We start from the raw sequence: 55,306 nt of genomic DNA, 5'->3' as shown, positions 1-55,306 counted from the left end.
GCAGCCGGTGGTACCCGGGAAGTTCGACGTCCTCCAACGCGGCGAGGGCCACCGCCGGTCCGTGCACCTCGGCGACGGCGACCGCGCGGTTGAGCGCGACGATCGGGGTCGGCGCGAGCGCGAGGAGCTGGTCGTAGAGTGCCAGGACCTGGGTCCAGTCGGTGGCGGCGCCGTCGGTGTGCACCGCGCTGATCGCGGCCTGGATCTGGTACGGGCCGGGCCGGTCGCGCCGCAGGCAACGGCGGACCAGGTCGTGGCCCTCGGCGATGAGCACCCGGTTCCACAGCGACCGGTCCTGGTCGGCCAGCAGCACCAGCTCGCCCGTCGGGCCGAGCCGGGCGGGGCGGCGCGCCTCGGTCAGCAGCAGCAGGGCGAGCAGGCCGAGGACCTCCGGCTCGTCGGGCATCAATGCGGCGAGCTCGCGGGCGAGTCGGACCGCCTCGGTGCACAGGTCCGTTCTGATCAGCGGTCCGGCGGTGGACGCGTAGCCCTCGTTGAACATCAGGTAGAGCACGGTGAGCACGGGCGGCAGCCGGTCCGGCAGCTCATGTTCGGCGGGTACCCGGTAAGGGATGGCGGCGTCCCGGATCTTCTTCTTGGCGCGCACGATCCGCTGAGCGACGGTCGCCTCCTGGATCAGGTAGGCCCGGGCGATCTCCGGCACGTCGAGGCCGCCGAGCAGGCGGAGCGTGAGGGCGGTGCGCGCGTCGGGAGCGAGCGCCGGGTGGCAGCAGGTGAAGATGAGTCGCAGCTGGTCGTCCTTCACCGGTCCCACCTCTCTGGGCTCGTCCTGTTGATGCAGCAGGAGGGCCTGGGCGTGCCGGGCCTCGCGGGTCGACTCGCGGCGGAGCCGGTCGATGGCCCGGTTGCGTGCCGTGGTCACGATCCAGGCGCCCGGGTTCGGCGGCGGCGTCTGCCACTTCTCCAGCGCGGTGGTGAAGGCGTCCTGGACCGCCTCCTCGGCGAGGTTGATGTCACCGAGGATGCGGGCCAGGGTGGCGACGCAGCGGCCGTACTCCGCGCGATAGATGCTCGCCAGGTCCATGTCGGGAGACCGGCTCCTGGTCAGGCCTGGGACAGGTCGTCGAAGGGACGCACCTCGACCGGACCGCAGGCCGCCGCGCACCTCTCGGCCCAGGCCAGCGCCTGGTCCAGGTCCGCGCACCTGATGACCCAGAACCCGGCGATGTGTTCCTTCGTCTCGGCGAACGGCCCGTCGCTCATGGTGGTGGTGCCGTTCTCGATCCGGACGACGGTGGCGCTGTCCGGTGACGTGAGTCCCCCGCCGAAGACCCAGGCGCCCGCGGCCTGCATGTCGTCGTTGATTCGCTCGGTCTCCCTGAACATGGTCTGCATCTCCTCGTCGGACGGGTCCGGCGCGCCCTCGACGAAGTGGACGGACAGCAGGTACTGCTTCATGACGATCCTCCGGTGGTCGATGGTGGGATGACGACAGGTCAGGCGGTCAGGCGACGCGCGACAGCGGGGATCACGATCGCGGCCGCGACCAGGTGGGTGAGCATCAGCAGCGCCTTGGTGGCCGTCCCGGCGTCGGCGATCACGTCCGGCACGAGCGACAGGACCGTCAGCACGACCGTCGTGCGGACGAACGTGCGCCGCGGGCGCCGAGCGAAACGGGACAGCAGCGCGGCGATGACCACGCCGATCAGCGAAAAGGCCACGGTCAGCACACCGAACCCCGCCACCGGGATCGGTGCGCCGTCCAGGTCGAGGCTGATCCCTGCGGCGTGGCCTACTGCGGCGACGGCCATGGTGGCGGCGCTCGCGGCAACCGCGGCGATGACACCGGTTCCGATCAGCGCAGCGAAGGTCGACGTGGTGGCGCGGGTCGTGTTCGCGGTGGTGGTCATCGTGCCCTCCAGCGGGTGCGTGGCCCGTCTCGGATGCCGGGCTCTCACCAGGGCTACGAACGGGACCAACGCCGATCGACAAGCACACCCGGATCTTTTCGAAGACTTTCGACTCCGGCGCACGTCGAGGCAGTCCCGGGCATCGCGGATGATCCCCGACGATACGCGCGCGCCTCTCTCGGCTTCGATGAGCCGCGCGGCACGACCCGACTTCACCACGGTGCCGGCTGCGCCGCGCCCTCCAGTCAGCCCTGCTACGAGTCGCTCATCCGCTGGCGGCGCTGCCCTGGGACCGGCGATGCCTGGCGTCTCGGATGAGCGTCAGGGCGATGACGAGAAGGCCGAGCAGGGCGACGACGGCGTTGGCGGTCGTGAGGAAGACCGCCTCGCCAGCGGTGGCGTCGTCGAGGTGGGTCAGGTGGAAGAAGAAGTGGGGTATGGCGAAGGTGGAGAATGCCGCCGCCGCGGGGATGGTGAACGCGGCTCGAGGTGCGACGAGCGCTATGCCGAGGACGACGGCCAGGCCGAGGGTGGCTCCGCCGAAGTCTCGCGCGTAGTGCTCGCTGAGCGGCGGGGTGAGGGTGACGGTCGGGAAGTTTTTGTAGAAGCTTTCGGGGAAGATCTGGTTCCAGAACCCGACAACGAGTTCGTCGAGGAAGAGTACGGCCAGGGCGATCCGGATCAGCGCGGTCAGCGCGGAGCCCCGTCCGTCTGTTGACGCGACCTGCGGTGCGGCGGGGACGGGTGACTGGCCTTCGCTCACCGGGTCCGCCCGATGGTTCTTTGCGCTGCCGGGCTGGCCAGCCACTGGTCGAAGGTCTGTCTGCCTCGGGGGCCGGGGCCGGTGGGCAGCAGGCCGTCTCCGGCCATGGCTCGACCGGTAGCTCCCGGGAGCCGGACGGGCAGGACGACGCGGTGACTTCCGCGGGCGCGTAGCAGACGGCGGGCCATGTCCGGCATGTGCAGCTGTTGTGGGCCGGCGATGTCCGGCGCCCGGCCGGCCGGGTCTGCCAGGGCGAGGTCGACGAGACAGTGAGCGACCTCGTGGGCCGCGATCGGCTGGCTGAGCATCTGGGGTACCACTGCGATCGGGCCGGGGACGGAGGCGAGCATCTGCGCGGCCAACTCGTGGAATTGCGTCGAGCGGAGCACTGTCGCGGGTACCGCACCGTCCAGGACGAGCTTCTCCTGGCGTCGTTTGCCCGCGTAGTAACCCCAATTCACCCGGTCGACGCCGACAACCGACAGCGCGACGTGGTGCCGCACGCCGACGCGCTGGCCTGCCGTGAGCAGGTTACCTGTCGCTGTGCCAAAGAAGTTTTCCGATTTCTTCCGGTTGGTCGTCGACACGTTGCTGACGTCGATCACGACCGGTACGCCGGTCAGCGCCTCGTCCAGCCCGGAACCGCGGATCAGGTCCACGCCTGTGGAGCGGGCGAGGATGAGCGGCTCGTGGCCGGCAGCCCGTACGGCGTCGACGACGAGACGTCCGACCCAGCCGGTCCCGCCAGCTACCGCGATACGCACTGAGCCACCTCCCGATTCGCCGTAACGCCGCAGAGGTGCGTCGCCCGGACCGGGCGCCGGGGTGAAAGAGAAATCAACCGCTGTGATGTCACTGATGGTTCTACCTCTCCGAGACTTCTCACCGAGGTTCAAACTAGGCAACTCGCACTAAAGCGTGGATTTCTCACCTGTGGCCGCGCGTCTGGTGCCGGCGTAGACACCGCGCGAGAGCGTCATGATCGCGAGGAGGAGAGCGAGTACGACGACGCCTGCGGCGGCGTAGAACGCGACGACCCCGCCGTGCGTGAGCCGGGCACGCAAAGGATTCGCTGCGGCGGCCGCCGCGGTGTCCGCTCCCACAGTGAACTCCGCCGTGCCGGTTACCGGGTGTCCGTCGGTGAAGGTTGCTCGCCAGCTGATCTCGTACCCGCCGTCAGGCATTCCCGCTTTCACCTGATGAATCAGCCTCGCTCCGTGGACAGCTGGCCGACCGTGGGACCAATTCGTTCCCGTGTGGTCAACGATCGTGATGCTGCTGTCAGACGTGATGTCGGCGGCAAACGCCACCTCGACCCGTTCCGGAGCGGTCACGAGCGCGGCGCCGTCGGCCGGCGTGATCGAATGCCTCGCGCCGTGGGCGAACGCGGGAGCGGGCGTGACCGTCGGCGAGAGACCGGCAGCAAGCACGACCGTGACGATCAATCCGACGGTACGACGAGTGCGAGGCGCTCGACCGGTGGCTGATTCGCCGGTCGCGGGCGCCGCGACGCTTCTCTTCATGGCGTGCTCCCCTCCGCCGCGAGCGACCGCGGCATCTGGGAAGTGGACCGAGTGGCCCCCCGATTCGTGACAGCAGAGCTAGCCGCTGGGCCAGCTGTCACGAATCGGAGGCCCGCTCGGTCCGTACTGGTGACGCTGGCTCACCACCCGCAGGACGGCGCAAGGAGCAATGAGTCATGACCATCACCATCCGCATCGCACTGGCGATCCTGTTTGTCGACAATTTCGTGGTCGGGGCCTGGAACGCGATCTGGCCGGCCGGCTTCTACGCGTACTTCCCGACAGTGGACCTCACGCCGCCGTTCAGCGAGCACTACGCGCGGGACTTCGGCACGGCATCACTGGCGATCGCCCTGGTACTGGGCATCGCGGCGATCAAACCCAAGGCCCATTTCGTCATCCCCGCCGCGGGCGCCTATTCGGTCTTCGCGGTGCCACATTTCTTCTACCACCTCACGAACATGGAGGGGGCGACCGTAGGTGAGGCGATCCTCCTCACCACCGGAAACGCGGCCGTTGCGCTCGTCGGCCTGGTGATCATCCTCCTGACGGTGCTGCGCGACCGTTCAGCGGCTCGGCGCGGCTTCGCCTCGGCTCGGGCCGCCCACTGAACCTTCCGCGTCAACCACTGGGAGAACCGATGGTTCCCGAACCCCGCCCGCCACGTCGGTCGAACGCGTTACCCAGCGCGTTCTGCGTCGTCGTCGCCGAACGACACCACCTCAAGAACCTCGCATATCACCTGCTCGGTTCGGTCGACGTCGCCGAGCACGCGGTGCAGGAGGCGTACACCGGCTGGTACACGATGCCGGACGACCAACAGGATGGCATCGACAGCCCCTTCACCTGGCTCGTCGGCACGCTCGTGCGGATCTGTATCGGTCTGCTCGAATCGTCGCCGCCCCGAGCCGGTGTCCAGACCGCCGATCGAGCGGGTCGCCTCCATGGTGCGGACCGTCCGCCTCAGCGGTGGGGTGCCTGGCGCGACGCGCCGATGCTGTAGTACGGCCGCGCACGGGTATGCGTTGGTGCCCGGACAGCAGCGATATCGGCGGTGGTTCGAGCTCACCTGCATGGTCAGGGACAGAAGCGACGAGGCGGGCGGTCATGGTGGAGCGAGGGGAAGACGGGACACTGATCGGCGCGTTGGGGGTGTTCGGCGGGGTCCGTCCGCGGCTGTTCGGCATCGCCTACCGGATGCTCGGAAGTGTCGCCGAGGCGGAGGACGTCGTGCAGGAAGCCTGGCTCCGGTGGCAGCAGACCGATCGCAGCCAGGTACGGGACCCGATCGGGTTCCTGGTCACGACGACTTCTCGGCTCGCTCTGAACGCCGCGACATCGGCTCGCGCCCGACGTGAGCTGTATCCCGGACCGTGGCTACCCGAGCCCGTCGACACCACCGCCGACCCGACACTGCAGGCCGAACGCAACGAGTCACTCGAACTCGCCGTGCTGCTTCTGTTGGAACGGCTCACCCCGGCCGAGCGGGCGGTGTACGTGCTGCGCGAGGCGTTCGACTACCCCTTCCGGCGGATCGGCGAGATTCTCGACGTCAGTGAGGCGTACGCGCGGCAGCTCGGCCGACGCGCCCGTACGCACCTGGCCCAGCAGCGGCGCGATCGGGTCGCCCACGCCGACCACGACCGCCTGCTGCGTGCCTTTCTCGCCGCCGCCCGGTCCGGTGAGCTGACCCGGCTCGAGGAGCTGCTCGCCGAAACAGCCACGTCCTACGCCGACGGCGGCGGCATCGTTCGAGCCGCCCAGGTACCCATCGTCGGACGTGACAACGTCGCGCGTTACATCCTGGGACTGATGCGCAAGTTCGGCCACGACCTCGCACTGGAGATCGTCGAATCGAACGGCCAGGCCGCGATCCTCGTCTCGCGGCCCGGTACAACGGTCGCGTTGGTCACCATCGAGGCCTCCCCCGCCGGAATCGAACGAGTGCTGGTCATCCTCAACCCACAGAAACTGGCCCTGTTCCAGCGGTAACCTTCGTCACCGGTGACACAGCGACGGGCAGCCCGGTCCGGCTGGCACCGCCGCGATGCGGCCGGGTCGACGGAGCCTGGCACGTGAGTCATCGCCGAACCTGCCGGCGCTGCTCGCACGGAGGAGATCGTTGCTGAGTGGCAAAGTCGCTTGACCTGCATCTGGAGTTCGATCGGGGTGCGGGTTTCCCGGGTCGCTCGCTGGAGAGCGCGTTACGGGAGAGCATTCGGACCGGCCGGCTGCGGGCCGGATCGCGTCTACCCGGGAGCCGGAGCCTGGCCACCGACCTGGGCTTGGCCCGGGGCACGGTGGTGCAGGCGTACGCGCAGTTGGTGGCGGAAGGGTGGCTGGTGGCGGCACCCGGCTCGGGCACCCGGGTCGCGGACGTGCTCCATGATCCGCCCGGCCCACGTAGGCAACCGCGGCCGTCGATCGCGGCCGGGCCGGTGATCGAGTGGCGGCCGGGGATTCCCGATCTCGGTTCGTTCCCCCGAACGGCCTGGGCCGACAGTGTCCGCCGGGCGCTGGCAACCGCTTCGCGCGGCACGCTGGACTACTCCGAGCCGGCAGGGCTGCCCGCGTTGCGGACGGCGGTGGCCGGCTATCTCGCGCGCACCCGTGGAGTGCTCTGCGACCCGGACTCGGTGGTGATCACGGCAGGCTTCACCCAGGGCCTCTCCCTGCTGGCGCGGACGCTGCACCGGCGCGGCGTACGCGCCATCGCCACCGAGAACCCCGGATTGGCCCATCACCGCATGGTGCTGCGGGCCGCGGGCCTGACGGTCACGCCACTCACCGTCGGCGCGGGCGGGGCCGACCCGGACAACGCGGCGGGTCAGGCCGCGCTGCTCACTCCGGCGCACCAGCATCCGACCGGAGTGGTACTCACCCCACGGCAACGCTACCGAGTCATCGCCTGGGCACGGGAGCACGACGCATTCCTGATCGAGGACGACTACGACGGCGAGTTCCGCTACGACCAGCGGCCGGTGGGCGCGATGCAGGCGCTGGCGCCAGAGCGGATCGTGTACGCCGGCAGCACGAGCAAATCGTTGGCGCCGGCCGTCCGCCTGGGCTGGTTCGTCGCACCCGAGCCACTGCGTCGCGAACTGACGACGACGATCGTGGAGGCCGGCGCCGCAGTCTCCGCGATCGACCAGCTCGCCATGGCCGACCTGCTCACGCACGGCGACTACGACCGGCACATCCGCCGCATGCGACTGACCTACCGGCGCCGCCGGATCGAGCTGGCTGGGCGCCTGGCCGAGGTGACCACCACTTCGCTGGAGGGCATCGCGGCCGGCGTGCATGCGCTGCTGCCGCTGGCCTCGGTCGCGGAGGAACGCTGGCTGATCCAGGCCGGACGCCGCCAGGGACTCCACCTGATCGGCCTGCACAGCAACGGCTACTGGCACGATCCGGCGGATGAGCGGCAGGCGGCGGCCCTGGTCATCGGGTACGCGGCGCCACCGGCTCACGCCTGGCAGGCGGCACTGTCCGAACTCTGCCAACTGGTCCATCAGACCGGTCGCTAACTGGTCCATCCTGCTGGTCCAGTCGGGGATACGTTCGACTCATGCAGACCATGAAGATCGGAAACAACGAGGTCGTGCTGCTGGGCACGGCCATGCCGCCGGAGCTACCGGAGGGCTCGCACGTGATGACCGCGACGATCGAACTACCACCGGGTGACCCGGGCACGCCGCCGCACCGGCACTCCGGCCCGGTATTCGGCTACATGCTCGACGGCGAGATGATCTTCGAGCTGGAGGGCGAGCCGGAACGGGTGATCAAGGCCGGTGAAGCGTTCTGGGAGCCTGGCGGCGACGTCATCCACTACCGATCCGCCAACAACCTGCCCGATCAGGTGAGCACATTCCTGGTCGTCATGGTGTGCGCGCCCGGCCAGGAAATGCTGGTGCTGGTCAGCCCTGAGGAGCTCGAACAGCGCAAGGACCGCCGCTCACCCCGGCCGAACTGACGGAGAAGCACACTCATGCGTATCGTTCTCGCCGGTTCGACCGGCACCATCGGCCGCCGGCTCGAGCCGCTCCTGACCGCCCAGGGGCATGAGGTCATCGGGCTGGCCCGTAACGGCCCGCTGGCCGTCGACGTGCTCGACCGGGACGCGGTGGCGGCCGCCGTCCGCGACACCCGGCCCGACGTGGTGATGCACCAGCTGACCAGCCTGAGCACCGGCGACCTCGCGGCCAACTCGCGGCTGCGTCGGGTCGGGACCCGCAACCTGGTCGACGCGGCGCTCGCCGCCGGAGTACGGCGGATCGTGGCACAGAGCATCGCCTGGGCGTACGAACCGGGCGCCGAGCCCGCGACCGAGAAGACCCCGCTCGACCTCGGCGCCGCAGAGCCGCGCCAGACCAGTGTGGCCGGTGTCGCCGCGCTCGAATCCGCCGTCCAGGAGGCGCCCGAGTGGGTCGTGCTGCGGTACGGCACCCTTTACGGCCCGGACACCTGGTACGCCCGCGACGGCCTGATGGCCCAGTTCGCCGCCGCCGGCAGGGTCCCCGCGGACGCGGACGTGAGTAGCCTGCTGCATATCGACGACGCCGTCGCCGCCGCGGTCGCGGCCCTGGAGTGGCCCGCCGGCGCGGTCAACGTCTGCGACGACGAGCCCGCCGCGGCCGCGGAGTGGGTGCCCGCGTTCTGCGCGGCGGCCGGGGTCCCGGCACCCGCGGTGACAGTGGGCGAGCGGCACGGCTGGGCACGGGGCGCGAGCAACCACTACGCCCGCACGCACCTCGACTGGATCCCGCCTCATCCCTCCTGGCGAGATGGATTCGCCACCCTGTGAGCCATCCGCCCACCGTCGGCGTCCGAGAACGGGCCACACATCTTGATCTTGCAAGGCAACGAAGAGGAAGAGTCATGCCGGAACACCTCAAACTGGCCGCGCTGAGCGACGACTACGCACGCTTCGATCTGGAGCGCGATGTCGTACGCGAATGGGAGGACGGCGCCCGCACCGACGATCGCGCCGGGTCGTACGAGTGGTGGTACTTCGACGCCCACCTCGAGGACGGCGCGAAGGTGGTCGTGGTGTTCATGAACAAGGACCTCGGCGCGGCGAGCAGCCCGCTGTCGCCGCAACTCCGCGTCAACCTGGAACTTCCCGACGGCACGATGTCCAACAACACGATCGCGATCCCCCCGGCCGAATGGTCGGCGGCGAGCGGGCGTACGGACGTAAGGATGGGCCCGGACAACCGCTTCCAGGGCGAGAACCTGCGCGAGTACCGGATCCAGGCGGCCGCCGGGAGGCTGCGGGTCGACTTCACGCTGACATCCGAGGTCCCGGCCTGGCGCCCGGCCACCGGGCACATGCTGTTCGGCGCGAAGCGCGACCTCGAGTTCAACTGGCTGCCCTCGGTCCCGCAGGGAGCCGTGCGCGGCTCGTACACGATCGACGGGGTGCGGCACGAGACGACCGGCGTCGGCTACCACGACCACAACTGGGGAAACGTCGGGCTGCAGAAAATCATCAATGACTGGTACTGGGGGCGGGGGCAGGCCGGGCCGTACACGGTCATCGCCTCGTTCATCACCAGCGCCGAGAAGTACGGCTTTGCCGAGATCCCCATCTTCATGCTGGCCCGCGACGGCCGGATCATCGGCGACGACCCGGAGAAGATGACGTTCGAACGACACCGGGTCTACACCGACGCGAAGACCGGCAAGCCGGTGGCGGGCATGGTCCGGTACACGTACGTGGACGACGACGACACGTACGTGGTGACCTTCGACCGCAAGCGCGACCTGGTCCGCAACCCGCTCACCAAGGACCTGCCCTGGCTGAAGAGGGCCGCGGCCCGGCTGGTCCGGTTCGACGGCGCCTACCTCCGCTTCGCCGGCCTGCTCACGATCGAGCATCACAAGGGCGAACGCGTGGTCGAGGAGTTCGCCGAGGGCGCGATCTGGGAGCTCATGTACTTCGGGCACGCCCGAGTCACATCGGCCGCGTGAGGCGCCGTCAGGCGCCGCTGCGGACGAAGATCTCCTCGCCCCATGACCCGTCGTCGGCCTCCATCCGGATGACCAGCCGGTCACCGGCACAGCGGTACGACCCCTCCGAATCAGCCATGACCGAGCTGATGTCCAGCTCCCTGTCGCCGACCCGCAGCAGGTTCACGTCGCCTGCCGTCACGCCGTCGCGCTGCCGGTACCGGCCGGCGTGGGCAGTCCACCGGTAGGTCTGCATGCCCCGGCGGACGTTGCGCACGGTGTGGCCGTTGAGGAGGCCCTCGGCGGCGGCCCGGTCGAACAGGTCGGTCGCCGTGCCGTCGATCCGGTAGGCGCTGGCGAAGCCGGTCTCCGGACCACTGGTGAGGTCGACACTCGCGTCCTGCCGCAGCCCGGTGATCGTGCCCAGCGGCGAGTCGGCGGGGACCGGCACGTGGTAGCGCCCGGCGGCGAGACGCCACACGCCGACGAGGCAGCCATCGTGTCCGGTCACTGCCGCGGGCCCGGACGTCCGGTGCGCGGCGGCGACGGCACCGGACGCGCCGAGCAGCACCAGGACGGCGGCCCCGGATGTCAACCACCGGCGGTGGCGGGGGCGCACGACCACGGTCAGTGCCGCCGTCACCGCGGCGCCGAGCGCCGCCGCGAGGGTCGCGAACACCGGCGCGACGAGCAGGGCGTGGCTGATCGCCCGCACGGCGAGGACCTGCTCGGGAGGGCGGACGCAGCCCGGTCCCGCGGCGGTGCCGAGGCAGGGCAGCGCCGCCATGGCGGCCACCAGCACCGGCGCCAGAAGCAGACCCGCCGTGCCCGCGGCCAGCAGCGCGTGCCACACCGACAGCCGCCGATTGGCCACCGCCGCCACCGCGACAGTCATCTCGACCAGGGTGACCGGCAGCAGCGTGTGGCCGTCGACGAGGCTCCGCAGCGCCGCCGGCCCGAGGCCCGGGTCCCGGGCGGCGACCGCGATGCCCACCACCACCAGGGGGAGCGCCACCGCGCCGACGACCCCCGAGACGATGCCGAGCCGCAGCGCCCGCCGGGTCGCGTGCCGGTCCGCCAGGACCGGATGCAGCGCGGCGGCCAGCGGCAACGCGAGCAGGTACGGGGCGTGGTCGGCCAGCACGCGCACGTACCAGCCGAGGGTGTCCCCCAGGGTGAGCACGGTGACGTGTTCGGGGTGACCCTCGCGTGCGGCGAGCACCCGCAGCATGCTCACCTCGGAGTCCGCCGACCACGAGTCCAGGATCAGGATCGACGCCACGAACGCGGCGATGAGCAGTGCGGTGGCCGTGGCGGCGCCGGCCCACGCCAGACGGGTACGACCCGCGTCGGTCACCGGGATCCGCCGCAGGTGCGCCCGAGCGCCGAGCGCCACCCAGCGGCCGAGCAGGACGCCTGCGGCGATCCCGAGCACGGCCCACGCCAGCTCGACCCACCAGGCCGGCCGGTCGCTGGCATACGCCGCCGACCAGGCCAGCCGGCGGCCCACGAGGAGCCCCACGGCCAGCGCCGCACCGAACAGACCGCCGCCGGCCGCCGTGCCACCACCGTGCCGCGCCCACCAGGCCGACCGCCACAGCGCGCCGGTGGTGACCAGGGCCAACGGCACACCGAGCAGCAGCCCCACCAGGAACGCGCCGCCGGTGAGCGGATCAGGGCCGCCGAGGGTACGGGGCAGTTGCGCCATCAGGTCCGCCAACGGCGGCGCGGCGATCCCGGCAGCCAGGCCGGCGCCCAGCGCCTCGACGGGGCGAGCGGAGACTCGACGCACCGGCCGGTCCAGTTCGTCGGCGCGTGCCCGGGCCAGCGGCTGGAACCGGAACATGGCCGCGAGGCGGGGCCAGCGTCCGGCGCGGGTGGGGTTGGTCGCGAGCAGCGCCCGGATGGTCGCCGCGTCGGCCCCGGTCAACCGGGCGTCCGCGGCGAACTCCCGGGCCCGCAGCACCGACCAGGCCGAGACCTGCACCACCAGCGCGAACGTCGCCAACCGCCAGACGTCATCGAGCAGGTGGGCGGCGGGCACGGCGCCCGCGTAGTTGACCGCGACGGGTACGAGAACGGCCAGCGGGAAGGCCCAGGCCAGCGCGATGGTCAGCCGGGTCAGGCCCACGTCCGCGTTGCGGAGGTGGGCCAGCTCGTGCAGTACGACCGCCCGGAACACGCCCGGCGCCACCCGGTGGGCGTGCACGAGCCCCAGGTCGAGCCGGACGTAGCGGACGGGGAACGCGCCGAAGGTGTTGCCGCTGACCCGTGCCGACCGCGACGCCACGAACGTCGGCGCCCGACGCAGCCCCGCCTCGCGTACCAGGGCGGACAGGTCCGCGCGCAGCGTTTCGGTGCCCGGCATCCGGTCCAGGCGGCGCAGGTCGCGCAGCCGGCGTTCGCACCACGGCGCGGCCAGGTAGATCACGGCCGTCACCGCCGCCAGCACGGCCATCCCGACGAGCATCTGACGGACCGCGTCGGCGTGCAGCGTGCCGAGGCAGTGTCGCACCGCCGCTGCCGATTCCTCGTTGACCGTGCCGGTCCGCACGTCGATCGGTGCGGGCAGCCCGCGCAGTCCGTCGATGCACTCGGCCCGCTGGCGGGTGCGCGCGGCGTCGATGAGCACCGTCTGCCAACCGAAGACGCTCGTACCGACGACCGCGGTCACCGCGGCGACGAACCGGCCGAGGGCCGGTGACGGCAACGGAGGGGTCACCCCGGCCAGGGCGGGGCCGGCTGTCGGGTCACTCACCGTCGATGTTCCCGGCGTCCATCCCGAACCGGGCGACGAACGCCTCGCGCACCGCGTCGCGCAGCACCGCGACCTGGTCCTCGGTGAGCGCCCAGCGCGGGTCGCGGGCCGCGGCCGTGACCGCCTCCTCGATACGTAGCACCTGACCGGGGCGCAGCCGCACCGTCCGGGGCGGCACCTCGCCCGAGCGGCGGGTCCACCACCGCCGGCCGAGCCGGCGCAATCCCCCGCGCATCGCATCGGTGGCCTGTGCCTGGACCGCGTCGCGCAACCCGGCGAGGGCGACGCCGGTCAGCACCATCACGTACGGCAGCAGCGGCTCGACGGTCTCCGCGAAGCCCCCGCCACCGGCCTCGCCGCCGCCCACCCGCAGAAGAGCACGCGGGTCCTCGCGCCACCGCCACGGCCGACGCTGGTACGCCGGTTGCAGGAATACCAGCAGCGGCTCCTCCTCCGGAGCCACCGCCCGGATCGCCAGCCGGACGAGGTCCTCCTCCGCACCGCCGCTGGCGGCCTGCCTGGTCGGGCTCATGACGATCGTGTCTCCGGGCCGGTGGTCGCTGCGCGGTGCGGCGATCACGTTAGGACCCGAGCCCGAGCGGCGCGATCAGCAATCAGACAGTCACCTTCAGTGACGTCACCCGATCCGCCGGCCCTGCGGCGGACGTGGTCGAGCGGGGCGATCCCGGACGGGGTTGCCAACGAGCGCTGTACCTCAGGGGCATATTTAAGACTCACCGGTATACCGCCCACCACAGTCACCACCGCCGAGCGTGGCGGGCGGGCCCGGCAGCCCCGAGAGCGGGCATTGTCAGATGGTGCGGTCGGGCACCGCGCAGCCGTCCGGGGCGCACAGACCCTCGGCGTCGGTGACGACCGGAAGCGGCCGCAGGCTGGCGTGGCCTTCGGCCCACGCCTTGCTGATCACCGCCAGCAGGTCGTCGGTGCCGATGGCACCGGGGACGGCGAAGCGGCCGTCGAACACGAGGAACGGCGCGCCCCGGGCGCCGAGGCGCTCGGCCTCGCGCTGGTCAGCCGCCACGCGGGTCCGGTAGCGGCGGCTTCGCAGGGCCTCGGCGGCCCCGGCGCGGTCCAGGCCCACCTCGCCGGCGAAGTCGAGAACCTCCCCGGCCGTCCACAGCTTTCGGGCCTGCCCGAAGTGCGCGCGGAACATCGCCGTCCAGGTCTCGTTACCACGGCCCTGGTCCGCCGCGTAGGCGAGCAGCTCGTGGGCGAAGTCGGTCGGGCCGAGCGTGCGGTCGACCGCCCGGTAGGGCGTCAGGCCCTCCGCCTCGGCGGCTCGCTCGATCGGCCGCAGGACCCGGTCCACGGTCGTCGTGGGCGCCCCGGCCATCTCGATCAGCTTCACCTGACTGACACCCGCACGCGGCAGGTCAGGGTGCAGCTGGAAGGACCGGTGGATCACCTGCACGTCGTCGCCGTGCTCGAACCGGTCCAGCGCCAGGTGCAGCCGGTGATCCATCAATCCGCAGTACGGGCAGACGATGTCCGACCAGAACTCGATCTTCATTGCGCTCCCCCTCGATTCTTACTTCCTGTTCGTAGCCCCATGATGCATTAGTATCGGAGAGCCACAAAAGGCACATTCATGTGCGTAGCGATCGGGCGACGGACAGGCGGCGGCGATGAGCGCAGACGATCTTCGACGGAGACGAACCAACGTCCGGGCGAACGTCCGGAAGGCACCGGGGCCCTGCGCGCACTGGAAGGACGAGGACGCCGACTTCATCCGTGAGGTCCTGGACCTCGTCGGCGACAAGTGGAGCGTGCTGATCATCGGCACCCTCGCCGACGGCCCCACCCGCTACTCGCATCTGGCTGACGCCATCCCCGGCATCTCCCAGCGCATGCTCACCCTGACCCTGAAGCACCTGCAGCGCACCGGGCTCGTCAGCCGGACCTCCTACCCCGAAGTCCCGCCCCGCGTCGAGTACGCCCTCACCGACCTCGGCACCTCGCTGCTGTCCATCGTCCTGGCCCTGGCGGACTGGTCCGCCGACCACCACGCCGAGATCCGCCGCCACCAGACCGCGTACGACAGCGGCACCACGCCGTAGGCCCGCGAGGGCGCCCGTCCGTGCTGTCGCCATCGGGGGACTGTCCCGGTTCCACCGTCCTATCGATGATGTGGATGTAACGATGGGAGGCGTGGGAGCTGCGAAAACTACTGCTATGCCGGCTATCTCGCCGCTGGGCGGCGAGCCGATCAAGCGCGCCGATGCCGAGCGGCTGGCGGGGGTGCTGAAGGCATTCGCCGATCCGGCCCGGCTGCGACTGCTCAGTCTGATCCAGTCCGCTCCGGAGGGCGAGGCGTCGGTGAGTGACCTCACCGCGCCGCTTGGGCTCTCCCAGCCGACCGTGAGTCATCACCTCAGGATCCTCACCGAAGCTGGCCTGCTGGAGCGCGAGAAGCGCGGCGTCTGGGCGTACTACCGCCTGGTGCCGTCCGCGATCGCCACGATCGCCGACCTGCTGACGCCGCCCCGCAAGCGGCCGACGAAGAGGACCCGCTGAGCGGGGAAGTCAACCGACGCTGATCGGCCCGGCTTCCGTGCGGAAAGTGGACCGGGCCGCCACTGGCACCTGGGCGACAGTGCTGGCGGCGCTTCGCGGCTAGCCTCCCGGCATGGGAGACACCGCCAACCTCGCGGCCGCCGGTGACGCGGTACGGCACCTGAGTGGCCTGCTGGCGGATGTCTGGCTGGCGGTGGACGCTCCGGACCACGTCGGCGGGCGGTGGGTGGAGCTGTGCCGCGGGTCGCCGGTCAGTCCGGTGTTCGTCTGCGTCGACGCCATGAGCAACGTGCTGCACGTGCGATATCTCGGCCCTGACAACCTCTCCATCGTCTACCTGCCCGGCTGGTACTACGAGGTGGCGACGGCCGCCGCGCTGGGCCGACCGCTCGGCGCCTCCGCCACGACCGTGCTGGACTTCGCGACCGCACTCCCGCTCGCCTTCGACCTGACCGTCGACCACCGGATCCGGGACGCGGCCCAGAGCGTCACGCCCGCGCCGGGCCGCGAGCCGATCGAGTACGAGCCGCTCGCCTTCGGCTACGCGTTCGCGCCCGCGCACGGCTTCGCCATCACCGACACGCCGCCGGGCACCGACCCGGTGACCGACCCGTCGGTGATCTTCCACTGGAGTGCGATGTCGCTGCGGGTCGCCGCGGCACCCGGCGTCACCTTCGAGCAGCGGCCCCTGCTGAGCGCCACCGCCCTGAGCGTCGTCCGGGCGGCCCACCAACCGGGCGAGGGCACCGTCACCTGCGATCAGGCGCTCCGCTTCGAGTTCGAGCGGCATCGACATCCGATGACGCTGCCGCCGCTCGGCGCGCCGCTGCGCCCCGTACCGCTGGCGGAGCCGGACATCGTCGCGAACGCCGTGGCCATGAGCCGGGCCCTCGGCGAGCCGCGACCCGTGGCGGTGCAGGAGACCCGCCCGGACGGCGTCGACCTGGTGCTGCTGAAGCCCGACCTGCGCCGGCCACCTCGGGGAACCCCGTGGAGCTGGCAGCCCACCTGGCTGGTCGAGGCGGCGAAAATCGTCGACGACGCCGTGTTCGCGATCCTGATGAGCCTGCTCGACACCTACGTCCAGTGGCTCGGCGGGCTGCCGGAGACGGCGCCGGTGCCGATCCGCATCCGCCTCGATCCGGCGAGCGGAAAGGACCGCTTCGCCTATCGACTCGACTATCTGGATCCGGACGGCGACCCGTCGGCCGAACCGCCGGACGAGACCGCGACCTTCGCACCGTGCTTCCGGTTGACCGTGGTCCGCACCACGAACGTGCGGGTCGTCCTGGACCTGCCCCTCGGCGCCACCGGTGAGTCGGACATCGCCGGCATCGTCCAGTACCGCGAGAAGGTCGTCCCCCACTTCGACGACGTGCCGTTGATGATCGCCGACGGCGAGGTCGACACCGAGGGCCTCCTGGAGGCACGGCCGGCGACGATCGAGGAGATCCTCCACATCGTCGTCACGCTCGGCGAGTTCGTTCCGTTCCCACCCCTGCAGGCCGGGTACGACCTACGCGACCTGGGCAGCGTCGCGTCGTACGTGCTGACCGGGGAGAACCTCTACGGCGAGCCGATGAGCGGCCTCGAAGCCGCGGTCACCCTCGGCGGGGTGCTCGTTCCCGAGGTCGCCGAACGGGTGGTCGGCTCGCTGCTCGCCTCGGGCCGGCGGGTCACCACCCTCGGCGACGATCCCACGCGGCGCCTGCGGGAGGCGGCGGAGGCCACGGTGCCCGACGACGCGGCGCTGGCCCGTTCGCTGATCGAACGCGTCGAGGGCGGCCAGCGATGACGCGCCCGCCGGCCGGCGTCGGCCCGTCCATACCGGAGCGGCTCGCGCTGCTGGGCCAGCTCCAGCGCATGACCCCACAGGCCCGGGCGCTCCTGCGGCCGGACATCGCCGCGCCCGCCTTTCTGCGCGACCCCGAGCAGCTCATCGACCCCTCTGGCGTCTGCCTCCGGTCCGGCTTCCTGCAGCACGCCTTCGAGGCGGCGCGCCGCGACGTCCCGACCTTGACGATGGAGGGGTTCCTGGCCAGCGGAGACCACGGCTCGCTGCTGCGCGGTGTCGTCGACGCGATGCTCGGCGAGGCGTCCGCGACGCTGCTGCGCACATCGGATCCCGCGCGCTACGTCGACGCGCTGCGACGCGCCTACGCCAGCTTCAGGACGGCCCCGTCGCCGTTCGACGGCGGCGTGTCCTACGGCTCCTACCGATACCACGAGGGTTTTCACGTCGAGTTGCCCGACGACCTGAACGTCACGCCGATGAACGCTCCGGTCGGCCCGGACCCGCGTTACCCCGCCTACGGTGGCGTGGTCACGGCCCGCGGCCACCGCTCGATCGGCATGGTGCTGGCGTCGCGGGTCTGGGACCGGGAGATCCCGCTGACCGCGCGGGGTCCGGACCTGTTCCGCGAGCTGCACGTGCGCAGCTCCGACGAGCTGCACGCCTGGGACTACGACCCCGATCTGCTGATGTCCGAGGTGCAGATCGCGCACATGATCTCGACCGGGGACGGCCCGATCTACCGCTTCTCGTTCGAGCCGGGTCCGCCCAGCGTCCGGACCGCCGAGCAGGCCCGGTGGGAACTCGCGGCCCGGTTGGAGGACGAGCGGATCCTGACCGTCGACAACGCCGAGCTCCAGCGGTTGTGGGACCACCACGGCCGCAGCGCCACCCGCCCGCGCGGAGATCCGTCGGACCTGCGCAGCCGCTACGGCCGCGATCCGTACTACCGACTGTCCCGGGACGAGCTGTTCGAGACCGCCATGCGACTTCCGTCGGCGCGCAACGTGGCCATCCGCGTCTACGAATGGGAGCACGCGAGGCCCCAGCGGTTCATCAGGGAGATGCAGCGTTGGGTCCGGACGTTGCGCAGGAAGCTCGACGAGGACTTCTGGAGCAGCCGGCTGTCCATGCTGACCGGGGCGAGCGAGCCGGGCAACCTGCACCTGCTCTCCCCACGGGACCACGCACTGACCGACGTCTACGCCGGGCGGATGATGGGCGGCAGCACCCGGCTCGACCGCTGGGGCAACCGCGTGGTCCCGACCGTGGCGGAAGAAGACGCCTACGACTATGCGGCGCGCGCACAGGACTTTCTGCTTCCGTCCGGCGCGACCATGGAGCCCTTCCCGTTGACCGACATCGCCCGGGCGACCGAGCCGGTCATCGCGTTCGACCAACGGACCCTCGCCGAACTCATGGCGGCCCTCCAGGACGACGAATGGCAGGCGGCGCTGGCCTCGACACCCGAGGCGGCCGCGGCCTGGAACCGGCTCGCACAACGGCTCAACGGCCAGGTCGACGGCTACGGCATGCCGACCGCGCTGCACCTGCCTCAACTCTGACTGGAGGATCGGCCATGCCGGCAACACCAGAGGCCACGCTCCGCTTCGTGCAGCTGTGCCGCGCGGGCGACCCCGCGGCCACCGAGGGCGACAGTTGCTCCACCGGACCGAAGATCGTCGGGCCGGTCCTCGACTTCCGCGACGACTGGTCGCCGCAGGTCCGGAACGCGCTGGCCAACCGCGACGTCGAGCAGGCCCAGGCACTGTACGCCGCCCGGCGCAAGGAACAGGACGACCGTCTCGAGGACCTCGGGCGGCTGGCCCTGACGCTGCTGCGGCGCGCCGCTGTCGACTCGCACCTCACCGTCGGCAAGCTGCGCCGCGTCGTCGATGAGTGGGCGGCCGAGCGGCAGATGACGTCGGAACAGTTCGTCGGCACGGTCGCGGCCCTCACCCGCTGGACCGTCGACATGGCGGCGCTGGGCCGGTTCCTGGGCCGCCCGCGCGGTGCGGCGTCGACCGTCCTCGTGCGCCTGCTGCGCGGCATCACGCTGATCCGCCTCGCCCAGAGCGACGCCGAGGACACCTGCCGGGTCCGCCGGCTGATCAGCGGCCGCGACCTGGAACTTCCGCCCGCACCGAAGCCGGCCCCGCAGGCCGACGTCGACATCGGGCAGGCCCAGCAGTTCGCCGACCTGGTCATGCACGCGGGGCGGCTGCTCGCGCGGGCACGTGTCACCGGTAACCCGGATCCGACGCTCGCCGACGTGCAGGCGGCCGGTTTCGCCGACCTCGGCCCGGCCGTCGAGGCGACGTCCCGTGCGTCCGCCGAACTCGGCGCGCCAGCCACCGCCAAACTGCGCGCCCTCCGCAAGCTCTTCGACAGCGAACGCGAGGCTGCGCGCCGGCGCGTGGACCGGCGGGCCGACCCGGCGGGACGGGTGGTCGAGGGCGGCCCCATCGACATCGACGACGACATCGAACACATTCCGCCACGCGTACCCGTGCTGAGCGCGCAGGCGCAGGTCGCCGGCCGTGGCGACCTCATGGTCATCCGGACCGTGCACCTGCGCTACGACCTCGGTGAGATCTCGCACGTCGAGAACGTGTTGGCCAGCGAGCTACGCGGGCGCACCCACGTGGTCGACACCAGCACCCGGGAGTCGGTCACCACGTCGACCCAGTCGATCGCCGAGACCACCCAGGAGCTGGAGACCACCGAGCAGAACAGCCTCGACCGCGCGCTCACCACCGCCGCCACCCAGAGCACCTCGATGTCGCTGGGGGTCAGCGTCTCCGGCGGATTCGGCCCGGTCCAGGCCGGCGTCGACATCAACGCCGACCGGTCCACGACCACCACCAGCAGCATGACTTCGGCCGTCTCGTACTCCAAGACCCTGACCGAGCGGGCCACCGAGCTGCTGCGCAGCGAGGTCTCCGAGCGCCGCAGCATCACCAGCACGACGCGGGTGACCGAAACCAACGATCACCGGTTCGACAACGCCGGCGGGTCGGCGAACATCACCGGCATCTACCGCTGGCTGACCAAGGTCGACCAGGCGCAGGTCTACAACTACGGCGAACGGCTGCTGCTCCAGTTCGTCCTGCCCGAGCCGGCCGCGGTGCTGGTCCACCTGGCGCAGCAGACCACCGACGAGGGCGCGGTCGCCAAGCCCGCCGGCTGGTTCCTCGACGTCGCCGACCTCAACGAGGAGAACTACGCCGACAAGGCCGCGCGCTGGGACGTGGTCGGCGTCGAACCACCACCCGAGGAGGAGGTGTCGGCCACCCTCACGTTCGCCGACCCGCCGGCGCGGCCGTTCGACTACTCGCAGAACTCCACCGACAAGTCCCAGCCCGAGTGGGGCTACAGCTCGTACGTCGGCGAGGTCACGGTGCCGACCGGCTACCAGGCGACCGAGGCGTACGTGACCACCACGTGGGGTCTGGAGGAGGGCGAGTACACCGCCGAGGAGGGCAGTCCGCCGCAGGCGGTACAGATCGCGATCGGGGAGAACCGGGTCGTCGACAACGACACCACCGACGGCGAGATGGTCGTCCGCCTCGACCACGTACTCCCCGGGTCGTTGCCCGTCGGGATCAGCGCCGACCAGCGCGGCGGCCTGACGGTCGTGGTGCGGGTGCGCTGCGAACGCACCGACGCCGCCTACGAGGCGTGGCGGCTGCGCGCGTACGAGACGATCCGCGCCAGCTATCTGGCGCAGCTGGCGGCCTACGAGAACGACCAGCGCCTCCGGCTGGCCCGCGCGGTGTACCGCTCGGAGCAGCCCTCAGAGGTCAACCGGCGGGTCGAACAGCTGGAACTGAAGCGGGCCTGCCAGAGCGTGCTCTTCGGCCACGAGTTCGACCAGTTCGGCAGTCTGACGTTCGCGCCCGACGACGCCCCCCGCATCAACCGCCTGGAGATCGACGCGGAGGCGAACCAGATCCAGTTCGCCGAGGATCTCTTCGACTGGGAGAACATGGTCTACCTGTTCTACCCGTACCAGTGGGCCGGCCGGGAGCGGTGGGCGACGCTCCGGACCCGGACCAGCTCCGACCCCGTCCACGAGGCGTTCCTGCAGGCCGGAGCCGCCCGGGTGACGGTGCCGGTCCGCGCCGGCTACGAGCACGCCGTCGGGACGTACCTGGAAACCTCGCAGATCCCGGCACTGACCCCGCGTCCCTGGCGGGACGGCGGGAATCCGTACCCACCGATCGAGGACCTGATCGGCGACGCCCTCGACCGCCCGGGAGAGGAGATCGCCGTCGACGAACCCTGGGAGGTCCCCACGCCGACGGCGCTGATCTATCTGCAGACGGGAGCCGACCTCAATCCGGAGCCCGCCTGAGCGGGTCGATCGACCCCGGTCTCGCCGGGAACCGCCCCGCTGCGCACCCTCCGGTCACCGATCGGGGTCGCCACCGTCCTCGGACGGCGGCGACCCCGGTCGTACGGCCAGGACGTCAGCGCCGGTCGACCGGCCCGGTCCGTGCGGTGTCGACGGACACCTGGTCGAAGGCGGGAGCACCGTCGACCGCGTCGGCGGCGACGGCCGTCGACGTGGCGGCGTCCGGCAGGTCGAGGCTGGTCCGCAGGGTGACCGGCTTGAGCAGGAGCGCGGCGATGACGCCGACCACCGCGATGGCGGCGGAGATGAGGAAGATGTGCCCGGTGGCGTCGCCGTACGCGGCCCGGACGATGTGCTGGATGCCGTCGGGCAGCGCGGTGATGTTGAGGTTGCTGCTGCCCCCCGCGCTGTCCGAGGCGGGGATGCCGGCGGCGGCGAGGTCGCGGGTGATCTGGTCGGTGACCCGGTGGGCGAGGACCGCGCCGAGCACCGAGACGCCGATGGTGCCGCCGAGCGACCGGAAGAACGCGACGCTGGAACTCGCCGCGCCGATGTCCTTGAGGGAGACCGTGTTCTGGACGGCGAGGACGAGGTTCTGCATGGTCATGCCGACGCCGGTGCCGACGATGAACATGGCGGCGCCGACCAGGATGAGCGACGTCTCGTGGTCGATGGTGCCGAGCAGTGCGAACCCGGCCACCAGGATGATCGAACCGGCGACGATGTACGGCTTGATCCTCCCGGTCCGGGTGATCAGCCGGCCGGCGATGATCGAGGAACCGAGGACCCCGGCCATCATCGGAATGGTGAGCAGGCCTGCCTCGGTCGGGCTGTAGCCGCGGCCGATCTGGAAGTACTGGCCGAGGAAGACGGCACCGCCGAACATGGCCATGCCGACCGCGAGGCTGCCGAGGATGGCCAGCGCAGTGGTGTGCTGACGCACGATGCTGAGCGGGACGACCGGCTCGGCCGCCCGCGACTCGACCCAGACCGCGAGGGCGAGCAGGAGGAGCGAGCCGCCCACCATGGCGGCGGTCTGCCAGGAGGCCCAGGCGAACGAGCCGTCGACGAAGGAGATCCAGATCAGCAGCAGGCTGACGCCGGCGGCGATCAGGCTGGCGCCCAGGTAGTCAATCTTGACGTTCTCCCGCCGCATGGTCGGCAGGTGCAGGGTGGCCTGGAGCAGGATCAGCGCGATGATGGCGACCGGCACGCCGACGAAGAAGCACCAGCGCCAGCCGAGCCAGGACGTGTCGACGATGAGGCCGCCGAGCAGTGGGCCGCCGACCGTCGCGACCGCCATGACGCCGCCGAGGTAGCCGTTGTAGCGCCCCCGCTCGCGGGGCGGAATCATGGCGGCGATCGCCACCTGGACGAGGGCCTGCAGACCTCCGACCCCGATGCCCTGGAACGCGCGGGCGGCGATGAGCTGACCAGCGCTCTGCGAGAAGCCCGCGACGACGGAGCCCAGCAGGAAGACCACGATGGCGACCTGGATGAGGACCTTCTTGTTGAACAGGTCGGCGAGCTTGCCCCAGATCGGGGTGGTCGCGGTCGCGGTGAGCAGGGTCGCGGTGACCACCCAGGTGTACTGGTTCTGCGAGCCGTTCAACGCTCCGATGATCTTCGGTAGCGCGGTCGAGACGACGGTGCTGCTCAGCATGGCGACGAAGAGCACCAGCAGCAGGCCGCTGAGCGCCTCAAGGGTCCGCCGGTGGGTCATCGGCTCAGCGCCGGTCGTGGTGGTGGGTGCGCTCATCGCGCGGCCTCCAGCTTGTCGTGGTTTCCGAGGGCGACGTCGATGTCGCGGGTGAACCGGTCGAGCGCGACGCTCAGCGCCTCCACCTCGCCGGGAGTCCAGTCGGCGAGCGCCCGATCGAGCACCTCGCCGTACCAGCTGTGGGTGCCGGCCAGGGCGGCCCGGCCGGCGGGGGTGATCGCCAGGAGGCTCGCCCGCTTGTCGGTCGGGTCGGGCCGCCGCTGGACCAGGTTGTGCGCCACGAGCGCGGCGACGGAGCGGCTGACCGTCGACGGGTCGAGACGGGTGCGTTGAGCCAGCTCCTGGGCGTGGCACCCGCCGGCGAGCTGATCGATGTGCAGGAGCATGCCGACCATGCCCGCCGGCACGGCCGGCCGTTCGTCGGCCCGGCGCTGCCTCAGCAACCGGACACTCCGTACCAGGTCGTACAGCCGAAGGCCGAGCTCTCGAACGGCGTTGTCCACGTCTGCTCCCACACCCGGGTTACTTGGTTGCTCCAAGCAAGCATCTACCGATCTTGCGCAACATGCAAGTTTGCCCATTGAGAAGCCCGTCACCCCCCACGTACCCTCAGGGGCGATGGACGAGACCACCGGGCTCCGGGAGCGCAAGAAGGCGGCCACCCGCCTCGCCCTGCACGAGGCCGCCCTGCGCCTGGCCGCCGAACAGGGGCTCGACGCCGTGACCGTCGAGGCGATCGCCGACGCCGCGAACGTCTCCCGGAGGACGTTCTCCAACTACTTCTCGAACAAGGAGGAAGCGCTCTTCCACGGCGACACCACACGCCTGCGCAGGCTGTTGCAGCTGATCCGCGAGCGACCCGCCGACGAGCCGCCGTGGACCGCGCTGAGCCAGGCGGCCGAACGCTTCACCGAGGAGGCGTTCGGCGACGCCGACCCTTCCTGGCTGACCCAACGCCGGCAGCTGCGCGGGCACCCTGGCCTGGCCGCACACCAGGTCGCGGCGTACACCGCGATCGAGCGCGAGCTGGCCGCCGACCTCGCGCACCGGCTCACCGGCGCCGACGTGGCGCTGCGCTCCCGCCTTCTGGCCGCGACCTTCCTGGCGATCCTGCGCGTCGCCGTGCAGCACTGGATCGACCACCCCGGCGGCCAACTGCCGCTGACCATCCGGACCGCGCTCGCCGAGGCCGCTCCCCCGGCGACCGCTCCTCGTCGGTGACGGCGGCGTCCTCGGCTGTTTCGACGACCCCGGCCGGCGACGTCGCTAACCGGATCCGGACTGCTTGGGGCGGGCGCGGACGTGCGCGCGTTCGCCCTGTTTGCCGACGAGGCTGAGGAACTCCACGGGCCCTGAGCTGGTGGCTCCGAACCAGTGGGGCGTGCGGGTGTCGAACTCGGCGGCTTCGCCGGGTTCGAGGATGAGGTCGTGCTCGCCGAGGACGAGTCGGAGCCTGCCGTTGAGGACGAAGGCCCAGTCGTAGCCGTCGTGGGTGCGCAGGTCAGGTTCGGCGTCGTCAGGTCGGGCGGGCAGGACGATCTTGTAGGCCTGGATGCCTCCGGGCCGGCGGGTCAGGGGCAGGATGGTGGACCCGTCGGTGGTGGGCAGCGGTCGCATGTTGATGCGTGGGTCGCCGGTCGGCGGTGCGTCGACGAGTTCGTCCAGGGTGACGCCGTACGCGCGGGCCAGGGGCAGGAGCTGTTCGAGGGTGGGACGCCGTAGGCCGGCTTCGAGCCTGGACAGCGTGCTGATCGAGATGCCGGTCTGCTCGGCGAGGTCGGTCAGGGTGATGTCGCGGCGCTGTCGAAGCTGCCTGAGCCGCGGACCTACGGCGTCCAGGGTGCGGTCCGTCGATTCGTCCATGCACCCAGTTTGCCATTCGGCAAAATTCTTTGCGGATCTGCCTGCTGGCACCCCACTGTCGGGGAGCCCGGTTGCCAGAGGGCAGCCGGGTTCGTTGGGGGTCGGGACATGGCAGAGCAGGCGAGCGTGGTTCGACAGGGGGACGTCCGATGACGCACTCGTTCGACAGGGACTACTGGGACCGGATCTGGGGCGGCGATCGTGCCGCTGCGATGGCTGCCGGTCAACCCAACCCGCACCTGATCCGGGAGGTTGGCGACCTGGCGCCCGGAACGGCGCTGGACGCGGGCTGCGGTGCCGGTGCCGAAGCGATCTGGCTCGCCACCCGTGGCTGGCAGGTGACCGGAGCGGACATCTCCGCCGCCGCGCTCGCGCACGCGGCGGAGCGCGCCGTCGCCGGCGGTGTCGCCGAGCGGGTGCGGTGGGTCGAGGCGGACCTGTCCACGTGGCAGCCGGACACGCGGTACGACCTGGTGACCACGCACTACGCGCATCCCGCGATGCCGCAGCTGGATTTCTACGACCGCATCGCGTCCTGGGTCGCCCCCGGGGGCACCCTGCTCATCGTCGGCCACCACGACCATCAGGGCACGGTCGCCGGGCATGGGCACGGGCACGGGGGCGGCGAGACTGAGCCGCCCTCCTCGGCCTCGGTGACGGCCGCCGACATCACGGCGCGCCTCGATCCGCTCGTGTGGGAGGTCGTGACCGCTCAGGAGTCGCAGCGTGCTGTGGGCGGTCACGCCGGCCACACGGTGGCGATTCACGACGTCGTCGTCATCGCCAGCCGGCGGCGCGCGACCGTGGTCGGCGACCGCACCGACAGCGACTCGGATGTGGCGGACATGGCCACTGACCGGCCCGCTTGAGCAGGACGGGTGCGGTCCCCAGAATGAACCCGTGATCACCTTGGAGACCGAACGGTTGACCCTGCGCGGTTGGCGCGACGACGACCTCGACGCCCTGGCGGCCATCAACGCCGACCCGGAGGTGATGCGCCACATCATGGACGGCTCCGTGCGCGATCGCCGGCAGAGCGCCGAGGGCCTGCAGAAGATGGTCACGAACTGGAGGGAACGCGGATACGGCCTGTTCGCCGTGGACGTTCGCGGAACCGGCGACTTCATCGGTTGGGCCGGGCTCGCGGTGCCCGACTTTCTGCCCGAGGTGCTGCCCGCCGTGGAGATCGGGTGGCGGCTCGACCGACGGTTCTGGGGATATGGGTACGCGACCGAGGCAGCCACGGCAGCCATGCGGTTCGGCTTTCTCGACCGCGGCCTGGACCGCATCATCAGCATTCGCCACGTCGAGAACGTCAGGTCGGCTCGCGTCATGGAGAAGCTGGGGCTCGCGCGCGAATTCGACACGGTCGTCCCGGGGCACGATCAACCCGTCGCCGTTCATGCGATCACCCGCGACCAGTATCGAGCCCGTCTCGGCGCCTGACCTCGAACCCGGGTAACGCCCGCACCTCAGCGACGACCGACCCGGGACCGACAGGTGCGGCGCGGGACTTTCAGCGCTTGCGGCCCACCCCACCGAAGGCGTCGATCTCGGCGGGCGTGTCGACCGCGTCGTCGGGTCGCCACTGCGGGCACGGCACGACGCCCGGCTCCACCAGGTCCAGGCCCTCGAAGAACCCGGCGATCTGTGCGGGCGACCGCAGCGTGTACGGCGTCGCCCCGGTGTCGTTGTAGTCGTCCTGCGCCTGCTGCATCTCGGGGCTGACCAGGCTGGTGCCGTCGTTGAGTGAGAGGTAGCTGCCGCTCGCGAGCGGCGCCAGCAGCTGCCGCGTGATCGAGCGGGCCGCCTCGTAGTCCGGCAGGTGGCCCATGACACCGCTGAGGATGAGGCCGATCGGCTGCTGGAAATCGAGCGTCCTGCCGGCCTCGGCGATGACCGCAGCGGGATCGCGCAGGTCGGCGTCGAGGTAGGCGGTCCGGCCCTCGGCCGAGCTGACCAGCAGCGCGCGGGCGTGCACCAGCACCAGCGGGTCGCTGTCGACGTAGACGATCCGCGCGTCCGGCACGATCCGCTGCGCCACCTCGTGGGTGTTGTCGGCCGTGGGCAGGCCCGTGCCGACGTCCAGGAACTGGCGGATGCCCGCCTCACCGGCGAGGAACGTGATCGAGCGGACCAGGAACTGCCGGGAGGCACGGGCCACGTCGACGACGCCGGGGAAGACCTGCCGGTACTGGTCGCCGGCCGCGCGGTCGACCGCGAAGTTGTCCTTGCCGCCGAGCCAGTAGTTCCAGATTCGCGCCGAATGCGGCACCGACGCGTCGATCCTCTGCCGCACGTCCTCCTCGCCAGCCTCCGGCCGGCCGGTCTCCTGCGAGTCCATGGTCACGACGAACCCCCCGTGTCGACTGCGGACGCGAATCCGGTCGCGCAACGGCCCGCCCTGTCGGGGAAGCACCCGCCCGCAACCGTGCCACGGTATAGAAGGCAGACGATTCCCGCCACCACCGACTCCCTACCCGCCCGCACGCGGGACGCCCGCTGCCGGCGGTTGGGAACCCGCCGTTGCCAGCTCGAGGTCGGGTACGGGTGCGAAGTCCCGGCGGCGGGGCAGCAGCAACGGGCTGGCGAGGATGAGCAGCCCCGCGACCGCGATGGCCGTCCGCGCGCTGGTGGCGTTGGCGAGCAGTCCGCCCAGCGCGCTGAGGATGGCGATGGAGGCGCTGCTGCTGATCGACCAGGCCGACAGGGTGCGGACGGTACGGTCCCTGGGCGTGTGTTCAAGTCGGTAGGTGGCGAGCACCGGGTTGTACAGGCTCATGCTGATGATGATCGCGAGCTCGACGGCGATCACCGTCGCCAGACCGACGACACCGGGCTGGACGAAGGCGAGGCCGATCAGCCAGACCGCCCGCAGCGTGCCGACCACACGCAGGATCCGGTGTTGGCCGTACCGCGCCACGACACCGCGGGCGAGGCGTGAACCGATGAGTCCACCGACGCACGGGACGGCGAAGGCGAGGCCGTACTGCCAGGGGGCGAATCCGAGCTGGCGGAGCAGGAGCACGGCCAGCAGCGGCTCCGTGGCCATGATCAGGCCGCTGACGAGCAGCTGGTTGAGGTAGAGGGCCCGCAGGCCGGGATGGGTCAGGAGATGTCGCCAACCGTCGAGCACCTCGCTGGCCCGGACGCGGCGACCGCCGGTTCGCTGCGGCTGCTCCTCTCGGCCGCGGATCGCCGTGATGCCCAACGCGGACAACAGGTAGCTGAGCGCGTCGGCCACCACGGTCGTGACCGGCCCGAGCAGGCCGATCGCCGCGCCGCCCAGCGGTGGCCCGACGGCGATGGAACTCCACGTGGTCGACTCGAACCGCGCGTTGGCCACGAGCAGGTCATCGGGGCGGACGAGCGCCTTGAGGTACGCGCCGCTGGCCGCGTTGAAGGCGATCCTGGCCGCGGCGACCACGGCCGAGACGACCAGCAGCTGGACGAAACTGAGCATGCCGAAGGCGTAGGCGACCGGAATGGTCATGATGACCGCGAACCGGGCCAGGTCCATGGCGATCATCACCGGTCGTTTGCGGCGAAACTCCACCCACGGCCCGAGCGGCAAGGCGATCAGCGCGCCCACCGCCGGCCCCACCGCGGACAACGCGGACACCTGGGCGGGGCTGGCATCCAGCACCAGCACGGCGATCAGCGGCAGCGCGCCGAATCCCAGCCCCGAGCCGTAGGCGCTGGCCGCGTAGGCCGCCCACAGCCAGCCGAACCGCCGGCCCAGCGATCGTCTGACCACGTTTCGCGCCTCCCCCGTCGAACAACCCGCCGTTGATCGCCCCCGAGCAAAGCAAGACCACCAGGGGCGGATCAAACGCGGATCGCGGTCGGATGGGCGCGGATCAGGAGTACATCAGGTGCAGCATCATTCCGGCGTCGGCGTGCGCCAGGTTGTGGCAGTGGTTGGCCCACACCCCCGGGTTGTCGGCCCGGAACTCCACCTCCCACACGTCACCGGGACGTACGTCGAAGGAGTCCAGCCACAGAGGGCTCCCGGTCGCGCGCTGACCGTTGCGGGACAGCACCAGGACGTGATGGCCGTGCAGGTGCCACGGGTGCACGACCTGAGACCTGTTGACGATCGTGAACGCGACGATGTCGCCGAGGCGTACGACCTGCGGCGGGATGTCGGGGTCCGCCGCGCCGTTGACGGTGTGGGCGTATCGCGGAAGCAGCCCGCGCAGGTCGAGGCCACGGTCGAGGACGAGGGTGTACTCCCGGTCGACGCGCGACCACGGCACCGGCGAACCGACGCCGTACGTGAGCGGATCCAGCACCGGCCACGCGCTGGTCGCCGTCGACACCGGTCCGGTCGAGTAGACCGCCCGTCCGTCGACGAACAGCGCCACCGGCGTGGGGGGCGCGGTGAACACCAGGTCGTAGCGACCCCCGGCCGGGACCAGCACGGCGGTGTCCACGAGCGACGTCGGGCCCCGCAGGTCGGATCCGTCGATCGCGACGACCCGGAACGGTGTCCCGGCCAGGGCGTAGCGATGCGTCGTGCTGTCGGTGTTGATCAGCCGCAGTCGCACGGGCACGCCCGGCTCGACCGGCTCCGTTCTCGGTTCGGGCAGCGCGAGGCCGGCCAGGGTGTGCACCGGCACGGTGACGTCGACGCCGGTCACCGGCGCCGGGCGCACCACCAGGACGCCGTAGAGGCCCATCCGCACGCCGAGGTCGGAGACCGAATGCGTGTGGTACCAGTACGTTCCGACCTGATCGGCCCGGAACCGGTAGACGAACTCCTGTCCGGGCAGCACCGCCGCCTGCGTCACGCCGGGCACCCCGTCCTGACTGTTCGGCACGTCGTACCCGTGCCAGTGCAGCGTGACGCCCCGCGCGATGTCCCGGTTGCGTAGCGTCACCTCGACGACGTCGCCGGCGGTGCCGGTCAGCTCCGGCCCGGGGACCTGCCCGTTGAACGCCCACGCCGCGACGTCGCGGCCGCTCACGCTCACCGTGGCGGTCCCGGCCGTCAGGACGAACCGCCTGGTCGGTTCGTCGGAGGTCCGCGCATCCCGATACTTGTGATTATGGGGTACGGCGGGCGCGGCGCCCGGGGCGACGGCCAGCCCGGTCCCGGTCACCAGCGCCGTGACCGCCACGACGAGGGCCGCCCGGGACACCGCCCGGGACGGGCCGGCGCCGAGTGCACGCCATGAGACCGCGGTCGCCGCGATCACGCCGGCGAGCGCGAGCAGTCCCACGCCCGCCGACACCGGATAGCCGTGCAGGAGGGTCACGAGCAGTGCGCCGCTCTGGGCGTACCCGGCGAAGAAAAGCGGGAGCGCGACGGACCGGATGTCGCCCGGGGCCCGGAGCAGCCGCGGCCCGGCGACGACCACCGCCGCGAGCGCCAGGGGCGCCGCGATGAGGACCTTCTCCCCCGCGAACCACCAGCCGGCACGGGCGAGCGCGGTGATCGTGACCGCGCGGGCGAGGGTGGCGACCAGCGCGAAGGCGGCCAGTCCCAGCGCGAGCGGTCGGCGCCGGGCCGCCGACGCGGCGCCGCCGCCCAGCCATCCGGCGGCCGCGAGGACCGCGATCACCAGGTCGACGGCGAGCACCGAGCCGGTGCTCATGCCGGCTCTCCTTCCCGCACGGTGACGGGGACGACGCCGCCCGGCGCCGGGCGGTCCAGCTTTCGCGCTGCCTGGGCCACGCCCACCACGACGTGCACCGCGATGATTCCGTTGAGCGCGTGCAACCCGGCGATGGTCAGGCCGAGCGGGGTGCTGGCGCCGGCGGCGTCGGTGGACGCGTTCGCGAGCATGGCGATCAGCGCCTGCACGACGACGAGACCGATCGGCAGGATCGCCATGCCGATGAGCCGGCCCGGCGCCTTCGCCAGCGCGGCGAACAGGGCGGTGAGCAGGGTGAGCACCGGGATGACCGCCATCCCGTTGACGCTGTGCAGGGCGTACGCGCCGTCGCCCGCGGGTCTCGTGAACCCGCCCACGGCGGCGAAGATGAACTGCAGGACGAACGAGACGAGCAGCAGGGTGCTGGCGAGAACGAATGCCTTGCGCATGGTGACCTCCTAGAGGTGAGCTGACGTCAGTGCCCGAGCGACGTGCTCGGTGGCCGTGATCGCCCCGTACGCGACCAGCCGCACGAGGTCGGCGTCGGCCGGATGGGAGAACCGCCAGAGGGCGACGTCACCCGGGCTGATCGCGCTGGGCGCGAACGCCGCCAGCAGCGCGATCCGCGTCCCGATGCGGTCGGTGCCCGGCACGTCCCGGACCAGATCGACGGCCCAGTCCGCGGGCCGGGCCGGGAACCGCCCGTCCTCCCAGCGCACGGTGGCGGTGACGGTCTCGCGCGCCACGTCGCCCAGGAGGTCGCTGCCCTGCGTGGCGGCGCTCCGCAGCGCCGCGTACGCGACGCCGACCGGGCTGTCCCCCGCCCAGGCCGGTGGCGCCGTCGTGCCGGGGTCGAGGAGGGTGAGGCTGGCGCCGGGCTCCTTCGGCCCCCGGGCCGTCCTGGCGTAGAGCCGGCCTCCGACCGACCGCACCAGCGGGGAGCGTTGCAGGCCACCGGGGAGCAGATCGGGGTCCAGCAGCGCCGAGACGATCCGGTTGATGAAGTGGAAGGCGAGCAGGGTGCCGGTGGCCTCTGGGCGGTACGGGCTGCTCCAGCCGGTGGCTTCCGGGCTGCGACTGGCCTCCGCCCAGCGGGCGAGTTCGGCGTGCCTCGGCTCCGATGGCGTCCCGCCCCGGGCGACGACCTCGCCCAGCGCGTGTTCGCCCAGCGCGTGCAGCAGCATCACGTGGGCGTCGACGCAGAACCGACAACGGTTGGCCCGGGACACCGTCGACGCGACGAGCTCACGGTCCACTCTGGACGCGTCCCCGGCGAGCAGGGCCTCGCGCAGCAGCGCCCAGGTCGCGGCCTGCAGCTCCGGCACGGGCGAGAGCACCTGGAAGGTGGGCACCGGCCCGAGGAAGTCGTCCCACAGCTGCCGGTAGACCTCCGCGGTCAGGCCAGTCGCGGCCTGCACTGGATCGGGGGTGAAGAAGCGGTATGTCATGGGCTCGATGCTTGCCTCGACGGGCCGGGAAAACGTCGTGCCGCCGCAGGCACTTGCCCGGTCGCCGATACCGCGTCCGTGGTACGACCTTCTACCACCGCCGTCAGATGCTCCCTGAGGACGGCCCGTTCTACAGTTCGACCATGCGTCGTGACCTGCCGTACGCCCTCAGCGGCCTCGCCCTCGGCGCCCTCCTGCTCGGCAACGCCGCGCTCGCACCGGACGCCGCGACGATCCGGGCGATCGACGTCGCTCTGGTCCTGGCCATGGCGGCGGCCCTGGCGGTGTGCCGGCGGTATCCGGTCGTGGCGGTAAGCGTGGTGACCGTCGCCATGCTGGCCCTGCACGTCCGGGTGCACCCCGGGGTGTCCGCCGCGTTCCCCGTCCTCGGCGTCGTCTACGTCGCCGCCTGGCGGGGGCACCGATCGGCCGCCGCCCTGGGCAGCCTCGTCTTCCTCGGCGGCTTCCTGGCCCGCGACATCTCGATCGCGCCCGCCGGCCGGCCCGGCCAGCTGATCGCCGAGCGGACCGCCCTGCTGCTGGGCTGGTTCGTGGCGGCCAACGTCGCCGGGCTCGTCGCGCGCCAGCGCCGGGCGTACCTGGAACAGGTCGAGCAGCGGGCGTTCGAGGCCGAGCGCACCCGCGAGGAGATGGCGTTGCGTCGCGCCGGGGAGGAGCGCCTGCGCATCGCCCGGGACCTGCACGACTCGCTGACCCACAACATTTCCGTGATCAAGGTGCAGGCCGGGATCGCCGTGCACCTGGCCCGCAAACACGGCGAGGAGCCGTCGGCCACGCTGCTGGCGATCCAGGAGGCCAGCGGCGCCGCGATGCGGGAACTGCGGACGACGCTGGAGGTTCTGCGCTCACCCACCGACGGAGACTGCGTCGGGCTGGCCCGGGTGGAGGAACTGGCCGAGCGGACCCGCGCGGCGGGCGTACCGGTGCAGGTGACCGTCACCGGTCGCCCCCGGGACCTGCCCGACGAGGTCGACCAGGCCGGGTATCGCGTCGTCCAGGAGGCCCTGACCAACGTGGCCCGCCACGCCGGGCCCGCCACCGCGCAGATCCACATGGAGTACGCGCCGGCACAGCTCACCGTCTCGGTGGTCGACGACGGCCAGGCGTCACCGGCCCGGCCCGTGGCACCGGGCGTGGGCCTGCGCGGCATGCGGGAACGGGTGACCGGGCTGGGCGGCACACTGCGGGCGGCGGCCCGCGACGACGGCGGGTTCGCGGTACGGGCCACGTTCCCGTTGGACGGTCCGCCGTGACCGGGCGCCTGCGCGAGGTCCGACCAGCTCGGTCCGCCGCGGATCGGGGCGGCTCCGACCCGAGAGAGGAGCCGGCATGATCCGGGTCCTGCTCGCCGACGACCAGGCTCTGATGCGGGCCGGATTCCGGGCGTTGCTCGGCGCCGAGGACGACCTGGAGGTCGTCGGCGAGGCTGTCGACGGCACCTCGGCCGTCCAGCTGTCGCGGAGCCTGCGGCCGGACGTCGTGCTGATGGACGTGCAGATGCCGGGTCTCGACGGCATCGAGGCCACCCGGCGCATCGCCGCCGATCCCGACCTCGCGGCGGTCCGCGTCCTGATCCTCACCAACTACGGGCTCGACTCCTACGTCTTCGCCGCGCTCCGGGCCGGCGCCAGCGGGTTCCTGCTCAAGGACGCCGACCCCACCGACCTGCTGCAGGCCGTCGCCGTCGTGGCCCGCGGCGACGCGCTGCTCGCCCCGGCGGTCACGCGCACGCTCATCAGCGAGTTCGTGGCCGGGCCGCCACCGGCCGAGGCGGCGGCCGGACGCGACGTGCTGACCGCCCGGGAACAGGAGATCGTCGCGCTCGTCGCCCGGGGCCTGACCAACGACGAGATCGCCTCGCGCATGGTGATCAGTCCGTTGACCGCCAAGACACATGTCAACCGGGCGATGACGAAGCTGCACTGCCGCGACCGCGCCCAGCTGGTCGTGTGGGCGTACGAGTCGGGGCTGGTCGCGCCGCGTCGCCGATGACATCACACCGTCGTTATTGACCGCTCGGTCCAGCGGCGCACCAACGCGCGGGAGCCCTCGGCGGGACATACGTCGTGTCGTACGTCGCGGCCGAGGCCTCGGCTGGTCACCGTCCGGCCGGCGTCGCCACGGCCAGCCGGGCGGTCGTCGCGGTGAGCCAGACCAGGCCCAGGGCCGCTCCCGTGAAGAAGGCCAGGATGCTTGCCGAGGAGCCGATGAAGCCGGCGACGACGACCACCGGCACGATGCGGGAGGCCAGCGCCCAGCCACGCCGGCCCTGGGCGGAGAAGCGCCGCGCCAGCAGAACGAACGCCGCGCACAGCGCCAGGTAGCCGATCATGCCGCCTCCCATGTGGACGGCGCCGTGTGTGCTGAGAGAGGCCATCGTGTCCTCGGAGGTGCCGACGGGGAAGCCGGCACCGGGGTCGGCGGCGAACACGGCGCTGACCAGGAACGAGATCCCGAAGACGGTGACCAGCCGCGGTACCCAGGTCGCGCCCGGCCCGCTGTGCAGCGCTCGCCGCAGGCCGATCGCACCGGCGATTACCAGTGTTCCGGCGAGGACGAAGTTGATCACTTGGATCCAGCCCAGGTCGCCGAGGCTGAGCTGGCTGATCGCGTTGCGGGTGAAATCGAAGCCCTCGCGGGTCAGACCCTGGATCACGCCCACCGCAAGGAACAGCGGACCTGCGGCCATACCGCAGCTCAGCAGGAGCCGGGTCGCCCCATCGGCCCTGGGGGCGGGGCGGGCCGAGACGGTCGAGGTGAGCGGAGTGGAGGGGTTGATGGTGTGGCTCATGTGTCTTCCTCGTCTGAGTGCGTGGATGGGCCGCCGGTCGACGCGGCCTGCGGCGTCACACCGGCCGCTACGTCGGAGCCGGTACGCCGGCCAGGTGCGGCGAGGTCAACGATCCATCCGAGCCCCGCAATGATCAACGCGGGATGACGCCACGATCGTTTAGTCAGGGTCACCAATAGCCGCCACCGCGCTACGGGAGCACTCCCCGGCCCGGCCTGACGTGGTCAACGTGGGGTGATGAGCGGGGCGTAGTCGGCGCGGGTGAGCGGTTGTTCGGAGAGCGAGCCGTCGGCGCGGGGCACGGCGAGTGGCCTGCCGTCGCGCAGGAACACCACGGTGGTGACGTCGTCGCGACTGGTGAGCGTGCAGACGATCTGCCCGAAGGCGAGCACCTCGTCGCTGCGGCCGGCGTCGTCGTCGGGCTCGTCGACGACGACGCGGGCCTGCGCGCGGGTCACTGTCGCGCCGGCGGCGTTGACCGCTCCCGGCAGCGCGCTGGTCAGGTCGCTGTCGCGTTCGGCCGTACCCGGTCCGGCGAGGAGATGCCGCAGTTGTTCCTCGACCGTGGGGACATGGTCGACGCGCCGGACGACGGAGACGATGCGGTTGTCGCGGACGAGGCAGAGGGTCTCGTCCGCCCGGCCGGCCGGCGCCGTCGTGTCGGCGGGGGCAGCGCTGTGGAACGGCCCGCGCGGCGGCTGCACCGTCCGGGGGCTGTCGTCGGTGGGGACGCCGCAGCCGGTCAGCAGCGCGGCGAGTGCCAGTGGGGCCAGGCGGCGGTGGTTCATGGCAGGCTTTCCGGCAGGGTGACGCGGAAGCGGGCGCCTCCGCCGGGGCGGTCGGTGACGGTGGCGTGCCCCCGGTGCGCCGCAGCGTGCTGGGCGACCAGCGCGAGCCCGAGGCCGGTGCCGTCGCCCGCGCCGCGGGTGTGCGCGGCTCGCCCGCGGACGAAGCGGTCGAAGATCGCCTGTCGGTCCTCGATCGACACACCGGGGCCGTCGTCCTCGACCTCGATGACGCCGGCGTCACCGTCGCGGCTCAACCGGACGCCCGCCGGGCCACCCCCGTAGGTCACGGCGTTGTCGAGCAGGTTCGCCAGGATCTGCGCGATACGGCGCCGCTCGACCTGCCAGGTCGCGGGAGCGTCCGCCGCGAGGTGGACGAGCGAGGCCGGCAGGTCGAGGGCCTGGCAGGCGTCCCGGGCCAACGCCACCACGTCCACGGCTTGCCGGTGGGCGGGCTGGTCGCTACGAGCCAGGTCGATCAGGTCGTTGACGAGCCGTTGGAACCGGTCGATCTCGTCGGCGACGAGCCCGGCGGCGGTGGCGGTCCGCTCGTCCAGGTGCTCCCGGCGACGCGCCAGGACGCTGGCCGCGGCGGCGAGGGTCTGCAGAGGTGAGCGCAGTTCGTGGCTGACGTCGGCGGCGAAGCGGCGGTCCCGCTCGATGCGATGGGCGAGCTGGTCGACCATCTGGTTGAACGAGGAGGACAGGCGCGTCAGATCGGGGTCGGTGGCGGGGTCGAGACGCGCGGTGAAGTCGCCGGCGGCGATCTTCTCGGCGGCGTCGGCGACGGCCGTCAGCGGGCGCAGCCCGTGTCGGGTCGCGTACCAGCCGAGGGCCGCGCCGGACCCGGCGACCATGATCGCGACGGTGGTCAGCGCGAGCGCCAGGACCTGGAACGTCTGCTCCAGCTCGCGCAGAGAGTTGATCTCGAAATACGTCGCCGTCGCCGACAGGGGCACCCCGACCACCAGGGCGGGTTGGCCGGCGACGCGTACGCGCTGCACCGCCGGCTCCCCGGAGGCGACGGCCCGTCGCAGGTCGACGGGTATGGCGGTGGTGGTGCCGGGGTCGGCGGTTCGGGCGTACCACGCGCCGTCCAGGTGCAGCACGGGTCGCCGGCCGCCGCCCGTGTCCAGCGACCGAAGCACCTCCACCACGTCGGGGGTGTCGGTGTTCAGCCCGGCCCGGACGACGGCGGCGTCGAAGTAGGCGGCGCGCAGGGCGGTGCGTTCCCGCTCGTCGATCAGGGAGCGGCGGGTCAGCTCGTACGAGACCAGGGCCATGGAGGCGGCGAGCAGGAGCGCTCCGACGGCGAACGCGGCGGTGACCCGGGTACGGAGTCCGAGGCGTCTCATCGCTGCAGCTTGTAGCCGAGGCCCCGCAGCGTGACCAGGTGCCGGGGGGTTGCCGGGTCCGACTCGATCTTCTGCCGCAGCCGGCCGACATGCACGTCGACGAGCCTCTCGTCGCCGCTGTCGTAGCCCCAGACCCGTTGCAGCAACTGCTGGCGGGACAGCACCCGGCCGGCGTGTTCGGCAAGCTCGCACAGCAGCCGGAACTCGGTGCGCGTGACCGGTACGGGCTTGCCGGCGCGGCGTACCTCTCCCCCGTCGGGGCTGATCTCCAGTTCGCCGAACGCGAGCACGGGTACGGGCTCCGGCGCCGGTCCCGTCACGCCGGCACGGGCGCGGCGGCGCAGGGCTCGCAGGCGAGCGGTCAGTTCCTTGATCGCCACCGGCTTGACGATGTAGTCGTCGGCGCCGGCTTCGAGGGCGGCGACGATGTCGTGGGTGTCGTCGCGGGCGCTGACCACCACGACCGGCACGTCGTCGTCACGACGCAGGTGCCGAATGCACTCGAAGCCGTCGAGGCCGGGCAGCATCAGGTCGACCAACACGTAGTCGGCCGGGTCGCGGCGCTGGACGCGCAGGCCCTCCTCCGCCGTGGCCGCGCCCACCGCCTCGTAGCCCTCGTCCTCGAGTGCGAGCAGCAGCGCCAGGCGGATGCGGTCGTCGTCCTCGATCACCAGTACGGCCGTCATACCCGGCATCATCCCCAGGCCATCGGCCACGCGGCCAACCGTGCCGGCCGCCTGGCGGATTTGTCACGCAACTGTCATAGATCCGCGCGGTGACCGCCAAGCCGGCACGGCAGGGTCGTAGGTGACCGGGTCCGGAAAGGGAAGGGGCACGCCCGTGACGGGATCACCGGCGCCGACGCCGTGCACACTGCCGCTGGTCGAGGTGTGCGTCACCGAACTCGACCTGGCCTGCCTGCCGGCGGCCGGGGCCCTGTTCGACCGGCTGCTGGCCCTGTGTCCCGCGCAGGTCGTGGTCGACCTGTCCAGGTGCCGGCACATCGATGCCGCCGCCATCGGCCTGCTGCTCGATGTGCACCGGCGGCTGGCCCGTGCCGCCGGGGTCCTCACCATCCGCAACCCGAACCCGCGCATCCGACGCATCCTGCACACCGCCCGTCTGGACCAGGTCCTGCCGGTGGTCACCGATCCCCCGCCGTCAACGCCCGGGGGGAGGGCACCCGAACCCGCGTCGGCGCCGCCGGCTCTGGTCGCCCATGGCCGCGCCCCCGTGACCACCGTCCAGTGACGATCCCGCCCGGACGTCACCCCGCGGGACCGCTCCGCCGGTTTCCGAAACGTCCAGCGCGGGAGCCGGACCACCGCTTCAGCCCCGCCCCGAACGCCGTACCCCGCCGGACCGGCGGGACACGGGCCCAGGAAGGACCAGCAGAATGACCGTCGTTCCGGACGATCACCTGATGACACTGATCTGCGACACCTGCGGCGACTCCATCAGGGCCACCGCGTGTGTGCTCCCCGACGCCGAGGTCGTCTGGACCCTGGTGTCCGAACACGGCTGGAGTGGTTCCCCGTTCGCCACCGGCCCGCACCGCTGCCCGCACTGCAGCCTGCTGCCGATCTCCGGTGGCGTTAACGCTCCGGGCGACAGCCACGGTCCCGGCGGCATTCTCGGCATCGACCATCTCGACGACATGACCGCCGTCGCCGCCGGTGAGGTCGACCTCGATAACGGTGACTCGCTGCGCGCCGCCCTGTGCCACGCGGAGGACCTGGGCGGACACGTCGTGGTCGACCTGACCCGGGTACCCCACATCGACTCCACCGACCTCGGTCTCCTCGTCCGCGCGCACCGCGACGCGCGCGACCGCGGCGTCACGCTGTGCCTGGCCGCGCCGTCCCGGTTCATCCGCACCGTCCTGCACACCATGCGCCTGGACCGGGCCTTCCCCATCTTCGAGAGCCGCGACGAGGCCCTCGCCCAGTTGTCGCAGGGCCTGGTGTCCGCCCCCACGGCCACGACGGCCGCCCGTTCCTGACCGACGTGGGCCCCGCCCCGAACCCTCCTCGTCGCCGGCAGCGACGACCGACACCTGGGGAGAGCCCATGACCATCACCGGTCTCGTCACCGCGCTCCTCGTCGGCGTCACCGTCGGCCTGCTCGGCGGGCTCGTTCTCCCGGGACGCCGGGAGGCGCCGATCTGGCTGACCGTCGCCGTCGGGGTCGTCGCGGCGCTGGCGGGCACCGTCGTCGCCCATCTCGCGGGCGTCGACACCCGCGCCCTCAACCCCCTGGCCGTGTTCATCGAGGTCGGTCTCGCCGGTGCCGGCGTGGTGCTGGTCGTCGCCACCGCCAGGTCCGAACGGTCCGACTCCGCCTGAGAATCCGGACCCGGACCGTCCACGATCAAGGAGCTCCTCGTGTACATGCCCTGGCCACTTCCCGACGAGAACTGGTTCGCCGACGCCTCGCACCAGCCTGAGCAGGGCTCCGAGGACGTACGGGTCGAGGCGCTGGTCGCGCAACGGCTGAGCATCGACTCAACGACGCGGCGCCAGCAGATCAGCGTCTCGGTGCAGAACCGGGTCGTCATCCTCGCCGGCGTGGTGAGTGACCCGGAGACGCGGCAGGCCGCCGCGGAGCTCGCCTGGGAGGTGCCCGGTGTCTTCGACGTCTGCAACTCGTTGCGGCTCAGCGCCCCGCGGCGTGGCCACCGCTGACCGACGGCCCCACCGCGCGGCTCAGGCGAAGCCGAACAGGGGCGGGAAGGCGAGGACGACCACCCAGGCCCACGCGGCGTACACGATCACGTATCGGGTCTGCCACCGTTCCAGGCGGGCGAAGGGCATGCGGCCACGCACGAAGCCGAGGTAGAGCCATGCCGACCACGCCAGGTTGGCGAGCAGGACGAGGTTCTCGCCCAGTGCCGCGGTCTTGTTCGGGCTGAAACCCCATTCGGTGATCCGGCCCGTGATCGCCGCCAGCACCAGGACGTCAATGATCAGAGCGCTGACGATGAGGGCGAGCTGCAAGCGGTCGAAGAGGCCGGGTCGGGCCGTCAGGTCGCGGGCCGAGATGGCGTACAACAGCATGCCCAGCACGATGACGAGCAGCAGGTCGAAGAGGATGAGGGCGTCGCGCTCGACGTCGATGCCGTTGGTGGTCCAGACGACGGCGACCAGGAAGGCCAGCAGGGTGGCCGTGAAGAGCGGTGTGAAGACCCGGGTCAGCACCGGCGCCATGTTCTCGATGACGCTCTGCTTGGCCTCCACCAGCCATGCCGACACGATGACCGCGGCCATGGCGCCGCACGGCAGCAGCCACGACTGGATGAACCCCTCCGCGTCCACGCCGATGGCCGCGAAGGCGCCCACCGTGAACCCCGTGAGCACGCCCCCGCCGAGTCCGATGAGGACGAAGTAGATCAGCCACTCCCCGGTGAACCGGATGAAGTCCATCCGCCGTCGGTCTGAGCGCCAGTCGCCACCCGTGTAGGCGACGCCGACCACCAGCCACAGCGCTATCGGCAGGTGGATCGCGGTGAGCACCATGGTCTGCGTGTCGTCGGCCAGCGGGTACGCGTTCGCGGCGACCGCGCCGAGGACGAACAGCAGCGCGAGCGCCCCGACGACCCGCGGACCGACGCGGCGCTGCCAGGCGAAGTACGCCGCCAGGGCCGGCAGCGCGAAGAGGCTGATGTTTCGCGCGTAGAAGCCGGCGTGGTCGCCGCTTGCGAGGTCGAGCCCGAACCAGGACGGCACCTTGATCGCGAGCGCCGCGACGGCCGCGCAGAGCACCATGACGGGCAGTTCGCGACGGGACCGGGCGGCGCTGGGTGCGTCCGGCTCTCGGGGCAGCACGAGTTGCTTCCATAGGCGCTCGGAGTGCTCCCGGGCGAACTCCCGCGACAGCTCGTCGAGGCCGCCCATGCGCTTGACGGCGATGAGGAACGCCTCGTCGGCTCGCAGGCCGGCCTCGGTCAGCTCGGCGATCCGGCTGCGAAGGTGGTCCTCCAACTCCTCGGCGTCGGTGTGGTGCAGCTCCCGGCGGCGGTGGATGTAGGCCCGCCACTCGGCGATCTGGCCCTCCAGATCGTGGTCGACGGTCATAGTCCCGCCCCCCAGGCCGGTGCCGTGATCGGCTTGATGGACTGCGTCGTGCTCCAGACGCCCCGCAGGGCGTCGACGACCGCGGCCCACTGGCGGCGCTGCTCGGCGAGCTCGGCCCGGCCCTGGTCGGTGATGCGGTAGTACTTCCGGCGTCGTCCCCCCGCCGGGGTCGCCCAGGTCGACTCGACGTGGCCGAGCCGCTCCAGGCGGTGCAGCAGCGGATAGAGCAGGCCGTCGGTCCACTCGAGTTGCCCGCCCGAGAGGTCGTTGACCTGCTTGAGGATCGCGTAGCCGTAGCTCTCGCCCTCGGCGAGGATCCCCAGCACGAGTGGTGTCGCCGAGGCCGCGACGAGGTCCTTGGTGATGTGCATGGCACCGCCTATACCTAGCTCTGCAATGCATAGTAGTTCTAGGTATTACGCCCACGCAAGCAGAACGAGCGGCCCGGACCACCGTCAGCGGGGCGGCATCTCCCGCCGGGACGGGAACGGGGTGCCCGGCTGACCGAGCGTGGAACGGGCGCGCAGCCCCACCGGATCCGGGGCGACGACCGGCGGCGCGGCGGCCGGCTCCGGGGCCCGTCGGGCGTCGAGGTACGCGGCGGCCGCCCGGTCGTCGTCGGTCGGCGCGGCGAGCAGGGCGTAGAGCAGGCCGACCACCCCGAAGATCACCGCCAGCACGATCGGCACCAGGAGCGTGCCCATCCCGGTGCCGGTGAGGTCACCCTGACCCTCGTGCTGGTGCACCGAGAGGGCGCTCATGCCGGTGAAGTGCATGCCGTTCACGGCGACCCCCATCACCAGGGCGGAGGCGAAGATCGCCAGCGGCCGGCGGACGGTCATCGCGAGCCACAGCGCGACGGTGGCCGCGACGATCGCGATCGCCACCGACAGCCCGACCCGGGTCGTGTCGTAACCGAGGCTCCCGTTCAGGCGCATCGCCGCCATCCCGGTGTAGTGCATGGCGGCCACACCGACACCGGTGAAGATGCCGCCGGCGATCAGCCGTACCGGGTTCAACCGGCCGGTGCCCACGATGGCCAGGCCGATGCCGACCGCCACGACGGCGATGGCCGTGCTGGCCGCGGTGAGCGGCACGTCGTACCGGATCCGGGTGCCGGCGACGGCGAAGCCGAGCATGGCCATGAAGTGCATCGCCCAGATGGCGGTGCCGCCGAGGGCCCAGGCGGCCAGCAGCCCCCACCACGCGCGCTGGCCGGCGGTGCCGGCGGTACGGATACGCCCGGCGCAGATGAGGCCGAGGACCGAACCGAGCACGGACAGCGCGTAGCTCAGCGTGGGCGTGATCCACCCGTACTCAAAGTGATTGATCTCCGCCACGGCGGTCTTCACCCCATTCGTTACCGACGCGTAAAGGAAGCGCTCGGGCAATGATCAGGGGTGCTCCGAACAGGCGCAACAGCACCCCTCGGGCTATCCGGGGGGTGCTGTCCCGGTGACGGTCCGATACGTCGCTTCGCCAACGGCGGTGACCGAAAGTGATTATCAGGCGGAGGTGTGGTACGCCAGCACGCCCCGGTTGATGGCCGCGATCGCCTGCCGGGCGGTGGAGCGCAGGTCCGGTGCCGCGCCGCCGGAGTCGGCCAGCTGGCCGAGCAGGTCGACCACCTGGCGCGCCCAGCGGACGAAGTCACCGGCCGGCATCTCACCGTCGATCTCGTGACCACTGGCGAGCACCTTGGCCAGGGCGTCGCCACGGGCCCACCGGTAGACCGGCCACGCGAAGCCGAGATCCGGCTCCCGGGTCGCGGTCAACCCGCGCGCCGCCTCGTCGGCCTCGATCTCGCCCCACAGCTTCAGCGTCTCGTCGACCGCGTCGGCCACCGGCCCGCGTGGCAGCGACGCCCGCTCGTCGACGTCGCGGCGCGCCTCGAAGACCACCACGGACACGGCGGCGGCCAACTCGGCCGGGGACAGCCCGTCCCACACCCCCCGGCGCAGGCACTCGGCGACCAGCAGGTCCGCCTCCGTCCAGATCCGGCCGAGCATCCGACCGGCGTCGGTGACCGCGCCGTCGCCGCTGAGGTAGCCGCGGTCGGTCAGCAGCGCCACGATCCGGTCGAAGGTCCGCGCGAGGGACCCCGTACGGCCGGACACCCGCTCGCGCAGCTCCTCGGTGTCGCGCTCCAACCGCCGGCGCCGCTCGGCCCAGCGGGCGTGCTCCTCCCGCTCCGGACAGGCGTGGCAGGGGTGGTTGCGCAGCTCGGTACGGAGCTGGGAGAGCCGGTGGTCGTCGCCGGCCGCCTGCCGGGAACGGCCACCCCGCCGGCCGCCGTGCCGGTCCAGGCCGGTGCCGCTGACCTCGGCGGCGAGGTCGCGCCGGGCGCCCGGCGAGCGGTGGTTGAAGTGCTTGGGCACCCGGATGCGGGCCAGCACCTCGGCCGGGGTGGTGAAGTCGCCCGGGCTGACCCGCCCGGCCCAACGGTCCTGGGTGAGCACCAGCGGGCGGGGCTCGCCGAAACCGCCGGTCGCCGGGTCCAGTACCACGGCCAGTCCGGCCCGCCGGCCCGCCGGCACCCGGATCACGTCGCCGACCCGCAGCCGCTCCAGCGACGCCACGGCGGCGGCCTTCCGCTGGGTCTGCCCCTGCCGGGCGATGGCCTTCTCCCGGTCGGCGATCGCCACCCGCAGGGCGAAGTACTCGTCGAAGTCGCCGTGGTGGCAGGCGGCCTCCGCGCCGTACGCCTCGATGGTCTCGGTGTTGCGCTGCACCTGCCGGGCCAGGCCGACCACCGACCGGTCCGCCTGGAACTGGGCGAACGACGACTCCAGCAGGGCCCGCGCCGGCTCCGCGCCGACCGTGCCGACGAGGTTCACCGCCATGTTGTACGAGGGCCGGAAGCTGGAGCGCAGCGGATAGGTGCGGGTGGAGGCGAGCCCGGCCACGTGCCGCGGGTCGGTCTCCGGGGACCACACCACCACGGCGTGCCCCTCGACGTCGATGCCGCGTCGACCGGCCCGCCCGGTGAGCTGCGTGTATTCCCCCGGGGTCAGGTCGACGTGGGCTTCGCCGTTGTATTTGACCAGTCGTTCCAGGACCACGCAGCGGGCCGGCATGTTGATGCCCAGCGCGAGGGTCTCCGTGGCGAAGACCGCCTTGACCAGGCCGCGGACGAACAGCTCCTCGACGATCTCCTTGAACACCGGGAGCATGCCGGCGTGGTGGGCGGCCAGGCCGCGCTCCAACCCGTCCAGCCACTCCCAGTAGCCCAGCACCGTCAGGTCCTCGCCCGGAATGGCGGTGACCCGGGACTCGACCACCCGACGGATCTCAGCCCGCTCCTCGGGCGAGGTGAGCCGCAGCCCGGCGGCGAGGCACTGCTGCACCGCGGCGGCGCAGCCGGCCCGGCTGAAGATGAACAGGATCGCCGGGAGCAGACCCTCGCGGTCCAACCGGTCGACGATGTCCGGACGCATCGGGCCGCGCCAGCGTGGGCCGCGCCGGCCGGAGCCGGGCCCGGCGCTGCGGCCCTCGCCCAGCTCCAGGCGGCGCATGGTGTCGCGCGTGTAGCGCAGCAGCTCCGGGTGCACGTCGTGTTTGCGGGCGGCGTCGGCGTCGTGGAACAGGTCGAACATCCGCTTGCCGACCAGCATGTGCTGCCACAGCGGCACCGGCCGGTGCTCGCTGACCACCACCGCGGTCTCGCCGCGCACGGTGACCAGCCAGTCGGCGAACTCCTCGGCGTTGGAGACGGTCGCCGACAACGAGACCAGGGTGACCGAGGCGGGCAGGTGGATGATCACCTCTTCCCACACCCCGCCACGGAACCGGTCGGCGAGGTAGTGCACCTCGTCCATCACCACGTAGGCCAGCCCCTGCAGGGTGCTGGAGCCCGCGTAGAGCATGTTGCGCAGCACCTCGGTGGTCATCACCACCACCGGCGCGTCGCCGTTGATGGCGTTGTCGCCGGTGAGCAGGCCGACCTGCTCGGCGCCGTACCGCGCGACCAGGTCGTGGTACTTCTGGTTGGACAGCGCCTTGATCGGCGTGGTGTAGAAGCACTTGCGCCGGGTCGGCGGCACCCCCGGGTCGTCGGCCGCCGCCGCGTCGCCGGGCCGCCCGCGCAACGCCAGGTGTACGGCGAACTCCCCGACCACGGTCTTGCCGGCGCCGGTGGGGGCGCAGACCAGCACCCCGCTGCCCCGCTCCAGCGACTGGCACGCCTCGCGCTGGAAGTCGTCGAGATCGAACCCCAGATCAAGGGCGAACTCGTCCAGCGCCGGGAACTGTGAGGCCTGCGCGGCCCGGCGGCGCGCCGCGACGTACCGCTCGGCGGGGCTCGACATGTCACCAAGATTAGTGCGTGCCGGGACACCGCACCCGACAAGGCCGTGCGGCGGGGCCGTCGGCGGCGGTCGGTAGGGTGCACGGCGTGCCGGACCATGCCGAACCGCCCCAGACTCGTCCGCCGGGCAGCGCCGATGACGCCGCCGCCTCCCGGGCGTCCCGACGGCCCGTCAAGGCGGTGCTCTTCGACTTCCACGGCACCCTGGCCCAGGTGGAGGAGCCGCGGCAGTGGGTGCTGGAGGCCGCGGCGACGTGCGGGGTCACCCTGGATCGCGTCAAGGCCACCTCGCTGGCCGACCGGCTGCTGACCGCCGGGCGGGCCGGCGGGCCACTGCCGGCCCGGGTGCCGCCCCGGCTGGCCGAGCTGTGGGCCGACCGGGACCTCTACCCGCACGCCCACCGCGGCGCCTACACCGGGCTGGCCGAGACCGTCGACGCGGGCATCGAGGGCTTCGCCGACGCCCTCTACGAGCGGCTGCTGACCGCCGAGGGCTGGCTGCCGTACCCGGACACCGCCCCCACCCTGACCGCGCTGCGCGACGCCGGGGTAAAGGTGGCGGTGGTCAGCAACATCGGCTTCGACCTGCGGCCGCACTTCGACGCCTGGGGGCTGACCGACCTCGTCGACGCGTTCGTGCTCTCCTACGAGGTCGGGCGGTGCAAACCCGACCCGGCGATCTTCTGGCGCGCCTGCGGGATGCTCGGCGTCGACCCCGAGCAGACGCTGATGGTCGGTGACACCCCGGCGGACGCGGGCGCGGTGGCCGCCGGCTGTTCGGTGCTGGTCCTGCCGGCCGCCGACCCGGGCCGGGAGAACGGGCTGGGCGCCGTCCTGGACCTGGCGCTGCCGGCCTGAGCGGCGCCGCCGGACCTGTCAGTCCGGGATGTGGATCACCGGTAGATCGCCGTCGCCGTACCGGTCCTCGCCGGTCAGGATCGAGGCGTCGTGTTCGAGGCAGGCGAGCACGGTGGTGGCCAGATCGGCGCGGCCCGTCAGCGTGCGCCAGTAGCTGAGCTCGTGCCAGGAGTGACCCTCGGTGGAGAGCACCGTGCAGGCGTCCAGGGTCAGCAGCCGGTGCAGGGTCGCCCGGTCCTTCGGGTCACTGACGATCGCCAGGGCCTCCGCCGCCGTCACGGCGGTGACACCGAACCGGTTGCGGTCCTGGATGACCTCGTGCAGCGGCTCCCCGACGTGCACCGACCCCGCCAGGTAGGCCAGCAGTGCCGACCGGTCCAGCACGAGCCGGACCGGCCGGTCGTCCGCAAGGCTCACGCGGCTGGCTGCTCGACAGTGCCGGCGGCGGCGTCCAGCACGTGCTGGCGCGCCCGCTCCCGCAGGGCGTTCCGGCGCTCCGGCGACCACTCGGCTTCCACGGCGGCACGGCGGGCGCGCGCCTCGGCCACGCCCTGCTCAGTGATCTGGATGCCCTGATGGGCCAGCTCCGCATCGAGGGCGTCCAGGCGCATGCGGTCCCGGACGGCCTGGGTGATGTAGGCGCTCGCGTTCGACTCCTGCTCCAGGCGCTCAGCCACGTCGGGTGGTACGGAGATCGACAGTTTCCGCATCGCGCTGGTCATACCACGCACGGTACGCCGGTAGCACCGCGTTGGCGACCGTCAACGGCCGTGTCGGCGCGCCGGTCATTGGTGGACACCGCCGGAGGGCGGCCGAAGCAGACCGCCTAGCGTCATGGCCGTGACGGAAACCCTGCTGCCCGCGTCGAGTCCAGCCGGCGCGCCACCGGCCCGGCGCGGTGGCGTCGCCGCCGTGGGGCTGGTGCTCGGCGGCGCGCTGTCGGTGCAGTTCGGCTCCGCCGTGGCCGCCCTGCTCTTCCCGCGGACCGGGGTGGCCGGCGCGGTCACCCTGCGACTGACGATCTCGGCCGTCCTGCTGCTCCTCGTGTGCCGGCCCCGACTGCGCGGGTACGACCGGTCGGCCTGGGCGGCGGCCGGCGCGTTCGGGCTGGCGCTGGCCGGCATGAACTCGCTGTTCTACCAGGCCATCGAGCGGATCCCGCTGGGCCCGGCGGTGACCCTGGAGGTGCTCGGCCCGCTGGCGCTGTCGGTGTTCACCGCCCGCCGGCTGGCCAGCTGGTGCTGGGCGGGGCTGGCGCTGGCCGGCGTGGCGCTGCTCGGGCAGGGCGGCTTCGACCGGCTGAACCCGGCCGGCGTGGCCTTCGCGTTCGGCGCGGGCGCCATGTGGGCCGCGTACATCGTGCTCAGCGCCCGGGTCGGCGGCCGGTTCCCGGGCGCGGACGGGCTGGCCCTGGCACTCACCCTCGCCGCCGTGATCACCCTGCCCCTGGGCATCATCGACGGGGGTTCGGTGCTGCTCGACCCGCCCGTGCTGGCGCTCGGCACGGCCCTCGCGGTGCTCGCCTCCGGGCTGCCGTACACCCTGGAACTGCTGGCGCTGCGCCGGATGCCCACCGCCACCTTCGCGGTGCTGATGAGCCTCGGCCCGGCCATCGCCACGCTCGCCGGTTGGCTGGTGCTGCGGCAGGCGCTGACGCTGCTGGAGTGCGCCGCCATCGTGCTGGTCATCGCGGCCAGCATCGGGGCGGTGCGGGTCAGCGCAGCAGCCGCAGCGCGCCCGGAACCACGCTGACCGTCACCGGCAGGTCCAGCGAGCGCTCACCGTCGGCGTACGTGGTGATGCCCTCGGCGCTCAGCTCCACCGTCCGCGCCCGGTAGCTGCGCACCAGGGGATGGTCGACGTGGGTGCCCTGGTAGATGCGCGGCTTGATGCGGATCAGGGTGCGCCGGTCGATCCGGCCACCCACCACCACGTCCAGCAGCCCGTCGGTCGGGTCGGCGTCGGGGCAGATGCGCATTCCGCCCCCGTAGCTCGGGCAGTTGCCCACCGCCACCAGCACCGCGTCCAGTTCGTGCGGCACCCCGTCCAGTCGCAGCGTGTACCGCCGGGGCCGCAACCGGGCCAGCTCGACGAGGATCGCCACGTCGTACCGGCGGGGGCCGCGCGGCCAGCGCATCCGGTTGGCCCGCTCGTTGACGATCGCGTCGAACCCGGCCGCGAGGACCGCCCCGTACCAGCGCTCGGCGCCGTCGGCGCCGGTCATCCGGGCCAGGTCGACCAGGCGGGTCCGGCCGGCGCGCAACGCCTCGGCGATCACCGCGACCGCCGCCACCGGATCGGCCGGGAAGCCGGTGTCCACGGCGAAGTCGTTGCCGGTGCCCGCCGGCACGGCCCCGAACGGCACGGCGGTGCCCGCGACGGCCTGCATCGCCCGGTGCACGGTGCCGTCCCCGCCCATCGCGACCAGCGCGCCGGCGCCGTCGGCGACCGCGGCGCGGCACGCCGCCTCCGCCTCGGCGGGACTCGCCGCCGACAGCAGCCGGACCGGTCGCCCGGCGGCGGCCAGGCCCTCCAGCAGCCGGGGCAGCAGCGAACGGTGCCGTCCCCGGCCGGCCGTCGGGTTGGCGAGCACGGCGACAGGGCCCCCGGCGAGCGAGTGATCGTCTGCGGTCACGGGCAGCACCGTAACCGGTGCGACGCCCGCCGTACATCGGCCGGGACGACCCTCACCGGCGGTCCCGGTCAGGCCGCTCTCCGTAAGAAGGTTGGGGTGGTTCCCTGGATCCCGCGCGAGCCCGCCACGACACGAGTTTCGCCGATCCCGAGCCCACCCCACAACGCGGCGACGCCGCCCCCGGTAGGCGGGGACGGCGTCGGCGGACCGGGCGACGCGGGGCCGTCAGGTCATGTCGTCGTAGCGGCGTTCGATCGGAGCGGGCGCGGCGATCGGGTCCGGTGCGCCGACCGGTGCGGTCGCGTCGACCCGCTGCCCCGCCTCGACCGGCTCCGGGTCGTGCTCCAGCGGCGACACCTCGTCGTCGTCGAGGCCGGCGTAGGCCTCCTTGCCGCGCCCACGCCGCTTGTCGTTGAGGAACGCGATGCCCACCGCGCCGAAGTAGAGCGCGGAGAGGCAGATCGCCAGGGCGGTCATCCCGAACGGGTCCGGGGTGGGTGTGACCACGGCGGAGAACGCGAAGAACACGAAGATCGCCACGCGCCACCAGCTGAGCAGCCGCTTCGCGCTGGCCAGGCCGACGAAGTTGAGCATCAGCACGATCAGCGGGAACTCGAACGCCACCCCGAACAGCAGGATCAGGTTGGTGACGAACGAGATGTACCGGGTGACTTCCAGGGTGGTCGAGATGTCATCGCCGGACACGTTCATCAGGAACTCGAGGCCCTTGGCGGTGACGAAGTACGCCAGCACCGCTCCGGCGGCGAAGAGCGGCGCCGCCATGGCCGTGAACGCGTAGGCGTAGCGCCGCTCGTGCCGGTGCAGCCCGGGCGCGATGAACGCCCAGAGCTGGTAGAGCCAGATCGGCGCTGCGATGATCAGGCCCACCCACAGGCCGATCTTCAGGTTCAGCAGGAAGAGGTCCGCCGGGCCTAGCTGGACGAACAGGCACTTGCCGGAGGTCGGGTCGACCGACCCCGGCAGGTCGCAGTACGGCTGCGACAACAACAACCGGACCCGCTCGGCCAGCCAGATGCCGACGCCAAAGCCGATCATGATCGCCAGTGACGCGCGGAACAGCCGATTGCGCAGCTCGCGAACGTGCTCGATGAGCGTCATCGAGCCGTCGGACGCACGCTCGAAGGTGCTCGGGCCGCGTTTACGCAGTGCGAAGGCCACGGTGCTCGGGCCTCCCGGTCAGTTGTCGCGGACGCGGTGCACCGGGTCGGCGACCGGCTGCTGCGGCGGCGCCTGCTGGTACGGCGCCTGCTGCGGCTGCCCGACCTGCGGCGGCAGCGGCTGGTAGCCGGCCTGCGCGTCGGCCTTCTCGGCGAGGTCGCGGTCGTCGTCCTGCAGGCTCTTGGTCTCGGCCTTGATGATCCGCAGCGAACGACCCAGCGAGCGGGCCGCGTCGGGAAGCCGCTTCGCACCGAAGAGCAGGATCAGCACAACCACGAGAACCGCGATGTGCCACGGCTTGAGGGCACCCATGAGAAGCTCCAGTCGCTCTGTGTGTCCGGGGGCGGTACGCAGCCCATCGTACGTGTGGATCGGCCGGTTGCCACCTGCCGGGGGCAGTCGTCGCGGCCCGGCCGGTGAAGTCTTGACCAACCGCGATGATCAGTCAACCATCGCGCAGCGGTCACGTCCGCGGCGGAGCGCCCCGGCCCGGGGCGGCATGGCGACGCGGGTCGATCAGCCGCGCCTGGCCTTGATCAGGGCGAGTCGCTGCTGGGCGGTGTCGAGCTGGCGCTGAACACCCTCGGCGCGCTGCTGCAACGCCTCGGCGGTGTCCCGCAGCGCCTCCGCCTCGACGGCCCGACGTTGCAGCGCCACCGCGGCGCGGCGCAGCTGGGGCAGCCGCGCCAGCACCGGCCGCACGGCCAGCGTGAGCGCCACGAGCGGGAGCAGCACCACCGCGAGCACGATCCATGTCAGCACGGCGGTCAGCCTACTGCGTGCGGCCGGCCACCGCCGGGTCGCCCGACGGCGCGTCGGGCGTCGTCGGGTCGGCCTCGGGCCGCCGGGGCGCGGCGGTGGGAGCGGGCACGGCGTACGCGTCCAGCGCGGCGGCCGCCGTCGCCCGGACCTGCTCGGCCAGCTCGACCGGGGCGACCACGGTGACGTCCGGGCCGAGGCCGAGCACGAACCGGCGGGCCCAACCCAGGTCGGTCACCCGCAGCGAGACCAGCCACTGGTCGCCGTCGCCGGCCTCCACCCGCTCACACGGGTAGTACTCGGTGATCCACCGCTCGCCCCGGCCGACCCGCAGGGTGATCAGCGGCAGGTCGGGTGAGGGGCGGAAGACGCCCTCGGTCAGGTCGTGCGGGACGGCCTGCGGCGGAACGGTGGCCGGCTCGGCCAGCTCGGTGATCGCGTCGATGCGGTCGGCGCGGAACAGGCGGACCGCCTCGGCGCGGCGACACCACGCCTCCACGTACGCCTGGCCGCCCACCATGAGCATCCGCAGCGGGTCGATGACCCGGTCGGTGGTCTCGTCGCGGGTGGCCGTGTAGTAGGTGATCCGCAGCGCCCGGCCGCCCTCCACGGCGGCGCGCAGCGCCTCCACCCGGCGGTTGTCCCCGGGCAGTCGCACCGCCACCGGCGCGCCCACCAGATCCCCGGCGGCGTCCTCGATCTTTGCGAGGGCCCGCTCGACGGCCTCCCGGTTGGCCACCCCGGGTGTCTCGGCGAGCATCCGCAGCGCCACCACGAGCGCGAGGGCCTCGTCGGGGGTGAGCCGCAGCGGTCGGTCGATGCCGGCGTCGTAGGTGATGGTCACCCGATCGCCGTCGAAGGCCATGTCGATCAGGTCGCCGGGGCCGTAACCGGGCAGCCCGCACACCCAGAGCAGCTCCAGGTCCTCGCGCAGCTGCCGCTCGGTGACGCCCAGGTCACCGGCCGCCTCGGCGATCTCGATGCCCGGCCGGGCCAGCAGGTAGGGCACCAGGTTGAGCAGCCGGGCCAGGCGGTCGGCGGAGGCCCGGGAGCCGCCCCGGGCGGCCGGCCGGGTCATCGGGCACCCCCGGTCACGGCCAGCTCGTCGTGTCGCGCCGCGATCTCCTTGAGCCGCTGGATGACCGCCTCGCGGACCTCGGGCGGATCGAGCACGCGCACCTCGGGGCCGTACCGGACGAGTTGGCCGGCGAGCCCGTCCGGGTCGGCGTACGGCAGGACCAGCCGGTCGCCGTCCGGACCGGCGGTCACCTCGACCGCCCAGCGGCGCAGCCCGGCGGCCCGGCCCGGCGCGGCCAGGACGGTGGCCCGACCGGTGCGCTCCACCGGCCCGGACCAGCGGGCCACGTGGCTGATCAGGTCGACCCCGGCCGGCGGCTGGTACCCGCCGGGCGCGCCGGTCACCCGGACCGCGCCGACCACCCGGGACAGCCGGAAGCAGCGGGTCGCCGCGCGGTCCAGGTCGTGGCCGACCACATACCACCGGCCACGCCAGCAGACCACGCCCCACGGCTGGAGCCGCCGGCGGCTGGGCGCGTCCCGGTCGGGCACCCGGTAGTCGAACCCGACCTCGCGGCGATCGCGGGCGGCGGCGGTCAGCGGCGCGAACGCCGGATCGACGGTGACCATCGGCTCCAGGCCCAGGGTGGCCTGCGGGTCCACGTCCACGCCGGCGGCGCGCAGCTTGGCCAGCCCGGACGACGCGGCGGCGGCGAGGCCGGCGTGCTGCCACAGCCGCGCGGCGATGCCCACGGCGGCGGCCTCGTCCGGTTCGAGAGGGATGTCGGGCAGCGCGTATTCCCGGTGGGCGATCCGGTAGCCGGGTTCGGCGTCGAAGACGCTGGCCGTCCCCGTCTCCAGGGGCACGCCCAGCTCGCGCAGCTCGGCCTTGTCCCGCTCGAACTTGCGCTGGAAGGCTTCGTGGTCACGCGCGTCGTCCGGATCGTGCTCGTAACCGGGCACGGTCGCGGCGATCTGCGCGGCGGTCAGGAACCGTCGCGTGGACAGCAGGCAGATCACCAGGTTGACCAGGCGTTCGGTGCGGGTCCGCGACACGGGTAGACGCTAGCAGCCGACGCGCCCGAGACGTGCACCCGCGCGGGCGTGCCGCACATCTGTTCGGATCGGAGGTGCCGGGGACCGCTAGCCCGGCGCGCCGCCGCCACCGGTCATAGGGTGTTCCTCATGTCGGAAGCGGGGGCCAGGCCGGAGAGCGAGAGCGTCGGCACCGTGGTCGTCGCCGGGGCCGCGAACCTCGCCATCGCGGTGGCCAAGCTGATCGCCGGGCTAGTTTCCGGCTCGGCCGCGATGCTCTCCGAGGCGGCGCACTCGGTCGCCGACACCACCACCGAGGTGCTGCTCTTCCAGGCGCTGCGCCGGGGCGCCCGGCCGGCGGACACCCGGCACCCCTTCGGGTACGGCAAGGAGAGCTACGTCTGGGCGTTCTTCGCCGCCATGTTCACCTTCGTCGCCGGCGCCGGTTTCGCCGTCACCCACGGCGTGACCACCATCCTGGTGCACCAGCACAGCGGTGACTACCTGATCTCGTACATCGTGCTCGGTGTGTCCTTCGTCATCGAGTCGATCTCGCTGGCCCGGGCCGTGCGGCAGGTCCGCCGCGAGTCCCGCCGTTGGGACACCACGCCCCGGCGGTTCCTGCGGCTGACCGCCGACACCACCGTCAAGGCCGTCTTCCTGGAGGACAGCGCGGCCCTGATCGGGCTGCTGCTGGCCGCGCTCGGGGTCGGCCTGTCCCAGGCCACCGGCGACGAGGTGTGGGACGGCATCGCGTCGATCCTCATCGGGCTGCTGCTCCTGACCGTCGCCGGGATCCTGGCCAGCAACAACCTGTCGCTGCTGGTCGGCCGGGCGGTCCCGGAGCGGCTGCGCCACGAGATCGAGCAGGACCTGGCCGCGCTGCCCGAGGTGGAACGGATCGACACCCTGCTGACCATGCAACTCGGGCCGGACGACATCCTGGTCGCCGCGAAGGTCGACTTCCGCGACGAGGCCACCGGCGCGGCCATCGAAGCCACCGCCGACGAGGCCGAACGGCGGCTCACCGGGCGGTTCCCGGAGATCCGCTACGTCTTCCTCGACCCCACCCGATCGCTGCCCGGCGCCGGCGGCAGGACCCGTGACACCCAGGCCGTACCGAACCCGGACTCCGGCGGCGAACCCGAGCGGAGCTGAGCCACCCGCCGGACCACCCGGGCGCGGGGCGCCGGACCCGCGCGGCTAGCGTGCCCGTCATGGTGCGATGGCGGGCGGGGACGGTGGCGGCGCTGCGACGGCAGTGGACCGGGGCGGTGGAGCTGGACGTCGACCTGCCCGACGGCACCCGCATGCGGGCGCTGGCCTACCCGGAGCTGGTCGGCACGCCCGAGCCCGGCGACCGCGTGCTGCTCAACGCCGGCGCGCTGCTGATGGGGCTGGGCACCGGCGGGTACGCCCTGGTGGTGGCTCTGCCGGACCGGCTGCCGCCGGACCCGCCGGACGCCGGCGACACCCGCGACGCGGGGCACCTCGTCAAGGCCCGCTACACCCCCCTGCAACCGATCCTGCTCGGCGTCGACGAGGAGGCGTCACCGCACCGCGACGTGCTGGCCGACGCCGACGACCTGGGCGGGCTGCCGGTCGTCACCGCCGACCTGCACTCGGCCCTGCCGGCGATCCTGGCCGGCATCCGCGCCGACGCCCCGCACGCCCGGGTGGCGTACCTGCTCACCGACGGCGGGGCTCTGCCGGCCTGGTTCTCCCGCACCCTCGCCGGGTTGCGCGCCGAGCTGGCCGGCACGATCACCGTCGGGCAGTCGTTCGGCGGCGACCTGGAGGCCACCACCCTGCACGGCGGCCTGCTCGCCGCCCGGCACGTGCTGCGCGCCGACGTGGCCGTGGTCGCGCAGGGCCCCGGCAACCTCGGCACCGGCACCCGGTGGGGCTTCTCCGGAGTCGCCGTCGGCGAGGCGGTCAACGCGATCGCCACGCTGGGCGGTCAACCGGTCGGGTCGCTGCGGATCTCCGCCGCCGATCCCCGCCCCCGACACCGGGGCGTGTCGCACCACAGCCTCACCGCGTACGGACGGGTGGCGCTCGCCCCGGCGGAGCTGGTGGTGCCCGACGACCTGGACCCGGCGTTGGCCGCCGAGGTGGACGCGGCGCTGGCCCCGCTGGCGTCCCGGCACCGCATCGTCCGGGTGCCCACCGCCGGTCTCGACGCCGCGCTGCGGGCCAGCGTCGTGCCACTGTCCACGATGGGACGGGGCCTCGACGCGGACCACGCCTACTTCCTCGCGGCAGCGGCAGCAGGCCGCCACGCCACAACCCTCCTGACCTGACCACCCC

Annotated in this window: 58 protein-coding genes (1 of these 58 cut by a window edge); 25 read left to right on the top strand and 33 right to left on the bottom strand. The window is 72.2% G+C overall.

All coding sequences use genetic code 11. The features are described from left to right. The 6 genes from EAD89_RS06670 to EAD89_RS06645 form a co-directional block, all read right to left on the bottom strand. Nucleotides 1-1,045: the 5' portion of an RNA polymerase sigma factor gene (locus tag EAD89_RS06670; protein ID WP_121675107.1), read on the bottom strand. The gene continues 155 nt to the left of window position 1, outside the view; 1,045 of the gene's 1,200 nt are visible here — the first part of the coding sequence; its start codon is at nt 1,043-1,045; its stop codon lies beyond the left edge, outside the window. A gap of 20 nt (nt 1,046-1,065) precedes the next feature. Next, nucleotides 1,066-1,419: a YciI family protein gene (locus tag EAD89_RS06665; protein WP_121675106.1), complete on the bottom strand. Its 354-nt coding sequence runs from the start codon at nt 1,417-1,419 to the stop codon at nt 1,066-1,068. A 38-nt stretch (nt 1,420-1,457) separates the two neighbouring features. Further along, nucleotides 1,458-1,871 (bottom strand): DUF6069 family protein, encoded by a 414-nt coding sequence (locus EAD89_RS06660; protein WP_121675105.1) that lies wholly within the window; start codon nt 1,869-1,871, stop codon nt 1,458-1,460. A gap of 265 nt (nt 1,872-2,136) precedes the next feature. Continuing rightward, on the bottom strand, nt 2,137-2,634 hold the full coding sequence (locus EAD89_RS06655; RefSeq protein ID WP_121675104.1) for a hypothetical protein: 498 nt from the start codon (nt 2,632-2,634) through the stop codon (nt 2,137-2,139). After that, complete coding sequence (locus EAD89_RS06650; protein WP_233578240.1) at nt 2,631-3,293, bottom strand: SDR family oxidoreductase; 663 nt, start codon at nt 3,291-3,293, stop codon at nt 2,631-2,633. The genes EAD89_RS06655 and EAD89_RS06650 overlap by 4 nt, the downstream gene beginning before the upstream one ends. Before the next feature lie 252 nt (nt 3,294-3,545). After that, nucleotides 3,546-4,157, bottom strand: a complete 612-nt coding sequence (locus EAD89_RS06645) for a copper resistance protein CopC (RefSeq protein WP_121675103.1) — start codon at nt 4,155-4,157, stop codon at nt 3,546-3,548. A 176-nt stretch (nt 4,158-4,333) separates the two neighbouring features. Here EAD89_RS06645 and EAD89_RS06640 point away from each other — a divergent pair, with 176 nt between their 5' ends. The 7 genes from EAD89_RS06640 to EAD89_RS06610 all read left to right on the top strand — a co-directional run bounded on the left by EAD89_RS06640 (nt 4,334) and on the right by EAD89_RS06610 (nt 10,130). Further along, nucleotides 4,334-4,768 carry a hypothetical protein gene (locus tag EAD89_RS06640; protein WP_121657302.1) on the top strand — a complete coding sequence of 145 codons (435 nt, stop codon included), beginning with the start codon at nt 4,334-4,336 and terminating at the stop codon, nt 4,766-4,768. Nucleotides 4,769-4,797: 29 nt separating this feature from the next. Then, nucleotides 4,798-5,160, top strand: a complete 363-nt coding sequence (locus tag EAD89_RS06635) for a sigma factor (RefSeq protein ID WP_121675102.1) — start codon at nt 4,798-4,800, stop codon at nt 5,158-5,160. Nucleotides 5,161-5,177: 17 nt separating this feature from the next. After that, the gene (locus EAD89_RS06630) at nt 5,178-6,149 is read left to right on the top strand and encodes an RNA polymerase sigma-70 factor (protein ID WP_233578238.1); all 972 of its coding nucleotides are present in this window, start codon (nt 5,178-5,180) and stop codon (nt 6,147-6,149) included. Between the two features lie 137 nt (nt 6,150-6,286). Continuing rightward, nucleotides 6,287-7,684 carry a PLP-dependent aminotransferase family protein gene (locus EAD89_RS06625; RefSeq protein WP_121675100.1) on the top strand — a complete coding sequence of 466 codons (1,398 nt, stop codon included), beginning with the start codon at nt 6,287-6,289 and terminating at the stop codon, nt 7,682-7,684. Between the two features lie 41 nt (nt 7,685-7,725). Continuing rightward, nucleotides 7,726-8,130, top strand: a complete 405-nt coding sequence (locus EAD89_RS06620) for a cupin domain-containing protein (protein ID WP_121675099.1) — start codon at nt 7,726-7,728, stop codon at nt 8,128-8,130. Between the two features lie 15 nt (nt 8,131-8,145). Beyond that, the gene (locus tag EAD89_RS06615; RefSeq protein WP_121675098.1) at nt 8,146-8,961 is read left to right on the top strand and encodes an NAD(P)-dependent oxidoreductase; all 816 of its coding nucleotides are present in this window, start codon (nt 8,146-8,148) and stop codon (nt 8,959-8,961) included. 74 nt (nt 8,962-9,035) lie between these two features. After that, a complete protein-coding gene (locus tag EAD89_RS06610; RefSeq protein WP_121675097.1) occupies nt 9,036-10,130 on the top strand; it encodes a lipocalin-like domain-containing protein in 1,095 nt (364 codons plus the stop codon). A gap of 7 nt (nt 10,131-10,137) precedes the next feature. On the opposite strand, the gene EAD89_RS06605 is transcribed toward EAD89_RS06610, so the two are convergent. From EAD89_RS06605 to EAD89_RS06600, 3 genes are all read right to left on the bottom strand, one after another. Next, nucleotides 10,138-12,867 (bottom strand): M48 family metalloprotease, encoded by a 2,730-nt coding sequence (locus EAD89_RS06605; protein ID WP_158610720.1) that lies wholly within the window; start codon nt 12,865-12,867, stop codon nt 10,138-10,140. Further along, nucleotides 12,860-13,399 (bottom strand): hypothetical protein, encoded by a 540-nt coding sequence (locus EAD89_RS30420; protein ID WP_158610719.1) that lies wholly within the window; start codon nt 13,397-13,399, stop codon nt 12,860-12,862. The genes EAD89_RS06605 and EAD89_RS30420 overlap by 8 nt, the downstream gene beginning before the upstream one ends. A 279-nt stretch (nt 13,400-13,678) precedes the next feature. Continuing rightward, a complete protein-coding gene (locus tag EAD89_RS06600; protein WP_121675095.1) occupies nt 13,679-14,398 on the bottom strand; it encodes a DsbA family protein in 720 nt (239 codons plus the stop codon). A 115-nt stretch (nt 14,399-14,513) separates the two neighbouring features. Here EAD89_RS06600 and EAD89_RS06595 point away from each other — a divergent pair, with 115 nt between their 5' ends. The 5 genes from EAD89_RS06595 to EAD89_RS06575 all read left to right on the top strand — a co-directional run bounded on the left by EAD89_RS06595 (nt 14,514) and on the right by EAD89_RS06575 (nt 21,551). Further along, nucleotides 14,514-14,945, top strand: a complete 432-nt coding sequence (locus tag EAD89_RS06595) for a helix-turn-helix domain-containing protein (protein ID WP_121675094.1) — start codon at nt 14,514-14,516, stop codon at nt 14,943-14,945. Nucleotides 14,946-15,060: 115 nt separating this feature from the next. After that, the gene (locus EAD89_RS06590) at nt 15,061-15,402 is read left to right on the top strand and encodes a helix-turn-helix transcriptional regulator (RefSeq protein ID WP_121655430.1); all 342 of its coding nucleotides are present in this window, start codon (nt 15,061-15,063) and stop codon (nt 15,400-15,402) included. A 112-nt stretch (nt 15,403-15,514) separates the two neighbouring features. Continuing rightward, entirely contained in the window at nt 15,515-17,197 is a 1,683-nt protein-coding gene (locus tag EAD89_RS06585) for a hypothetical protein (RefSeq protein ID WP_121675093.1), read from the top strand. Further along, a complete protein-coding gene (locus EAD89_RS06580; protein ID WP_121675092.1) occupies nt 17,194-18,759 on the top strand; it encodes a hypothetical protein in 1,566 nt (521 codons plus the stop codon). The genes EAD89_RS06585 and EAD89_RS06580 overlap by 4 nt, the downstream gene beginning before the upstream one ends. A 14-nt stretch (nt 18,760-18,773) precedes the next feature. Then, nucleotides 18,774-21,551 carry a hypothetical protein gene (locus tag EAD89_RS06575; protein ID WP_121675091.1) on the top strand — a complete coding sequence of 926 codons (2,778 nt, stop codon included), beginning with the start codon at nt 18,774-18,776 and terminating at the stop codon, nt 21,549-21,551. 115 nt (nt 21,552-21,666) lie between these two features. On the opposite strand, the gene EAD89_RS06570 is transcribed toward EAD89_RS06575, so the two are convergent. Both EAD89_RS06570 and EAD89_RS06565 read right to left on the bottom strand, forming a co-directional pair. Further along, nucleotides 21,667-23,310 carry an MDR family MFS transporter gene (locus EAD89_RS06570; protein WP_121655434.1) on the bottom strand — a complete coding sequence of 548 codons (1,644 nt, stop codon included), beginning with the start codon at nt 23,308-23,310 and terminating at the stop codon, nt 21,667-21,669. After that, nucleotides 23,307-23,714 carry a MarR family winged helix-turn-helix transcriptional regulator gene (locus EAD89_RS06565; protein ID WP_199723464.1) on the bottom strand — a complete coding sequence of 136 codons (408 nt, stop codon included), beginning with the start codon at nt 23,712-23,714 and terminating at the stop codon, nt 23,307-23,309. Before EAD89_RS06565 ends, EAD89_RS06570 begins: the two co-directional genes overlap by 4 nt. Before the next feature lie 175 nt (nt 23,715-23,889). On the opposite strand from EAD89_RS06565, the gene EAD89_RS06560 reads away from it, so the two are divergent. Further along, nucleotides 23,890-24,492 (top strand): TetR/AcrR family transcriptional regulator, encoded by a 603-nt coding sequence (locus EAD89_RS06560; RefSeq protein ID WP_121675090.1) that lies wholly within the window; start codon nt 23,890-23,892, stop codon nt 24,490-24,492. A gap of 45 nt (nt 24,493-24,537) precedes the next feature. Here the strand turns inward: EAD89_RS06560 and EAD89_RS06555 are convergent, their stop codons facing one another. Beyond that, nucleotides 24,538-25,134, bottom strand: a complete 597-nt coding sequence (locus EAD89_RS06555) for a helix-turn-helix domain-containing protein (RefSeq protein WP_121655436.1) — start codon at nt 25,132-25,134, stop codon at nt 24,538-24,540. 149 nt (nt 25,135-25,283) lie between these two features. On the opposite strand from EAD89_RS06555, the gene EAD89_RS06550 reads away from it, so the two are divergent. Then, entirely contained in the window at nt 25,284-26,003 is a 720-nt protein-coding gene (locus tag EAD89_RS06550) for a bifunctional 2-polyprenyl-6-hydroxyphenol methylase/3-demethylubiquinol 3-O-methyltransferase UbiG (RefSeq protein ID WP_121675089.1), read from the top strand. Nucleotides 26,004-26,034: 31 nt separating this feature from the next. After that, nucleotides 26,035-26,580, top strand: coding sequence for a GNAT family N-acetyltransferase (locus EAD89_RS06545; protein ID WP_121655438.1), 546 nt, complete (start codon nt 26,035-26,037; stop codon nt 26,578-26,580). 70 nt (nt 26,581-26,650) lie between these two features. On the opposite strand, the gene EAD89_RS06540 is transcribed toward EAD89_RS06545, so the two are convergent. The 5 genes from EAD89_RS06540 to EAD89_RS06520 all read right to left on the bottom strand — a co-directional run bounded on the left by EAD89_RS06540 (nt 26,651) and on the right by EAD89_RS06520 (nt 32,182). Then, a complete protein-coding gene (locus EAD89_RS06540) occupies nt 26,651-27,478 on the bottom strand; it encodes an SAM-dependent methyltransferase (RefSeq protein WP_121675088.1) in 828 nt (275 codons plus the stop codon). Nucleotides 27,479-27,610: 132 nt separating this feature from the next. Beyond that, on the bottom strand, nt 27,611-28,891 hold the full coding sequence (locus tag EAD89_RS06535) for an MFS transporter (protein ID WP_121675087.1): 1,281 nt from the start codon (nt 28,889-28,891) through the stop codon (nt 27,611-27,613). A gap of 103 nt (nt 28,892-28,994) precedes the next feature. Further along, nucleotides 28,995-30,734, bottom strand: coding sequence for a multicopper oxidase family protein (locus EAD89_RS06530; RefSeq protein WP_121675086.1), 1,740 nt, complete (start codon nt 30,732-30,734; stop codon nt 28,995-28,997). Then, nucleotides 30,731-31,183, bottom strand: a complete 453-nt coding sequence (locus tag EAD89_RS06525; RefSeq protein WP_121675085.1) for a DUF6220 domain-containing protein — start codon at nt 31,181-31,183, stop codon at nt 30,731-30,733. Before EAD89_RS06525 ends, EAD89_RS06530 begins: the two co-directional genes overlap by 4 nt. 9 nt (nt 31,184-31,192) lie before the next feature. Beyond that, nucleotides 31,193-32,182 (bottom strand): carboxymuconolactone decarboxylase family protein, encoded by a 990-nt coding sequence (locus EAD89_RS06520; RefSeq protein WP_121675084.1) that lies wholly within the window; start codon nt 32,180-32,182, stop codon nt 31,193-31,195. Nucleotides 32,183-32,325: 143 nt separating this feature from the next. Between EAD89_RS06520 and EAD89_RS06515 the strand changes: the two genes are divergently transcribed. Beyond that, on the top strand, nt 32,326-33,456 hold the full coding sequence (locus EAD89_RS06515) for a sensor histidine kinase (RefSeq protein ID WP_233578236.1): 1,131 nt from the start codon (nt 32,326-32,328) through the stop codon (nt 33,454-33,456). Between the two features lie 76 nt (nt 33,457-33,532). Beyond that, nucleotides 33,533-34,195: a response regulator transcription factor gene (locus EAD89_RS06510; protein ID WP_121655445.1), complete on the top strand. Its 663-nt coding sequence runs from the start codon at nt 33,533-33,535 to the stop codon at nt 34,193-34,195. 106 nt (nt 34,196-34,301) lie between these two features. Here the strand turns inward: EAD89_RS06510 and EAD89_RS06505 are convergent, their stop codons facing one another. The 4 genes from EAD89_RS06505 to EAD89_RS06490 all read right to left on the bottom strand — a co-directional run bounded on the left by EAD89_RS06505 (nt 34,302) and on the right by EAD89_RS06490 (nt 37,820). Continuing rightward, the gene (locus EAD89_RS06505) at nt 34,302-34,994 is read right to left on the bottom strand and encodes a DUF998 domain-containing protein (RefSeq protein ID WP_121675082.1); all 693 of its coding nucleotides are present in this window, start codon (nt 34,992-34,994) and stop codon (nt 34,302-34,304) included. Nucleotides 34,995-35,218: 224 nt separating this feature from the next. Further along, nucleotides 35,219-35,782 (bottom strand): GerMN domain-containing protein, encoded by a 564-nt coding sequence (locus EAD89_RS06500; protein ID WP_121675081.1) that lies wholly within the window; start codon nt 35,780-35,782, stop codon nt 35,219-35,221. Further along, nucleotides 35,779-37,134, bottom strand: a complete 1,356-nt coding sequence (locus tag EAD89_RS06495; protein WP_121675080.1) for a cell wall metabolism sensor histidine kinase WalK — start codon at nt 37,132-37,134, stop codon at nt 35,779-35,781. The genes EAD89_RS06500 and EAD89_RS06495 overlap by 4 nt, the downstream gene beginning before the upstream one ends. After that, complete coding sequence (locus EAD89_RS06490; RefSeq protein WP_121652929.1) at nt 37,131-37,820, bottom strand: response regulator transcription factor; 690 nt, start codon at nt 37,818-37,820, stop codon at nt 37,131-37,133. The genes EAD89_RS06495 and EAD89_RS06490 overlap by 4 nt, the downstream gene beginning before the upstream one ends. A gap of 154 nt (nt 37,821-37,974) precedes the next feature. Here EAD89_RS06490 and EAD89_RS06485 point away from each other — a divergent pair, with 154 nt between their 5' ends. From EAD89_RS06485 to EAD89_RS06470, 4 genes are all read left to right on the top strand, one after another. Further along, on the top strand, nt 37,975-38,385 hold the full coding sequence (locus EAD89_RS06485; protein ID WP_121675079.1) for an STAS domain-containing protein: 411 nt from the start codon (nt 37,975-37,977) through the stop codon (nt 38,383-38,385). A gap of 145 nt (nt 38,386-38,530) precedes the next feature. Continuing rightward, nucleotides 38,531-39,136, top strand: coding sequence for an STAS domain-containing protein (locus EAD89_RS06480; RefSeq protein WP_121675078.1), 606 nt, complete (start codon nt 38,531-38,533; stop codon nt 39,134-39,136). 67 nt (nt 39,137-39,203) lie between these two features. Continuing rightward, nucleotides 39,204-39,479: a GlsB/YeaQ/YmgE family stress response membrane protein gene (locus tag EAD89_RS06475; RefSeq protein WP_121652932.1), complete on the top strand. Its 276-nt coding sequence runs from the start codon at nt 39,204-39,206 to the stop codon at nt 39,477-39,479. Between the two features lie 39 nt (nt 39,480-39,518). Beyond that, the gene (locus tag EAD89_RS06470; protein ID WP_233578234.1) at nt 39,519-39,818 is read left to right on the top strand and encodes a BON domain-containing protein; all 300 of its coding nucleotides are present in this window, start codon (nt 39,519-39,521) and stop codon (nt 39,816-39,818) included. A 21-nt stretch (nt 39,819-39,839) separates the two neighbouring features. Here EAD89_RS06470 and EAD89_RS06465 read toward each other — a convergent pair whose 3' ends face one another. The 4 genes from EAD89_RS06465 to EAD89_RS06450 form a co-directional block, all read right to left on the bottom strand. After that, nucleotides 39,840-41,207 carry a permease prefix domain 1-containing protein gene (locus EAD89_RS06465; RefSeq protein WP_121675077.1) on the bottom strand — a complete coding sequence of 456 codons (1,368 nt, stop codon included), beginning with the start codon at nt 41,205-41,207 and terminating at the stop codon, nt 39,840-39,842. Next, on the bottom strand, nt 41,204-41,578 hold the full coding sequence (locus EAD89_RS06460; protein WP_121652934.1) for a PadR family transcriptional regulator: 375 nt from the start codon (nt 41,576-41,578) through the stop codon (nt 41,204-41,206). Before EAD89_RS06460 ends, EAD89_RS06465 begins: the two co-directional genes overlap by 4 nt. A gap of 84 nt (nt 41,579-41,662) precedes the next feature. Further along, complete coding sequence (locus tag EAD89_RS06455; RefSeq protein ID WP_121652947.1) at nt 41,663-42,547, bottom strand: MHYT domain-containing protein; 885 nt, start codon at nt 42,545-42,547, stop codon at nt 41,663-41,665. A gap of 165 nt (nt 42,548-42,712) precedes the next feature. Then, a complete protein-coding gene (locus EAD89_RS06450; RefSeq protein WP_121675076.1) occupies nt 42,713-45,514 on the bottom strand; it encodes an RNA helicase in 2,802 nt (933 codons plus the stop codon). Nucleotides 45,515-45,600: 86 nt separating this feature from the next. Here EAD89_RS06450 and EAD89_RS06445 point away from each other — a divergent pair, with 86 nt between their 5' ends. After that, nucleotides 45,601-46,371: an HAD family hydrolase gene (locus EAD89_RS06445; protein ID WP_121652948.1), complete on the top strand. Its 771-nt coding sequence runs from the start codon at nt 45,601-45,603 to the stop codon at nt 46,369-46,371. 18 nt (nt 46,372-46,389) lie between these two features. Here EAD89_RS06445 and EAD89_RS06440 read toward each other — a convergent pair whose 3' ends face one another. Continuing rightward, a complete protein-coding gene (locus EAD89_RS06440; RefSeq protein ID WP_121652936.1) occupies nt 46,390-46,788 on the bottom strand; it encodes a hypothetical protein in 399 nt (132 codons plus the stop codon). Next, entirely contained in the window at nt 46,785-47,093 is a 309-nt protein-coding gene (locus tag EAD89_RS06435; RefSeq protein WP_121652937.1) for a hypothetical protein, read from the bottom strand. The genes EAD89_RS06440 and EAD89_RS06435 overlap by 4 nt, the downstream gene beginning before the upstream one ends. Nucleotides 47,094-47,205: 112 nt before the next feature. Here EAD89_RS06435 and EAD89_RS06430 point away from each other — a divergent pair, with 112 nt between their 5' ends. Then, the gene (locus tag EAD89_RS06430) at nt 47,206-48,123 is read left to right on the top strand and encodes a DMT family transporter (RefSeq protein ID WP_121675075.1); all 918 of its coding nucleotides are present in this window, start codon (nt 47,206-47,208) and stop codon (nt 48,121-48,123) included. On the opposite strand, the gene EAD89_RS06425 is transcribed toward EAD89_RS06430, so the two are convergent. The 6 genes from EAD89_RS06425 to EAD89_RS06400 form a co-directional block, all read right to left on the bottom strand. After that, on the bottom strand, nt 48,086-49,015 hold the full coding sequence (locus EAD89_RS06425) for a diacylglycerol kinase family protein (RefSeq protein WP_121675074.1): 930 nt from the start codon (nt 49,013-49,015) through the stop codon (nt 48,086-48,088). The two genes, EAD89_RS06430 and EAD89_RS06425, sit on opposite strands and share 38 nt — an antisense overlap. 216 nt (nt 49,016-49,231) lie before the next feature. Beyond that, nucleotides 49,232-50,185 (bottom strand): twin-arginine translocase subunit TatC, encoded by a 954-nt coding sequence (gene tatC, locus EAD89_RS06420; protein WP_121652940.1) that lies wholly within the window; start codon nt 50,183-50,185, stop codon nt 49,232-49,234. Between the two features lie 18 nt (nt 50,186-50,203). Then, nucleotides 50,204-50,497 (bottom strand): Sec-independent protein translocase subunit TatA, encoded by a 294-nt coding sequence (gene tatA / locus EAD89_RS06415; protein WP_089021067.1) that lies wholly within the window; start codon nt 50,495-50,497, stop codon nt 50,204-50,206. A 204-nt stretch (nt 50,498-50,701) separates the two neighbouring features. Then, nucleotides 50,702-50,947, bottom strand: a complete 246-nt coding sequence (locus tag EAD89_RS06410; protein ID WP_121675073.1) for a hypothetical protein — start codon at nt 50,945-50,947, stop codon at nt 50,702-50,704. A 10-nt stretch (nt 50,948-50,957) separates the two neighbouring features. Next, nucleotides 50,958-52,022: a YafY family protein gene (locus EAD89_RS06405; RefSeq protein ID WP_121675072.1), complete on the bottom strand. Its 1,065-nt coding sequence runs from the start codon at nt 52,020-52,022 to the stop codon at nt 50,958-50,960. After that, on the bottom strand, nt 52,019-53,017 hold the full coding sequence (locus EAD89_RS06400; protein ID WP_121652943.1) for a YafY family protein: 999 nt from the start codon (nt 53,015-53,017) through the stop codon (nt 52,019-52,021). The genes EAD89_RS06405 and EAD89_RS06400 overlap by 4 nt, the downstream gene beginning before the upstream one ends. Before the next feature lie 129 nt (nt 53,018-53,146). On the opposite strand from EAD89_RS06400, the gene EAD89_RS06395 reads away from it, so the two are divergent. Beyond that, nucleotides 53,147-54,154 (top strand): cation diffusion facilitator family transporter, encoded by a 1,008-nt coding sequence (locus tag EAD89_RS06395; protein ID WP_121675134.1) that lies wholly within the window; start codon nt 53,147-53,149, stop codon nt 54,152-54,154. Between the two features lie 59 nt (nt 54,155-54,213). Beyond that, on the top strand, nt 54,214-55,299 hold the full coding sequence (locus EAD89_RS06390; RefSeq protein WP_121675071.1) for a DUF3866 family protein: 1,086 nt from the start codon (nt 54,214-54,216) through the stop codon (nt 55,297-55,299). The last annotated feature ends 7 nt before the right edge of the window (nt 55,300-55,306 follow it).

Origin of the sequence: Micromonospora sp. BL4, assembly GCF_003667505.1 — a bacterium.
Lineage (GTDB): Bacteria > Actinomycetota > Actinomycetes > Mycobacteriales > Micromonosporaceae > Micromonospora.
Note: the sequence above shows the minus strand (reverse complement) of the source record. Positions and strands in the feature narration are given on the sequence as shown.

Bases quoted from the DNA above. Each gene is read 5' to 3' on its own strand.
- EAD89_RS06635 (WP_121675102.1), top strand. From the start codon at position 4,798: ATGGTTCCCGAACCCCGCCCGCCACGTCGGTCGAACGCGTTACCCAGC.
- EAD89_RS06450 (WP_121675076.1), bottom strand. From the start codon at position 45,514: ATGTCGAGCCCCGCCGAGCGGTACGTCGCGGCGCGCCGCCGGGCCGCG.
- EAD89_RS06395 (WP_121675134.1), top strand. From the start codon at position 53,147: ATGTCGGAAGCGGGGGCCAGGCCGGAGAGCGAGAGCGTCGGCACCGTG.
- EAD89_RS06640 (WP_121657302.1), top strand. From the start codon at position 4,334: ATGACCATCACCATCCGCATCGCACTGGCGATCCTGTTTGTCGACAAT.
- EAD89_RS06530 (WP_121675086.1), bottom strand. From the start codon at position 30,734: ATGAGCACCGGCTCGGTGCTCGCCGTCGACCTGGTGATCGCGGTCCTC.
- EAD89_RS06575 (WP_121675091.1), top strand. From the start codon at position 18,774: ATGCCGGCAACACCAGAGGCCACGCTCCGCTTCGTGCAGCTGTGCCGC.
- EAD89_RS06435 (WP_121652937.1), bottom strand. From the start codon at position 47,093: ATGACCAGCGCGATGCGGAAACTGTCGATCTCCGTACCACCCGACGTG.
- EAD89_RS06510 (WP_121655445.1), top strand. From the start codon at position 33,533: ATGATCCGGGTCCTGCTCGCCGACGACCAGGCTCTGATGCGGGCCGGA.
- EAD89_RS06490 (WP_121652929.1), bottom strand. From the start codon at position 37,820: ATGACGGCCGTACTGGTGATCGAGGACGACGACCGCATCCGCCTGGCG.
- EAD89_RS06630 (WP_233578238.1), top strand. From the start codon at position 5,178: ATGCGTTGGTGCCCGGACAGCAGCGATATCGGCGGTGGTTCGAGCTCA.
- EAD89_RS06390 (WP_121675071.1), top strand. From the start codon at position 54,214: ATGGTGCGATGGCGGGCGGGGACGGTGGCGGCGCTGCGACGGCAGTGG.
- EAD89_RS06475 (WP_121652932.1), top strand. From the start codon at position 39,204: ATGACCATCACCGGTCTCGTCACCGCGCTCCTCGTCGGCGTCACCGTC.
- EAD89_RS06595 (WP_121675094.1), top strand. From the start codon at position 14,514: ATGAGCGCAGACGATCTTCGACGGAGACGAACCAACGTCCGGGCGAAC.
- EAD89_RS06660 (WP_121675105.1), bottom strand. From the start codon at position 1,871: ATGACCACCACCGCGAACACGACCCGCGCCACCACGTCGACCTTCGCT.
- EAD89_RS06550 (WP_121675089.1), top strand. From the start codon at position 25,284: ATGACGCACTCGTTCGACAGGGACTACTGGGACCGGATCTGGGGCGGC.
- EAD89_RS06430 (WP_121675075.1), top strand. From the start codon at position 47,206: ATGGCCGTGACGGAAACCCTGCTGCCCGCGTCGAGTCCAGCCGGCGCG.
- EAD89_RS06585 (WP_121675093.1), top strand. From the start codon at position 15,515: ATGGGAGACACCGCCAACCTCGCGGCCGCCGGTGACGCGGTACGGCAC.
- EAD89_RS06620 (WP_121675099.1), top strand. From the start codon at position 7,726: ATGCAGACCATGAAGATCGGAAACAACGAGGTCGTGCTGCTGGGCACG.
- EAD89_RS06610 (WP_121675097.1), top strand. From the start codon at position 9,036: ATGCCGGAACACCTCAAACTGGCCGCGCTGAGCGACGACTACGCACGC.
- EAD89_RS06615 (WP_121675098.1), top strand. From the start codon at position 8,146: ATGCGTATCGTTCTCGCCGGTTCGACCGGCACCATCGGCCGCCGGCTC.
- EAD89_RS06465 (WP_121675077.1), bottom strand. From the start codon at position 41,207: ATGACCGTCGACCACGATCTGGAGGGCCAGATCGCCGAGTGGCGGGCC.
- EAD89_RS06555 (WP_121655436.1), bottom strand. From the start codon at position 25,134: ATGGACGAATCGACGGACCGCACCCTGGACGCCGTAGGTCCGCGGCTC.
- EAD89_RS06525 (WP_121675085.1), bottom strand. From the start codon at position 31,183: ATGCGCAAGGCATTCGTTCTCGCCAGCACCCTGCTGCTCGTCTCGTTC.
- EAD89_RS06590 (WP_121655430.1), top strand. From the start codon at position 15,061: ATGCCGGCTATCTCGCCGCTGGGCGGCGAGCCGATCAAGCGCGCCGAT.
- EAD89_RS06580 (WP_121675092.1), top strand. From the start codon at position 17,194: ATGACGCGCCCGCCGGCCGGCGTCGGCCCGTCCATACCGGAGCGGCTC.
- tatA (WP_089021067.1), bottom strand. From the start codon at position 50,497: ATGGGTGCCCTCAAGCCGTGGCACATCGCGGTTCTCGTGGTTGTGCTG.
- EAD89_RS06520 (WP_121675084.1), bottom strand. From the start codon at position 32,182: ATGACATACCGCTTCTTCACCCCCGATCCAGTGCAGGCCGCGACTGGC.
- EAD89_RS06560 (WP_121675090.1), top strand. From the start codon at position 23,890: ATGGACGAGACCACCGGGCTCCGGGAGCGCAAGAAGGCGGCCACCCGC.
- EAD89_RS30420 (WP_158610719.1), bottom strand. From the start codon at position 13,399: ATGAGCCCGACCAGGCAGGCCGCCAGCGGCGGTGCGGAGGAGGACCTC.
- EAD89_RS06570 (WP_121655434.1), bottom strand. From the start codon at position 23,310: ATGAGCGCACCCACCACCACGACCGGCGCTGAGCCGATGACCCACCGG.
- EAD89_RS06645 (WP_121675103.1), bottom strand. From the start codon at position 4,157: ATGAAGAGAAGCGTCGCGGCGCCCGCGACCGGCGAATCAGCCACCGGT.
- EAD89_RS06600 (WP_121675095.1), bottom strand. From the start codon at position 14,398: ATGAAGATCGAGTTCTGGTCGGACATCGTCTGCCCGTACTGCGGATTG.
- EAD89_RS06500 (WP_121675081.1), bottom strand. From the start codon at position 35,782: ATGAACCACCGCCGCCTGGCCCCACTGGCACTCGCCGCGCTGCTGACC.
- EAD89_RS06540 (WP_121675088.1), bottom strand. From the start codon at position 27,478: ATGGACTCGCAGGAGACCGGCCGGCCGGAGGCTGGCGAGGAGGACGTG.
- EAD89_RS06505 (WP_121675082.1), bottom strand. From the start codon at position 34,994: ATGAGCCACACCATCAACCCCTCCACTCCGCTCACCTCGACCGTCTCG.
- EAD89_RS06480 (WP_121675078.1), top strand. From the start codon at position 38,531: ATGACCGTCGTTCCGGACGATCACCTGATGACACTGATCTGCGACACC.
- EAD89_RS06405 (WP_121675072.1), bottom strand. From the start codon at position 52,022: ATGACCCGGCCGGCCGCCCGGGGCGGCTCCCGGGCCTCCGCCGACCGC.
- EAD89_RS06515 (WP_233578236.1), top strand. From the start codon at position 32,326: ATGCGTCGTGACCTGCCGTACGCCCTCAGCGGCCTCGCCCTCGGCGCC.
- EAD89_RS06460 (WP_121652934.1), bottom strand. From the start codon at position 41,578: ATGCACATCACCAAGGACCTCGTCGCGGCCTCGGCGACACCACTCGTG.
- EAD89_RS06495 (WP_121675080.1), bottom strand. From the start codon at position 37,134: ATGAGACGCCTCGGACTCCGTACCCGGGTCACCGCCGCGTTCGCCGTC.
- EAD89_RS06665 (WP_121675106.1), bottom strand. From the start codon at position 1,419: ATGAAGCAGTACCTGCTGTCCGTCCACTTCGTCGAGGGCGCGCCGGAC.